General features: G+C 33.0%; 49 protein-coding genes and 1 tRNA gene (1 of these 50 running past the window's edge). 19 read left to right on the forward strand and 31 right to left on the reverse strand.

The window, feature by feature from the left end; translation table 11 throughout:
• The 6 genes from ACKI44_RS06490 to ACKI44_RS06515 all read right to left on the reverse strand — a co-directional run.
• Positions 1-11,851, reverse strand: an 11,851-nt coding sequence (locus tag ACKI44_RS06490; protein ID WP_407422700.1) for a hypothetical protein, incomplete at its 3' end; no start/stop codon positions are given.
• Positions 11,852-12,331: 480 nt separating this feature from the next.
• Entirely contained in the window at positions 12,332-13,519 is a 1,188-nt protein-coding gene (locus ACKI44_RS06495) for an aconitase X (protein ID WP_407422702.1), read from the reverse strand.
• 1 nt (position 13,520) lies between these two features.
• Positions 13,521-14,852 (reverse strand): DHHA1 domain-containing protein, encoded by a 1,332-nt coding sequence (locus ACKI44_RS06500; RefSeq protein WP_407422704.1) that lies wholly within the window; start codon positions 14,850-14,852, stop codon positions 13,521-13,523.
• A complete protein-coding gene (locus ACKI44_RS06505; protein WP_407422706.1) occupies positions 14,842-15,240 on the reverse strand; it encodes a 30S ribosomal protein S15 in 399 nt (132 codons plus the stop codon). The genes ACKI44_RS06500 and ACKI44_RS06505 overlap by 11 nt, the downstream gene beginning before the upstream one ends.
• A gap of 25 nt (positions 15,241-15,265) precedes the next feature.
• Entirely contained in the window at positions 15,266-15,817 is a 552-nt protein-coding gene (locus ACKI44_RS06510) for an XTP/dITP diphosphatase (protein ID WP_407422708.1), read from the reverse strand.
• Between the two features lie 42 nt (positions 15,818-15,859).
• A complete protein-coding gene (locus ACKI44_RS06515; RefSeq protein ID WP_407422710.1) occupies positions 15,860-17,449 on the reverse strand; it encodes a bifunctional N(6)-L-threonylcarbamoyladenine synthase/serine/threonine protein kinase in 1,590 nt (529 codons plus the stop codon).
• Between the two features lie 97 nt (positions 17,450-17,546).
• On the opposite strand from ACKI44_RS06515, the gene ACKI44_RS06520 reads away from it, so the two are divergent.
• Entirely contained in the window at positions 17,547-18,044 is a 498-nt protein-coding gene (locus tag ACKI44_RS06520; protein ID WP_407422712.1) for a hypothetical protein, read from the forward strand.
• Positions 18,041-19,114, forward strand: a complete 1,074-nt coding sequence (gene cobT, locus ACKI44_RS06525) for a nicotinate mononucleotide-dependent phosphoribosyltransferase CobT (RefSeq protein WP_407422714.1) — start codon at positions 18,041-18,043, stop codon at positions 19,112-19,114. The genes ACKI44_RS06520 and cobT overlap by 4 nt, the downstream gene beginning before the upstream one ends.
• Positions 19,115-19,136: 22 nt before the next feature.
• On the opposite strand, the gene uppP is transcribed toward cobT, so the two are convergent.
• Complete coding sequence (gene uppP, locus ACKI44_RS06530; protein WP_407422716.1) at positions 19,137-19,970, reverse strand: undecaprenyl-diphosphatase UppP; 834 nt, start codon at positions 19,968-19,970, stop codon at positions 19,137-19,139.
• Positions 19,971-19,980: 10 nt separating this feature from the next.
• Positions 19,981-20,904 carry a branched-chain-amino-acid transaminase gene (gene ilvE / locus ACKI44_RS06535; protein ID WP_407422718.1) on the reverse strand — a complete coding sequence of 308 codons (924 nt, stop codon included), beginning with the start codon at positions 20,902-20,904 and terminating at the stop codon, positions 19,981-19,983.
• A 103-nt stretch (positions 20,905-21,007) separates the two neighbouring features.
• On the opposite strand from ilvE, the gene ACKI44_RS06540 reads away from it, so the two are divergent.
• Positions 21,008-21,079, forward strand: a tRNA-Val gene (locus tag ACKI44_RS06540).
• Positions 21,080-21,332: 253 nt separating this feature from the next.
• Complete coding sequence (locus ACKI44_RS06545) at positions 21,333-22,163, forward strand: F420-dependent methylenetetrahydromethanopterin dehydrogenase (protein ID WP_407422720.1); 831 nt, start codon at positions 21,333-21,335, stop codon at positions 22,161-22,163.
• A gap of 83 nt (positions 22,164-22,246) precedes the next feature.
• Here the strand turns inward: ACKI44_RS06545 and hisB are convergent, their stop codons facing one another.
• The 5 genes from hisB to ACKI44_RS06570 form a co-directional block, all read right to left on the reverse strand.
• Positions 22,247-22,825: an imidazoleglycerol-phosphate dehydratase HisB gene (gene hisB, locus ACKI44_RS06550; RefSeq protein WP_407422722.1), complete on the reverse strand. Its 579-nt coding sequence runs from the start codon at positions 22,823-22,825 to the stop codon at positions 22,247-22,249.
• 40 nt (positions 22,826-22,865) lie between these two features.
• Entirely contained in the window at positions 22,866-23,066 is a 201-nt protein-coding gene (locus tag ACKI44_RS06555; protein ID WP_303737564.1) for a 4Fe-4S binding protein, read from the reverse strand.
• Between the two features lie 15 nt (positions 23,067-23,081).
• Positions 23,082-23,774 carry a TOBE domain-containing protein gene (locus ACKI44_RS06560; protein ID WP_407422725.1) on the reverse strand — a complete coding sequence of 231 codons (693 nt, stop codon included), beginning with the start codon at positions 23,772-23,774 and terminating at the stop codon, positions 23,082-23,084.
• Between the two features lie 65 nt (positions 23,775-23,839).
• A complete protein-coding gene (locus tag ACKI44_RS06565) occupies positions 23,840-25,402 on the reverse strand; it encodes an oligosaccharide flippase family protein (RefSeq protein ID WP_407422727.1) in 1,563 nt (520 codons plus the stop codon).
• A 70-nt stretch (positions 25,403-25,472) separates the two neighbouring features.
• Entirely contained in the window at positions 25,473-26,057 is a 585-nt protein-coding gene (locus tag ACKI44_RS06570; protein ID WP_407422729.1) for a flavodoxin family protein, read from the reverse strand.
• Positions 26,058-26,192: 135 nt separating this feature from the next.
• Here ACKI44_RS06570 and ACKI44_RS06575 point away from each other — a divergent pair, with 135 nt between their 5' ends.
• On the forward strand, positions 26,193-27,038 hold the full coding sequence (locus ACKI44_RS06575; protein ID WP_407422731.1) for a phosphoserine phosphatase: 846 nt from the start codon (positions 26,193-26,195) through the stop codon (positions 27,036-27,038).
• Here the strand turns inward: ACKI44_RS06575 and ACKI44_RS06580 are convergent.
• The 3 genes from ACKI44_RS06580 to ACKI44_RS06590 all read right to left on the reverse strand — a co-directional run bounded on the left by ACKI44_RS06580 (position 27,035) and on the right by ACKI44_RS06590 (position 30,478).
• Positions 27,035-27,313 carry a zinc ribbon domain-containing protein gene (locus ACKI44_RS06580; RefSeq protein ID WP_303737657.1) on the reverse strand — a complete coding sequence of 93 codons (279 nt, stop codon included), beginning with the start codon at positions 27,311-27,313 and terminating at the stop codon, positions 27,035-27,037. The genes ACKI44_RS06575 and ACKI44_RS06580 overlap by 4 nt on opposite strands.
• 48 nt (positions 27,314-27,361) lie before the next feature.
• Entirely contained in the window at positions 27,362-28,588 is a 1,227-nt protein-coding gene (locus ACKI44_RS06585) for a bifunctional 5,6,7,8-tetrahydromethanopterin hydro-lyase/3-hexulose-6-phosphate synthase (RefSeq protein ID WP_407422785.1), read from the reverse strand.
• Between the two features lie 66 nt (positions 28,589-28,654).
• Complete coding sequence (locus ACKI44_RS06590; protein WP_407422733.1) at positions 28,655-30,478, reverse strand: threonine--tRNA ligase; 1,824 nt, start codon at positions 30,476-30,478, stop codon at positions 28,655-28,657.
• 109 nt (positions 30,479-30,587) lie between these two features.
• Between ACKI44_RS06590 and cfbB the strand changes: the two genes are divergently transcribed.
• Both cfbB and ACKI44_RS06600 read left to right on the forward strand, forming a co-directional pair.
• Positions 30,588-31,931 (forward strand): Ni-sirohydrochlorin a,c-diamide synthase, encoded by a 1,344-nt coding sequence (cfbB, locus tag ACKI44_RS06595; RefSeq protein WP_407422735.1) that lies wholly within the window; start codon positions 30,588-30,590, stop codon positions 31,929-31,931.
• Positions 31,907-32,962, forward strand: coding sequence for an oligosaccharide repeat unit polymerase family protein (locus ACKI44_RS06600; RefSeq protein ID WP_407422737.1), 1,056 nt, complete (start codon positions 31,907-31,909; stop codon positions 32,960-32,962). Before cfbB ends, ACKI44_RS06600 begins: the two co-directional genes overlap by 25 nt.
• 21 nt (positions 32,963-32,983) lie before the next feature.
• Here ACKI44_RS06600 and ACKI44_RS06605 read toward each other — a convergent pair whose 3' ends face one another.
• Positions 32,984-33,892 carry a restriction endonuclease gene (locus ACKI44_RS06605; protein WP_407422739.1) on the reverse strand — a complete coding sequence of 303 codons (909 nt, stop codon included), beginning with the start codon at positions 33,890-33,892 and terminating at the stop codon, positions 32,984-32,986.
• Positions 33,893-33,997: 105 nt separating this feature from the next.
• On the opposite strand from ACKI44_RS06605, the gene surE reads away from it, so the two are divergent.
• Positions 33,998-34,777: a 5'/3'-nucleotidase SurE gene (gene surE, locus ACKI44_RS06610; RefSeq protein WP_407422741.1), complete on the forward strand. Its 780-nt coding sequence runs from the start codon at positions 33,998-34,000 to the stop codon at positions 34,775-34,777.
• On the opposite strand, the gene ACKI44_RS06615 is transcribed toward surE, so the two are convergent.
• On the reverse strand, positions 34,766-34,909 hold the full coding sequence (locus ACKI44_RS06615; RefSeq protein ID WP_407422743.1) for a hypothetical protein: 144 nt from the start codon (positions 34,907-34,909) through the stop codon (positions 34,766-34,768). The two genes, surE and ACKI44_RS06615, sit on opposite strands and share 12 nt — an antisense overlap.
• A 73-nt stretch (positions 34,910-34,982) precedes the next feature.
• Between ACKI44_RS06615 and ACKI44_RS06620 the strand changes: the two genes are divergently transcribed.
• On the forward strand, positions 34,983-35,180 hold the full coding sequence (locus ACKI44_RS06620) for an LSM domain-containing protein (protein ID WP_303737773.1): 198 nt from the start codon (positions 34,983-34,985) through the stop codon (positions 35,178-35,180).
• 41 nt (positions 35,181-35,221) lie between these two features.
• The gene (locus ACKI44_RS06625; RefSeq protein WP_407422745.1) at positions 35,222-36,673 is read left to right on the forward strand and encodes an ATP-binding protein; all 1,452 of its coding nucleotides are present in this window, start codon (positions 35,222-35,224) and stop codon (positions 36,671-36,673) included.
• 227 nt (positions 36,674-36,900) lie between these two features.
• Here the strand turns inward: ACKI44_RS06625 and ACKI44_RS06630 are convergent, their stop codons facing one another.
• Positions 36,901-37,908, reverse strand: a complete 1,008-nt coding sequence (locus tag ACKI44_RS06630; protein WP_407422747.1) for a methanogenesis marker 12 protein — start codon at positions 37,906-37,908, stop codon at positions 36,901-36,903.
• Between the two features lie 67 nt (positions 37,909-37,975).
• Entirely contained in the window at positions 37,976-38,968 is a 993-nt protein-coding gene (gene ilvC, locus ACKI44_RS06635; RefSeq protein WP_407422749.1) for a ketol-acid reductoisomerase, read from the reverse strand.
• A gap of 269 nt (positions 38,969-39,237) precedes the next feature.
• On the opposite strand from ilvC, the gene ACKI44_RS06640 reads away from it, so the two are divergent.
• Positions 39,238-40,806 (forward strand): hypothetical protein, encoded by a 1,569-nt coding sequence (locus ACKI44_RS06640; RefSeq protein ID WP_407422751.1) that lies wholly within the window; start codon positions 39,238-39,240, stop codon positions 40,804-40,806.
• Positions 40,807-40,881: 75 nt separating this feature from the next.
• Entirely contained in the window at positions 40,882-41,304 is a 423-nt protein-coding gene (locus ACKI44_RS06645) for a hypothetical protein (RefSeq protein WP_407422753.1), read from the forward strand.
• Here ACKI44_RS06645 and ACKI44_RS06650 read toward each other — a convergent pair.
• The 5 genes from ACKI44_RS06650 to ACKI44_RS06670 form a co-directional block, all read right to left on the reverse strand.
• A complete protein-coding gene (locus ACKI44_RS06650) occupies positions 41,301-41,795 on the reverse strand; it encodes a methylated-DNA--[protein]-cysteine S-methyltransferase (protein ID WP_407422755.1) in 495 nt (164 codons plus the stop codon). The two genes, ACKI44_RS06645 and ACKI44_RS06650, sit on opposite strands and share 4 nt — an antisense overlap.
• A 27-nt stretch (positions 41,796-41,822) precedes the next feature.
• Complete coding sequence (locus tag ACKI44_RS06655; RefSeq protein ID WP_407422757.1) at positions 41,823-42,350, reverse strand: beta-class carbonic anhydrase; 528 nt, start codon at positions 42,348-42,350, stop codon at positions 41,823-41,825.
• 1 nt (position 42,351) lies between these two features.
• On the reverse strand, positions 42,352-42,837 hold the full coding sequence (gene ilvN, locus ACKI44_RS06660) for an acetolactate synthase small subunit (protein WP_407422759.1): 486 nt from the start codon (positions 42,835-42,837) through the stop codon (positions 42,352-42,354).
• Complete coding sequence (locus tag ACKI44_RS06665) at positions 42,838-44,532, reverse strand: acetolactate synthase large subunit (RefSeq protein WP_407422761.1); 1,695 nt, start codon at positions 44,530-44,532, stop codon at positions 42,838-42,840. It abuts the gene before it with no gap.
• A gap of 155 nt (positions 44,533-44,687) precedes the next feature.
• On the reverse strand, positions 44,688-46,016 hold the full coding sequence (locus ACKI44_RS06670) for an MATE family efflux transporter (protein WP_407422787.1): 1,329 nt from the start codon (positions 46,014-46,016) through the stop codon (positions 44,688-44,690).
• A gap of 187 nt (positions 46,017-46,203) precedes the next feature.
• Here ACKI44_RS06670 and ACKI44_RS06675 point away from each other — a divergent pair, with 187 nt between their 5' ends.
• Positions 46,204-46,518 (forward strand): DUF2085 domain-containing protein, encoded by a 315-nt coding sequence (locus tag ACKI44_RS06675; protein WP_407422789.1) that lies wholly within the window; start codon positions 46,204-46,206, stop codon positions 46,516-46,518.
• Entirely contained in the window at positions 46,515-46,793 is a 279-nt protein-coding gene (locus tag ACKI44_RS06680) for a zinc-ribbon domain-containing protein (RefSeq protein ID WP_407422763.1), read from the forward strand. The genes ACKI44_RS06675 and ACKI44_RS06680 overlap by 4 nt, the downstream gene beginning before the upstream one ends.
• On the opposite strand, the gene argF is transcribed toward ACKI44_RS06680, so the two are convergent.
• The gene (gene argF, locus ACKI44_RS06685; RefSeq protein WP_407422765.1) at positions 46,790-47,698 is read right to left on the reverse strand and encodes an ornithine carbamoyltransferase; all 909 of its coding nucleotides are present in this window, start codon (positions 47,696-47,698) and stop codon (positions 46,790-46,792) included. The two genes, ACKI44_RS06680 and argF, sit on opposite strands and share 4 nt — an antisense overlap.
• 51 nt (positions 47,699-47,749) lie before the next feature.
• Positions 47,750-48,595, reverse strand: coding sequence for a TMEM175 family protein (locus ACKI44_RS06690; protein ID WP_407422767.1), 846 nt, complete (start codon positions 48,593-48,595; stop codon positions 47,750-47,752).
• Between the two features lie 97 nt (positions 48,596-48,692).
• Here ACKI44_RS06690 and ilvD point away from each other — a divergent pair, with 97 nt between their 5' ends.
• Both ilvD and hisD read left to right on the forward strand, forming a co-directional pair.
• The gene (gene ilvD / locus ACKI44_RS06695; protein WP_407422769.1) at positions 48,693-50,342 is read left to right on the forward strand and encodes a dihydroxy-acid dehydratase; all 1,650 of its coding nucleotides are present in this window, start codon (positions 48,693-48,695) and stop codon (positions 50,340-50,342) included.
• 7 nt (positions 50,343-50,349) lie between these two features.
• Positions 50,350-51,624 carry a histidinol dehydrogenase gene (hisD, locus tag ACKI44_RS06700; protein ID WP_407422791.1) on the forward strand — a complete coding sequence of 425 codons (1,275 nt, stop codon included), beginning with the start codon at positions 50,350-50,352 and terminating at the stop codon, positions 51,622-51,624.
• 17 nt (positions 51,625-51,641) lie between these two features.
• Here the strand turns inward: hisD and ACKI44_RS06705 are convergent, their stop codons facing one another.
• The 4 genes from ACKI44_RS06705 to ACKI44_RS06720 form a co-directional block, all read right to left on the reverse strand.
• Entirely contained in the window at positions 51,642-52,025 is a 384-nt protein-coding gene (locus tag ACKI44_RS06705; RefSeq protein ID WP_407422771.1) for a type II toxin-antitoxin system VapC family toxin, read from the reverse strand.
• Positions 52,025-52,279 carry a hypothetical protein gene (locus tag ACKI44_RS06710; protein ID WP_407422773.1) on the reverse strand — a complete coding sequence of 85 codons (255 nt, stop codon included), beginning with the start codon at positions 52,277-52,279 and terminating at the stop codon, positions 52,025-52,027. Before ACKI44_RS06710 ends, ACKI44_RS06705 begins: the two co-directional genes overlap by 1 nt.
• Before the next feature lie 153 nt (positions 52,280-52,432).
• Complete coding sequence (locus ACKI44_RS06715; RefSeq protein ID WP_407422775.1) at positions 52,433-53,161, reverse strand: zinc-ribbon domain-containing protein; 729 nt, start codon at positions 53,159-53,161, stop codon at positions 52,433-52,435.
• 8 nt (positions 53,162-53,169) lie between these two features.
• A complete protein-coding gene (locus ACKI44_RS06720) occupies positions 53,170-54,285 on the reverse strand; it encodes a hypothetical protein (RefSeq protein ID WP_407422777.1) in 1,116 nt (371 codons plus the stop codon).
• A 164-nt stretch (positions 54,286-54,449) separates the two neighbouring features.
• On the opposite strand from ACKI44_RS06720, the gene ACKI44_RS06725 reads away from it, so the two are divergent.
• The 3 genes from ACKI44_RS06725 to ACKI44_RS06735 all read left to right on the forward strand — a co-directional run.
• A complete protein-coding gene (locus tag ACKI44_RS06725; protein ID WP_407422779.1) occupies positions 54,450-55,241 on the forward strand; it encodes a zinc ribbon domain-containing protein in 792 nt (263 codons plus the stop codon).
• Between the two features lie 129 nt (positions 55,242-55,370).
• Positions 55,371-56,690 (forward strand): aspartate--tRNA(Asn) ligase, encoded by a 1,320-nt coding sequence (gene aspS, locus ACKI44_RS06730; protein ID WP_407422781.1) that lies wholly within the window; start codon positions 55,371-55,373, stop codon positions 56,688-56,690.
• 6 nt (positions 56,691-56,696) lie between these two features.
• On the forward strand, positions 56,697-57,671 hold the 5' portion of the coding sequence (locus ACKI44_RS06735; RefSeq protein WP_407422783.1) for an NAD(P)/FAD-dependent oxidoreductase. Its footprint extends 249 nt past the window's final position; the window shows 975 of its 1,224 coding nt (coding positions 1-975); its start codon is at positions 56,697-56,699; its stop codon lies beyond the right edge, outside the window.

The raw sequence follows: 57,671 nt of genomic DNA on the forward strand, positions 1-57,671 counted from the left end.
TGACATTGGATTTTTTGGTAATTTCTAAATCAGCATGTGCGGTCGCATTAATAGGAGGAATATCATCCTTATTATTAGATTCATTAGTATCAGTTTCAAAGCTATTCACAACAACCACATTTTCAATCAAACCTGAATAAAAGACCTGGGCAACAATAACTAATTTAGCAGATGAACCGTTAGCCAAATCATCAATCTTCCAAGTAAATCCATCATAACTACCAACAGTAGCATTATACGAAATAAGAGTAAGATAAGGACTTAAAATCTCACTTACATATACACCAGTCGCATTAGACGGACCAGCATTATGAACCACAACCGTAAACTCAACCTTATCAGTAATATTAATTTCACCAGTGACATTTGATGATTTATTGATACTTAAATCAACAATAGGTTTCGCTTCAATAAGAGATTCTGCCCAATTGTTATACGGATTAGTATCATTTTCAAATGAACTTACAACAACAACATTATCAATAGTACCGTTAACAGTAGTCTGAACTTTAATAGTCAAAACAGCAGTTGAATTAACAGTCAAGTTTCCAATATACCAATAACCACCAGTATAATTGAAATAACCTACATTTAAATCATATTTAATTAATTTAAGACTGGAACTCAAAACTTCAGTTACATTAACATTAGTAGCATTAGATGGACCATGATTAACAACAGTAATTGTGTACTCAACGAAATCAGTTACATTAACAACACCTTTCGTGATATTAGATACCTTCGTAATTTCCAAATCAACAACAGGTAAAGCTGTAATATTATCAATAGAAGCATTATTATTTGATTTATTGGTATCATTCTCATTACTAGTTACAACAACAACGTTTGAAATGGTACCATTTGAAATAACCTGTGCCTGAATAATTAACTGAGCAGAAGACTGATTAGCCAAATTACCTATGTAACAAACTCCACTAGTCACATTATAATTACCGCCATAAATAAGATAATCAGTCATATTAAGATAAGGACTTAAAACCTCAGACACAGTCACATTTGTAGCATCACTAGGACCATTGTTTCTAACAGTAATAGTGAATTGAATTATATCAGAAACGTTTACAAATTTGCTTTCCACATCAACATATTTAGTAATTTCCAAATCAACAATCGGCAAAGCAGTAATATTATCTATAGAATCATTATTATTAGATTTATTAGTATCATTATCAAAACTGTTTACGGTAACTACATTAGCAATAGTACCGTTTGAAATAACTTGAGCAACAATAGTCAATGTGACAGTTTCATTGCAGTTTAAATAGCCAATAATCCAAGTATAATTATCATACGTGCCTCTAGTTAGATTATAAGAGATCATAGCCAAGTGAGAATCCAAACTTTCTAAAACATATACTCCACTAGCATTAGACGGACCATTGTTCGTGACGTTTATAGTAAATTCAACATAATCCGTTACATTAACTGCACCTGAAACATTAGATTCTTTGGTAATAACTAAATCCACAATTGCATATGAAACTATTTCAGAAATACTCGCCTTATTGTTTGATAAATCTGTATCATTTTCAAAACTTGTTACAACAACTTCATTTTTAATAATACCAGAGTAGTCAACTATAGCAGTGATATTTAATGTTTTTGTATCTCCAACAGATAAATTACCAATTGTCCAAATATTTCCATCATAAGTAGTACCTTTGCTAGCATTAAATGAAATCAATTTCAAAGCAGGATCTAAAGTTTCATTAACTATGACCTGAGTAGCGTTAGAAGGACCCTTGTTCGTGACAGTGATTGTGAATTCAATTAAATCAGTCACGTTAACAGGACCTGTAGTATTAGATACTTTAGTAATAGCTAAATCAACAATAGGTAAAGCTGTAATGTTATCAATTGTATCATTATTGTTTGATTTATCCGTATCATTTTCATTTGATGTTACATTGACTGTGTTAGTAATTGTACCATTTGAAATAACTTGAGCTTTAATAACTAAAAATACTGTATATTGGCTAGGTAAATAACCTATATACCAAACCCCAGTAGTTACATTATAGTCACCTATCCAAGTGGAATATGAAGTCATGTTAAGAAGAGGACTTAACACCTCATTAACAGTGACGTTTGTTGCATCACAAGGACCATTGTTCTTAACAGCAATGGTAAATTGAATTTCATCAGATACATTTACATATTTGCCCTCAACATCCACATCTTTAGTGATTTGTAAATCAACGATTGGAAGAGCAGTAATATTTTTTATGGAATCGTTATTGTTGGACATGTCAGTATCGTTATCGTATCCATATACAACAACAACGTTTGAAATAGTGCCGTTTGAAATAACCTGGGCGACAATAGTCAATGTAGCAGATTCACCGCCATTCAAATAACCAATATTCCATGTAGTGGATCCGTCATAACTACCTTTCGTAGCATTAGCAGAAATCAATTTGAGATGAGGGCTTAAAACCTCGGAAACATACACTCCACTTGCATTGTTTGTATGTTTATTGTGAACAGTAATATTGAACTCTATTTTATCAGTGACATTAACAAATCCGGATACATTGACAGATTTAGAAATCTCCAAATCAACATCAGTAGATACATAAATGTATGAAATGTTATCATGATTATTTGTTAAATTAGTGTCGGTTTCAGCACTGTATACAATAACCTCATTTGAAATTGGTGTTGAATAGACTGCTCTAGCAAGAATAGTTAAAGTTGCGGATTCGCCAACGTTTAAAATATCAATACCATACCAAGTTGAAGAATTATCATACACCCCTTTAGTAGCTTTGGCAGAACCCAATCTAAGAGAAGGATGTAAAATTTCACTCACATATACGCCAGTAGCATTACAAGGACCGGCATTATAAATAGTGACTGTAAATTCAATTAAATCAGAAATGTTAACTTCACCATGAGTAACATTACTAGATTTATTAATACTTAAATCAACAATCGGCAAAGCAGTGATTGTTTTTTCATCCCAATTATTATAAATATTAGTATCGTTTTCATAGCTGTTTACTTCCACGTAATTTGAAATTGTACCTTGTAAAGTAACATTACAAACAAGAGTTAAAACAGCAGTAGAATTATTTTTCAAATTACCAATATACCAAATGCCTTCAGTGACATTATAATATCCGTCATTAGTAATATTATTAATTAATTTGAAAGATTTATTTAAAATTTCACTTACATTAACGCCTGTAGCATTGCATGGACCATTATTTTTAACTGTGATTGTAAATTCAATTCTATCAGTGACATTGACTGTACTTGCACTGACTGTTTTACTAATTTCTAAATCAACAATAGGTAAAGCAGTGATATTGGCAATACTATCTTTATTATTTGATTTGTTGGTGTCATTCTCATTACTAGTTACAACAACAACATTTGAAATAGTACCATTTGAAATAACTTGAGCTTGAATAATTAACTGTGCAGATGACTGGTTAACCAAATTACCAATATACCAAACACCACTAGTTACATTATAATATCCTGTAGAGTTTAAAACTTTCAATACTTTAAGATGAGGGCTTATAACTTCACTAACAGTGACATTGGTAGCATCACTAGGTCCATTATTGAAAACATCAACAGTAAACTGGATAATATCAGAAACATTTACAAATTTGCTTTCGGTATCAACCTTTTTGGTGATTTGTAAATCAACGATTGGAAGAGCAGTAATATTTTCAATGGAATCGTTATTGTTGGACATGTCAGTATCGTTATCGTATCCATATACAACAACAACATTTGAAATTGTGCCGTTTGAAATAACCTGGGCGACAATAGTCAATGTAGCAGATTCACCGCCATTCAAATAACCAACGTTCCATGTAGTGGATCCGTCATAATCACCTTTAGTGGCATTAGCGGAAATCAATTTGAGATGAGGGCTTAAAACCTCGGAAACATACACTCCACTGGCAGGGCTTCTGAGCTTTTCATGAACGGTGATATTGAATTCGATTATATCACTAACATTGACAAATCCTGAAACATTGGAAGTTTTGAAAATCTCCAAATCAACATTTGTTGTTACATTAATTCTTGAAATATTATCCTTATTATTAGAAAGGTTAGTGTCCTTTTCATAACTATATACAGTTACTTCATTGGTAATGAGACCTGAATACATCACTTGAGCAACAATAGTCAATGTAGCAGATTCTCCAACGTTTAACTTACCAATGCCACTCCAAGTTGAAGAATTGTCATAAACACCTTTAGTAGCATGAGCGGAAAGCACTTTAAGGGAAGGATGTAAAATTTCACTCACATATACACCAGTAGCATTACATGGCCCAGCATTATATATAGTAATATTGAATTCCAGATAATCATAAAGATTTAAAGTTCCAGAAGTTATATTTACAGTTTTATTAATCATTACATCGACAATAGGCAATGCAGTAATATTATCTATAGTATCGTTATTGTTTAATTTGTTAGTATCGTTTTCATAAGAAGTTACACTGACCACGTTGGCAATGGTGCCGTTAGAAATAACTTCACAAACAAGAGTTAAAACAACAGAGGAATAACTGGCCAAATCACCAATATGCCAAATCTTACCATCATAATAACCTACATCAGTAGTATTTGAAGTTAATTTAAGATGTGGGCTTAAAACCTCAGTTACATTAACACCACTAGCATCACAAGGACCATTGTTTTTAACAGTAATAGTAAATTTGATTTTATCCGTGACATTGACATAACCGGATACATTGACATCTTTTGAAATTTCCAAATCAACTATAGGCAATACAGTAACGCTAACATTATCTTTGTTGTTAGTTAGGTCTGTATCAATATCTGCCCCGGTAATATTAACAACATTTAAAATATCTCCTTCAGAGGTGACTTGAGCAACAATCGTTAAGTTATGAACTTCACCCTTGTTTAAAGTGCCAATAACCCAAGTAGCACCATCAAATCGTCCAATGGTTACATTACTTGATATAAGTTTAAGATTTGAGCCTAAAATTTCACTTGCATATACACCACTAGCATTAGCAGGACCATCATTGTAAACAGATATTGTAAACTCAATCATATCAGTAACGTTGACAACGGATTGATTCACCTTTTTAGTGATTTGTAAATCCACATAAGCTTTTGCAAGAGTAGTGATATTATAATAATTATTGGAAAGATTTGTATCGTTTTCATAGCTTGTTACATTAACCGCATTAGTAATATTACCTGAGTATATTACTTCAGCAATGATTGTTAATGTTGCATTAGCACCTTTATCCAATCTACCCACATTCCAGGTTCCATTACTATAACTGCCTACACTAGGATTATTAGAAATCATTTTAAGACGATAGTCTAAAACTTCACCAACAACAACACCAGTAGCATCTGATGGACCATCATTGAATATTGTAATGGTATATTCAATAGTGTCTGTTACATTTACCGTATCTGTAATATTAATCTTTTTAACAATGCTCAAATCAACAATAGGTATAGCTGTGAAGCTGTGTGCGGAAGCGATATTATTTGACATGTTTGTATCGAATCCGTCACCAATTACCCAAACAGTATTAGTTATAGGTCCCCCATGAATTATTTGAGCAGTAATCGTTAATGTTACGGTTTCATTAACATCCAAATCTCCAATATGCCAAGTAGTACCATCATAATCTCCTTTAGATGTTTTATTATCCAGCAATAAAAGATATGGACTTAAAATTTCAGTTACATTTACACCAGTATCCCTAGTAGGGCCGTGATTCGTTACATTTATTACATATTCTATTATTTCAGAAACATTGAGAGTATCTGCAGTAGTATTAACGGATTTTGAAATTTCTAAATCATCTACTGACATTACTCTAAACAAGTTAGAGTCAGTATCGCCCAGCGTGGTTATATTACCTTCATATTTAGCGGTTGCATTATAAAGACCAACAGGCAAATCGAATGTGTGATTTCCCACATAAGTACCGTTGATAACTTCAACTGTGAAATTTGTATGGCCCGTATCATTAAATGTTACTGTAACATTACCGGACAAACTTCCCCATGCACCGTCAGTTAAGGAAATAGAAACGGTTGTACTGTTTCCATAATAAAAGTCATTCACATAAATTTTAACAATAGTAATGTTTGACAAGGTATCTCTTAAATAAGTGTAATATCTATCAGATTCATGTATATATGCAAAATAGTAAACTTCATCATTTTTGGCATTAAATACATATTTTACTGCACCGGAACTGTCAGTTACTAAACGTGAGCTGTTTATAAATTCCCCATTATGGTCATACATCTCTACAGTGACGTTCTGACCTGCCTCACGATCACTTTTTTTAGGCTTGGAATTACACACATCAATACCGTTTTCACTCCAATAAATTACATTGGTGCATGCAATAGCAATCGAATCGCTTTCACACCATATTCCATTTAATAAGTTATCAAATCCAACAAATACTGCACTAGTATAGTTATTTCCTTCTTCATCTACACCAACAATCTTATTTATAAATTTGTTAGAATTTGCCTGATTATCAAGAAGGATAACATCTTTTAAAGTGAAGAATGAAAGAGTGAAAATTGCAGAACCCTGAAATGCAGTATTGTTAACCAAGTCAGTGTTTATGATTTCACTTGATCCACTTTTAGTATTACGATAAATGGCTCCTCCCTGATTTTCAGCAGTATTGTCTCTAAATGAGGAATCATAAATTTTAATCTGAACATTCTGTGCAAATATGGCACCACCACGTTTAGCGCTGTTACGTTCAAATGTAGCATTGTACAATAAAGCATCTCCGCCGACATTGTACATGGCACCACCATCAAAATTAGCAACATTGCCTATAAATGAAGTATTATATACACGAGCCGTTATACCATTAAAGTAATTTGAACCGCCCAAATCAGCATTATTTTCATTAAATGAAGAATTGTAAATATAAGCATTAGAAGTAGAGCCTTTTTTCCAATAAACAGCTCCACCATAAGAAGTTCCACTATCTGTTGTAGCACGAGATCCTATAACAGTGACGTTGTTCATAGTGTTACCATTAAAGTAAATAGCACCACCATAAATATTTCCATTAGTAGTTGAAGCCAATGAATCCACGATATATACATTAGTCAACTCAGATATGGATGTTGAGTAAATTGCTCCACCGCTAGCATCATTTGTTGAATTTTCGACTTTAGTTTGAGAATATTTAATGGATATGTTTTCAACTTTAGGGGAACTTCCAGACCAATAAATAGCACCGCCTTCACCATTGGAAAGGGTATTTGAAATAGTTGCATTAATTAAAGTACCGGCTTTTCCACCCCAATAAATAGCACCGCCTTTGGAATTAAAGTTATCTGATGTGGATTTTGAATCATCAATGATGACATTAGTTAAAATATTGTTGTTAACATTGTTAGTATTTAATATATAAATGGCACCACCATTTGCAGATTTCAAGCTATTTCCAGCATTTGAAGATGATGTAGTTATACTTATATTATTTAAATTACAATATGTACCGGATAAATAAATAGCACCACCATTAGCATCAGTATTATAATTGGCATTGGATGATGAATTGAATATCGTGACGTTGTTTAGATATCCATTGTTTCCTTCCCAGTATATAGCACCACCATTTCCACTTATGGTTTCAACATTTTGAATTGTGACATTAATCAGTGAACAATCTGCACCCTGGGATAAAATAGCTCCACCTCGAGTTATGTTTACAGTTGAGTTTATTATAGCACAATTTGAAATAGTAATGTTTTTATCTGCAATATGAATTGCACCTCCACCATTACCATATTTATCACCGGTTTGGTTACAAAATGAATTATATATGTAACAGTGGTCGATTACAGAGTTTACTGCAGGACCTTCTTTCATCAAAATTGATCCACCACTAAAACCAGCAGTATTTCCGTCAAATGTATTGTTATAAACCCATGAATCACTCATTTGATTTGCAATTGCGCCACCATGTTTTACAGCGGAGTTGTTGTAGAATTGGCAGTTGGATATGGTTAAATTATGGCTGTTACCTCCTTGGTCACCAGTATATAGAGCACCTCCATCACTTGAAGCATGATTATTAATGAATAAACAGTTATTAATTACACTATCTAATGCACGGAACCAGTCAATAGCTCCCCCATGTCTTGCAGATGCAGTATTGTTGATAAATATACAATCTTCAATCAAACCTCCTGAAGATATAACATCACCTACGGACCAAAAAATAGCCCCACCACCTTTCATAGATCCATTACAGTTATTTTTAGTGAATGTACATCCTATAATAGAATCATTACCATGACCACCAACCCAATTAATAGCTCCACCATTAGCTTTTGCATCATTATTGTCAAACCAGGAATAATATACTCCCGCATTATCACCCTCAATATCTAATGCACCACCATCAGTTGAAGTTGCAATATTATTTGTTAAATTACAGTTAGAAATAATTGTATCGTCACCATTAACCTTAATTGCACCTGCGGAACCTGCAGTATTATTTTCTAAATTACAGTAAGAAATAGTTGTGTTCTCACCCTTAATATAAATTGCACCAGCAACAGAAGCTTTTGAATTAGTGAAATTAGAATAAGCTACAGTGGTTTCAATATCATCAATATAAATTGCACCACCAACCAGATTTCCGCTTACAGTACAATTATCAAATCTGGAGTATAAGATATCCGTACTTTCACCATCCACAAATATGGCTCCACCATGATTTTTAGAATAAATATTTTCAAAAACAGACCATTCAATTGTAGCATTATGCCCATTAACGTATATGGCCCCACCATGATTTAATGATGAACTGTTAGCAAATGTGGATGAATTAATAATAGTCTCTTCACCTTCAATATAGATTATTCCTCCCTGACCTGAAAAACTGTTATTGAAATTTGACTCTTCAATGAATGTCCTTGCACCTTTAATGTAAATTGTTCCACCGCGAAGATTATTATTAGTAACCTTATTGTTATTGAAGTTAGATGTGGCTATATGGGTATCCGGACCTTCCACATAAATTGCGCCCCCACCATTGCTTGAATCACTGCCTTTAGCCAAACAATCTTCAATATTGCTTTCTAAAATGTGGGTACCTCCACCTGCAACATAAATAGCACCACCGCTACGTGAGGCATTACAGTCTGTGATATTGGCCTTATCTATTACAGCACCCCAACCATAAAGGTAAATTGCACCACCGCTACGGGCAGTATTCAAATCAAATGCAGAATTCTCAATTCTTACATAATTACCAAATACATAAATGTCTCCACCATCTATAGCACTGCACTGGTTGAAATTAGAATCTTTAATGACTGTATAATGTCCTTCAACATCAATAGCTCCACCACGTGCAACATTGCTTTGACCGGTACATAAAGTGAAGTTTGATTTTTCAACATTTGTATGTTCACCGGCAATATAAATAGCTCCGCCATGGTAGGTCTTTACACTACACTCTTCAAATGTGTTTTCTGAAATATTGGCATAATCTCCTTCAACGTAAATAGCTCCACCATACATTTCAGAAATTATACTTGAGAAATCAGATCCTGAAATACTTGCATTAACACCAGATACATAAATTGAACCACCATTAACTGCTGTACCTTCTTTAAAAGAAGAAGCGTCAATGATACAATTTGAACCACTTAAATATATAAAACCGCCAACATAAGCTTCACTTTTTTCAAAGTTACAGTTCAAAACCTTTGAGTCGCTACCTTCAATATCGATAGCACCACCATGGGCAAAGTTTTTAGTATTTACCTTGTTGTTAGTGAAGTTTGAAAGAGATATGGTGGCATTAATACCTTCCACATAAATTGCACCACCATTCAGTGATGTGGCAGAACAATTTTCAAAAGTGTTTGATGTAATATTAGCATTTTTACCCCATACGGATATAGCACCACCATAATTTACAGCAATTCCATATGCAAAGTCAGAGTTTATAATGGTTGCAGAATCACCATCGACATATATCGCTCCACCGGAACCTCCGGTACCTGCATCATCAGAACCTGTATTTTGATTAAATGAACAGCCGTCTACAAAAGTACTGTTTCCTGAGATATATATGGCACCACCAATAATGGCTCGAGTGTTGTCAATAGTTGAATTGATAATTGATGCTCCATTACCTTCCACGAAAATTGATCCGCCGCTTTGAGAAGCTTTGTTTGTTTTAAATTTAGAAGCATTAATATTTGCATTTGAACCTGCAACATAAATTGCAGCACCATTTAAAGCAGTGGAATTATCAAAAATACAGTTTAAAATATTTACATCATTACCAATAATATATATTGAACCACCATTGTTAATAGCAGTACACCTGTCAAATTCACAGTCTATTACTCTTACATCATCACCTGTAATGAATAAGGCTCCACCATCAACTTTAGAAGAGTCTTTTCCATCATCCATATAAGCTTGACCTAATGAGAAGGTTGATTCGGAAATTGTTACATTTGAACCTGTAAGACAGATTGTCCCACCACGAGTACTTGAAGTATCGTTATCAGACTTATTTGCACTTATTCCCTTATTGTTTATACATGTAATGTTATTGATTATACCATTACTACCCTGCCAGTAAATTGCTCCACCATCATCACCGGCAATATTGTTTTCAAAAGAAGTATTATATAATTTACACCCTATTCCCTCAACATATAATGCAGAACCATCAGAAGCATTACAATTATCAAAGGCACAGTTATTAATTTGTGTATCATTACCAATTATGTATAATGCACCACCACCATTTATAGCAGTACAGTAATTAAACTTAGTATTAGTTATAGTTACATCATTACCAGTAACAAATAGTGCACCACCATCTACCTTTGATGAATCTTTACCTTCATCCATATAAGCAGATGAGTAGGTAAATGAAGAATTAGATAGAATTACATTAGAACTTGTAAGACATAAAGTTCCACCACGAGTACTTGAAGTATCATTAGCAGACTTATCAGCACTTATACCTTTATTGTTTATACATGTTATATTATCAATAATACCATTATTACCTTTCCAATTTAAAGCACCACCATCATCACCAGCAGTGTTATTGGTAAAAGTAGAATCTATTAGATTAACAAAGTCACCATCGACATAAACCGCACCACCATCAAGTGAAGCATTGTTGAAATTAAAAGTAGATGATGAAATGTTAATTAAATTAGCATTTATATAAATAGCTCCCCCATCTATAGCACTGTTATTAATAAAGGTTGAACCACTAATACTTGAAGTTGAGGTTATAGCTGAAGTATCAGCAGCAGCAATATATATTGCACCACCATTCAAAGAAGCGGAATTGTTAATAAATGTTGATCCAATAATTTCAACACTTTCACTGGAGGTTAAAGTAATAGCCGAACCATTAATACCACGAGCATTCTTAAATACAATATTTTTCAAAATCACATGAGCATTATTTGTAATATTGAATATTGATGCGATATTCGCACCATCAATAGCATATCCATTTCCATCAATGATAATACTCTTATTAATATTAATACCATTCTTAAATGCAACATCACTATCAGAGTACGTATAATTCTTATCCAATTTGACAGAATCATTGCTCTGGACTAAAGAATTCAATTGCGTAAATGAATCTGAACTTTCTGTCAAAATCTCATTTTGCGTATCCGATGCTTGCAAACTTGGTGAATCATCCACAACAGATGTTGAAATCGGTGGACTTTCAACATCATCGACTGCACATGCAAATGATATTGTAGACATGAACACCAGGAACAAGCAAATGATAATGATTACTCTATTTTTATTCATATGCTAATACCTTTTAGTTCTATTGTATAATATGCCCATTAAATAAAAAACAATTATACTGTTGTTAATTTATGTTAAATAAATATAAATGTTTTTCTTTTTAAAAAATAAGGTCAATTAAAATCATTTCAGAAAATATTGTGATAAGCTAAACAAAACATTGGAAAATATTTATTGACTAAACAACATTAATGAAATAATATATAAAAAATAAAAAATGATTAAAAAAATGATAATGCGCATAAATAAAACATAAATTATACAATATACTTGTAAACAAAATCAAACTGTTAAAATTTAAAATTAAAAATAAAAGGTTAAATAAGAAAAATAACAATAAAAGTAATACTTTTTCACTAAAAAAAATATTAAATAATAAATATAAAAAAATAAGAAAAAAATATCAAAAAAAATAAAAATTTATGCGATTAAAATTTTCTTAATAGAATAAGAAAAAATCTATTGTAGAAAATATAATTATCATTCAAAATTGATAAGATTTTCCACATCATCATAAACTACATCAAGTCCGCACATTGAAGGAACATAATTTGCAGCTTTAGCTGAGTTGACACCGATTACTTCAAAGCCCATATCTTCTATAGGAGCAACAACCATACAGGTGTCACAAACAACATTTCCACCTGCAGATTCAATGATTTGAGTATAACCCATTCTATCGGCAGTTGCCTTAACAGAAACGGATGTACAAATCCATAATTTGTTTTTAATTGTTTTACCTTCTACAATCATGGCAACATTCTTGATTTCTTCAAGTGAAGCATGAGGACAACCCAAACAGATTAAATCCGGAACACGATCGGTTGTAGTTAGTTTCTGACGGGTTTCTAATATATCCTTATCAGATACAAACATGTAATCTTCGACTTCATCCTTATCTGTTGTGCTCCATTCAGGAGTAACATTTTCCATATGATATAATGCTACAGAACCGGATGATGCAAGAGCTGCACCTAAAGTCTTTAAGTCATTATTGGTAGGAGTGTTTTTAACATTGAAGTAAGGTACTCCACCACCAACGGTTTTTCCAACTATATAACCTAATGCTCCCCAATCCGCACCGGATAATTCAGTATTGACATTGACTATTAAGTTGGCTTTTCTGTTTTCATCCAAGTGGAATCCATAAAGAGGAGTTTTTCCAACAATAGCTGCTGCAAGAGCTGCAGGACCACCTTCACGATTAGTTCTGGCTCCAATTACCGAATTAACATAAGCTACTGCAGATGATTCAGACCATGATACATGATCTCTGAATCTAGGAACATTACCTACAAGATATGGTGTACAGGTACATGTTTTGGAAATTCCAAGTTTTCCATAAGCGTCTACAATCTGATTCTGCTTAATTGAGAATTCCTTTGGAAATCCTAGAGCTTCCCAGTTATCCAAATCAGTTCCCGGAGGATTGAGTGAAGCGTTAATGCCTGAATATTCAAATTCTTCACTGGCCAAATCTTCAAGATACTCCAAACCTGCCTGACCAATAGTTTTGTATGAAACTCCAGATACCTGAGCAGAAGTAATATCAACGAGTTTAGAAGCACCGTAGATATCTCCTAAAGCAACTAAAATATCCATACTTTTACGGATGGTTTCACCAAATTCACCATCACACATCTGTTCTTCTTTTTTTGTTAAAAACATATTAATCATTTTTTAATTGATATTCAATCATTTCATCAAATATATGAAGGAAATTATCCTTACTTTCATAAGGTATCATAGCTCCGGCCGCAATATCGTGACCTCCACCAGTACCGCCGAAATTATTTGAACTGTCGCGCAAAGCTTTTCCGAGGTCAACACCACGTTCAACCATATCCCTAGTAGTTCTACCGGATATTTTAATGTCATTGTGAAGTCTTGACAGTCCTAGCACAGGTTTTGATGAGTCAATTAATTCAACTGAAAGTCCGATACTTGCAATAGTACCCATTACAGACTTTAAAACCTTATCTTCACTATATAAATATTGTGATGAGTTTAATTGAACAGCGCCTTCTCTTTTAACCCATTCTAGACCTTTTACAATTTGATCACGGTATTTACGCTGCAATTCAGTTGCAGTTGACAATGCCTTTTCCCTTTCACCTAAAGAGATGCTTAAACCTAAACCAAATTTCTTGTTCTTACCGCATGCATCTAAGATATATGCATATTCCTCCAAATCCCGAAGCATTGGAATTTCTTTTGGAATCAAATAACAGTCCCCATAAATATCAGGATTTATTTTTATTAATTCTGCTGTTAAAACGTCTTTTTCCTCATCAGCCAAATCAGTGAATTTAATACCATAGGATAAACCAATCTTTTCTAAAAATGCGGTAGCGCCTTCCGGGTCTCCACTAATTCCAGGCAATGGTGGTGTGAATGTATAAGCAAGAGATTTGAACAATGGTTCTGATGCTTTTGAAACTATTTTTAAATCTTCATTAATTTCAAGGTTAGTCTCTTTTGCATCTTCCAAAATTAATTTGTTAACACCATTGAATCCATCTTGGCCTTGCATGTCACCAAAAGCACCTACAAGTGCAAAATAAGCCAAATGCTTTTTATCCAAATCACGAACACATAAATATGCAGAACCTGCTCCAGATAAATCTTTACTACCATCAATTCCAAATAAATGTGGATTTACATGAACCAAATTACTGTCTGCTTCAGTTCCATCCACTTGATGGTGGTCAGCTATAATAACATCACTTTTAAAAGTATTCAATTCGCTTACAAAGGAACTTCCCATATCTGAAAAAATGAATAAATCATGTTGCTCATGTCTGAGCTGATTTATTACATCTTCCTTTAATCTAGGCACTATAGTAGTGTGAAATTGAGCGTTCTCTTCTTTTAAAGCATTCGCTACTACAGCTGCTGCTGATATTCCATCAGCATCATTATGTGAAATTATACGAATAATTTCATCATTTTCAATATGCTCTTTGAGCATGTTACTAGCTTCACTAGCCCTATTTAACAAGGAGTGCTGCTGTTTGTGGATTATATCTCCAACCTTCTGGTAATTGTCCTTCACTTACGTAGTAGGAAGCTAATTTTCTGATTCTTGATTCAATGATAGTTAATCCTCTTTTAGAGTGTAAATCTTTAGGATTTTCTTCTAAGTGATCTCTGATGTTAACTGCTCTTCTGATTAAGTTCATTAAATCTTCTGGGTATTCACCAGCCTGATCATTTCTTTTTAAGATTTCAGTGATTCTTTCACCGGTTACATCTTTAACTTTAGGAATTCCGTATTGGTCTCTTAAGATAATACCGATTTCGGAAGTACTTTTACCTTCTCTGTTAAATTTTAAAATCATTTCTTCAATTTCTTCGTTACTATAAGTTACCCATTCTGGTCTTGCCATAAATAACACCTAATTATATTATAAATTAATCTTGAGTAGTATACCACTCTATAAATTTTTTTAATGAATTTTTTCTATGTGAAAATTGGTTCTTTTCTTCAGTTGTCAATTCACCAAAGGTCTTATGCTCACTAGGCACATAAAATATAGGATCAAAAGCAAACCCTAAATCTCCTTTTTCTTCAACTGATATCTCTCCTTCGACCTTGCCTAAAAAAGTCTTGGGCTCAGAATTGGGGGCGCAGTACCCAATAACTGACCTGAATTCGGCATAACGGTCAGGAACATTATTTAATAACTTTAAAATTCCCTGATTACCTAACGTATCTTGAACATAATGTGAATATGTTCCTGGAAAATCATTTAAAGCTCTAATGAATAAACCAGCATCTTCAACAATCACAGGTCTATTTAGCTCACGGCTAGCATATTTTGCACCAAACATAGCCACTTCCTCAAGAGTTCCCTGAGGTTCCATGTAGCCTAAGTCAATATGCTCAAGTTCAATACCATGAACTTTGAAAATATTCTCTGCTTCTATAACTTTATGTTCGTTACCAGTTATAAATGTTATCATAAAAATAGATTTGAATTAAATTTTTTATATAATTATCTATGATTAATGAGTATACCTTCCGCGATGTTGTATCTCATTAATTTTATCCAATATTTTAGGATTGTCATATCCTTTTAAAACACTGTCAAAATAAGCAATTGCCTTTTCATAATCAATGCTTTGAAGAGATTTCTTTAAAACAAGCAAATCAACTGCCTTGTCCTCATCCAAGTCAGAATATCTTCCCAAACCAAAGTCTAAAAATACCAAATCATCATCTTGAAGCATTATATTTGATGACGTTATATCGCCGTGAATGATGTCGGCTGAATGGAGTTTGGCAATTTTCTGGCCAACTTCAAATGATAACTCCTCATTAATGACCTCTTTAAGCATTACCCCATCAATTTCTTCCATCAATATTGATTTTTCATTTAAATCAACATCATAAAGAATAGGAGTTCTAACACCTGCCCTTTTAGCGTCACTGAGCAATTTTGCCTCAAGCTTGCATCTGGATTTTCTGATTTTTGAATCGATTTCTGGAATTCTATAGTTTTTAGGAATTCTTGCCTTTATGACTGCATTTTCGCCCATGTATGAACTTTTTATAATATTGGACTCGGCACCTTTTGCTATCAAATCATCCGGTAATTTCAAATAGCTTTTGGAATTGTCAATCCATGGAATATCAACTTCATCAGTTCTAAAGCGCTGAATAATACCCGTGTCTGATAAATCCATCGGTCCGAATTCCTTGCACATGAGTAACCCTAACCAGGCAATCATGACCCCATTATCACCGCACAGCTTCATTTCAGGCATGTAGAACTTTGCACCATGCTCTTCAGACATCGTCTTAAGCATTTCTCTTAATCTTGAATTGGCAGACACTCCGCCGCAGAGCATTACCTCATCCTTTTGGGTATGTGATAATGCACGCTCAGTTACCTCAACAAGCATTGCAAAAGCGGTTTCCTGAAGTGAAAAACAGACATCTTCAATATCAACACCTTTTTGGTGCGCCCTTAGTGCTGCAGAGAGCAATCCTGAAAATGAAAAGTCCATTCCCTTTACGACATAAGGAAGATCAATGTAATTTCCTTTTTTGGCCAGCTTTTCAATAACAGGACCTCCAGGATGACCCAAACCGGTTTCACGACCGAACTGATCAAGACAGTTTCCAATAGCAATGTCTAAAGTTTCACCAAAAATCCTATAACGGCCGCTTTCATATGCAATAACCTGACTGTTACCTCCACTTACATATAATGACACGGGATTTAAAGCACCAGTATCCAGTTTGCCTACCTCAACGTGTCCAATACAATGATTTACACCAATAATAGGTTTTTTAAGTGATAATGCAAGTGAACGTGCAGACGTTGCAACAATTCTTAATGCGGGACCCAGTCCAGGACCCTGTGAAAATGAGATTAAATCTAAATCAGAGTAGTTTATTCCCGCATTTTCAATAGCTTGAGGAATAAGTTTAGGAATCCATTCTGCATGGTGTTCAGCAGCAATTCTTGGATGAATTCCGCCTTTTTCAGGATATAACTGGCAGCCTTCCATAGCCAAAATATTTCCATCACCGTCAACAATACCCACACCTGTTTTTTCTGCAGTTCCTTCAATTCCCAAACATATCAATTAAATCAACTCATAATAATTTAAGGTTTAATAGATATTTAAAGATATCAAATTTTGATGTAAAAATTATTTAATTAATGAAAACATAATTCAATACATGGGATTTTATAACACTAATACTGTAGAGGAAAAAAGAGTAAATAAGTTAACTGGAGATATTCACATTAATGATGCCTTTAAGGAAGAAACTCAAAAAAGAGGCATTCCCATTTATGATGCATACAACATTCAAAAGAGATTGTATCATGAAGTTGAACAGGAGATGCTTGTTGGCGAAGAGGCTGTTGATAATCGTTTAATGGAGCTTTTAGAAGAGAAAGGTAAAAAAGAAGTATCACATAATTACATCACCGAGATGTCATTTGAAGACGGGAAAAGCAAAGGAATGATTCCGGCTAGGCCGAAAGAAGCTCCTACCAGAAATGAACTGCTTGACAGTATCCCTCCAAGAGCAAGGGACGGCAAAACATTCAACAGAAAACCTGATAAAACAACATCCGATTATCTGAACAGAATATTTTTACAGAATCAAAAAATTATCAATCAAAACAAAAGAGTTATAGAATTATTAGAAAAAATTGAGGAAAAATTATGATAGAAGGAATTACAACTTACGGATCTACAGAATTGATGGAGTATTTGGCTGAAGTAATTGATCCGGTATTTATTTGTACAATAGGAACAACAGAAACCTCATTAATACCTGGTTTATCAGGTGCAGGCGCATCAGCAGAACTGACTGAATACACCCCTGCAGCAGATTCCGAATTAATGGTTTTAGGTCATGTTGAGTGTATGGAAGAAATTCCACAGACTGTTGTCGGAAAGGCAGCGGCCCCGACACCGGCAATGCTTACAAAAGCATCCCTTGAAATAGCTGATATCCCATTTATTATTGCAGATGCAGGTTGTAAAATCAAACCTCACATTGAATGTATGCACCTCGGAAAAGATTATGGAAGAGACATAAGAACCGGAAAAGGTGTTTTAAACCCATTGGAAATTTATGAAAATGCTCGTGAATTAGGTGCTGAACTTGCAAGACGCCACCCGATGCTGATTATTGGGGAAAGTATTGCTGCAGGTACAACCACCGCATTAGGAGTTTTAAGAGCATTGGGCTATGATGCAAATGAAAAAGTCAGCGGAAGCATGCCTCACAATCCTCATGACATGAAAACTAAAATAGTCGATGAAGGACTTGAAAATGCAGGTTTAAACCCTGAAACAGACAATATCGATGGCTTACAGGCTATCGGTGCTGTTGGAGACCCTACATTAGCAGCCATAACAGGATTTGTTTTAGGCGTTGACGGCCAAATTCCTCTCATATTGGCCGGAGGAACACAGATGGCTGCAGCATGCGCTGTTATAAAATCAATTAAACCAAATTTTGACTTTTCAACAATAAATCTTGCAACGACCGTCTATGTTGTAGGCGATGAAACTGCTGATTTGATAGGTCTTTTAAAGCAGATTGACGATGACATAACACTTCACTCCGTTGACCCTAAATTTGAAGATTCAGACCATGACGGATTGAAAAATTATCTTGACGGTTTTGTAAAAGAAGGAGCAGGTGCCGGAGGAGCAATGTTTACTGCATTGGCCCGTGGCATTCCTTTAGAAAAGTTAAGAAAAAAAATAGAAAGAACATGTAGTTAATAATAACTACATTTTATTATTTTTAAAATATATGGGCAATTGAACCCATAAATACTACTATACCAACTATCCAACAGTAGTAAGAGAATATATCCAAACTTTTATTTTGGATTAAATCAAGCAGCCATTTAATAGCCATATAACCTGAAACGAATGCTGCAATAAATCCTAGAATAATGGCAGCACCATCTCCACTCATTGATAATCCGATGTCTTTTAGCTGCAGTACAAATGCACCGAAAATAGCCGGTATTGATAATATGAAACTGAATTTTGCTGCAAATTCCTTGTCAAGACCCATTACTAAACCTGCTGCAATGGTTGTTCCTGAACGGGATAACCCAGGCATGATTGCGCAGGCCTGACCTAATCCCATGAATAATGACTGGAACCATCCCATATGGGACATGTCAATTTGTCCTGAAGCCATTCTTTGTGAGAGGTATAATATTGTACCAGTTACAAATAAAAAGAATCCCGGAACATACAATGCGCCTGCAAATAATGCGTCCACCTGACTTTCAAAGAATACTCCGGCAAGACCTACCGGAATTGTAGCTAAAATTACATACCATGCAAGTCTTTTATATGGATCTGCATAAAATCCTTCCTTGAATCTATGTTGCAATAAGTCTCCAACACTTAACAGCCATGCACGTATCATTTTATAAATATCTGCACGGAAAAAGATTAAGACTGCAAGCAGAGATCCCAAATGAAGAAAAGTATCGAAAGCAAGAGAACTTTCAACACCCAAAATATTCTGGATAAATATTAAGTGTGCAGAACTACTGACCGGTAAAAATTCAGTTAATCCCTGAACAATACCGATGATAATTCCCTGAAGAATATCCATTTTCTACACCTTAGATATAATCTAACCAACCGTATTTGTCTTCGATTTTACCTTCAACAATGTCAAAGAATGTGGATTGTATTTTCTCAGCAACCGGACCTCTTTTTCCAATTCCTATGGTTTTACCATCAATTGATCTGATTGGAGTTACTTCAGCAGCAGTTCCGGTGAAAAATACTTCATCAGCTAAATATAATCTTTCACGAGTAATTGTTTCTTCAATAACTTCAAATCCTAAATCTCCAGCTACTTTAATAATTGAATCACGAGTAATTCCTTTTAAGTTTGAAGATCCAAGTGATGGAGTGTGTAAAACACCATCTTCTACTAAAAATATGTTTTCTCCACTACCTTCAGAAACATAACCTGTATAATCAAGCATGATAGCTTCATCATAACCATGTTCAATAGCTTCGAGTTTAGCCAATTGGGAGTTCATATAGTTAGCTCCACATTTTGCCATAGCAGGAAAAGTGTCCGGAGCAGGTTTTCTCCAGGATGAAACACCTATATTAACACCGTTTTCCATTCCTTCTTCTCCAAGGTATGATCCCCATTCCCATGCAGCTATAACTACATTAACAGGACAGTTTAAAGGATTTACACCTAATTCACCATAGCCTCTAAATACAATAGGGCGTATGTAACAGGAAGTCAAACCGTTTTCCCTTACAGTTTCTTTTATCGCTTCTGCAATTTCTTCTTCAGTATATGGAATTGGTATTTTGTATATTTTCGCAGAATCAAATAATCTTCTTACATGTTCTTTTAAACGAAATACTGCAACACCATTTTCATTGCTATATGCACGTATACCTTCAAAAACACTTGTTCCATAGTGGACTACGTGAGAAAGTGAGTGAATTTTTGCATCTTTCCAATCAACTAATTCTCCGTCCATCCATACTTTACTTGCTGTATCATCCCAAGCCATATTTATCACATCTTTTTTTCTAAATAATTATATTAGATTTATTTTTATTTATAATTTTTCAACGAAACACTTATATATTATCAAAACCATAATATAATTTGTTGGTTCCGTGGTCTAGTGGTATGATACCTCCCTTACAAGGAGGGGATCACGAGTTCGAGTCTCGTCGGAACCACTACTTTTTTTATTATTTTACTTATAATTTTTAACAAAATTTTTTAAATTTGTATGAAATTTAGTTTAATCAAAAGTAAATAAATTATAAATTTTTTCTAGATTAATATTGATTAATATAAAATTAATAAATATTTTTAAACAATGTTTAATATATTGTAAAAATACTTTTATATCATATAGCATGATTAAATAATAAGATTTAAATAATTTTCTAACCATATTTATTATTACAAATATAGGAGATATTTAATATGGTAGTTAAAATTGCTATTATAAAAAGTGGTAACATTGGTACTTCACCAGTTATCGATTTGTTGTTAGACGAAAGAGCAGACAGACCAAATATTGATGTTAGAGTATTTGGATCTGGAGCAAAAATGAACCCAGAACAAGTAGAAGACGTTGTTCCTAAAATAGACCAATTTGAACCTGATTTCGCAATCTTCATTTCACCAAACCCAGGTGCACCAGGTCCTGCAAAAGCAAGAGAACTCTTATCTGAAAAAGATCTCCCTGCTATTATCATTGGTGACGCACCAGGTAAAGGTAAGAAAGACGAAATGGACGAACAAGGTCTCGGTTACATTATCGTAATGTCTGACCCAATGATTGGTGCAAAAAGAGAATGGTTAGACCCAACTGAAATGGCTATTTTCAACGCAGATATCTTAAAAGTATTAGCAGAAACCGGAGCATTAAGATTAGTACAAAAAACTATCGACGGTGTAATCGCTGCTGCTGATGCTGGAGAAGCTATCGAATTACCAAAACTCATTATTACTGCTGAAAAAGCTGTTGAAGCAGCTGAATTCGCTAACCCATACGCAAAAGCTAAAGCTATTGCAGCATACGAAATGGCTGGATCTGTCGCAAACTTAGACATGAAAGGTTGTTTCATGACCAAAGGATTCGAAAACTTCATTCCTTTAGTTGCTGCTGCTCACGAAATCGCTGCAGCTGCTGCTAAATTAGCACAAGAAGCAAGAGAATTAGAAAAATCAAACGACACTGTTTTAAGAACTCCTCACATGAAAGAAGGAAACCCAGGTCGTAAAACTGATTTAATCTCAAAACCAGAATAAGTAGATTCATTTCTACTTATTTTTTAACTTTTTTTTAAAAACTTACTAAAAATAAGAATAAATAATGGAAAATTTCCATTGATTTATAAAACTCCTTTTGTTGATGGTATTTGGTCATGTTCTATTTTTACAGCATCTTTTAGAGCTTTTGCAAATGCCTTAAAAATAGCTTCACATTTATGGTGGTCATTTACACCCTGAACTTCACCGTAAATGTTCAATTTGGCTGAGGATGCAAATGATTCAAAGAAATGAACTACAATATCTGCAGTCATGTCTCCGATTTTTTCATTTTTGAAGTTTAAGTTCATGTTACAATAGCTTCGTCCACTTATATCTATTGCAACGGTAGCAACAGATTCGTCCATAGGCACGATTGCATGAGCCATTCTTTTAATACCTACTTTTTCACCGATAGCTTCACTGAAAGCTTCGCCAAGTAAAATTCCAACATCTTCAATTGTATGATGATCATCGATGTCAATATCCCCTATAGCTACCACATCTAAATCAACCATACTGTGTTTTGAAAATGATTCCAACATATGATTAAAGAAATTTATTCCGGTTGAAATATTATATTTTCCAACCCCGTCAAGATTCATTTTAATTTTTATATCTGTCTCGGATGTTTTCCTTTCAACATTAGCCATTCGACTCATGACAATAACCTTCCAAATAATTAATTTTTCCTTAAAGCATTCAGTCCTTTGGACCGTCCCTTATGATTTTAATGCAATCTGTAGGGCATTCCATTGCACATAGTGTACAAACATGACAATATCTTAAATCCAATATACGTGCAACGTTAGTAATTTTCCAAATTTTAGCTGCTTTGGGGCAAATCTCATAACATTTACCGCAGCCGATACACTTAGACTCATCAACATCAATTTGTAACATGAACTCACCGACAAATTATAACTTCAAAGTAGCCACAGACATCGCTTTAAATCCAATATATATCTCTTTACCAATAGTGAGATTCAATTCTTTTTCAGCAGACACAGTAATATCGGAATAGATATTTACTCCTTCAACGTCCACATTAACGCGAATAATCTCATTATTGAGTCTCATTTCGACAATAGTACCCTTAATTATATTACGGATACTGGACTTTTGCGGTTCAAGCATCAAAAAGATATTATCATAACTGATTAATGCCAAAACCTTATCTCCAACAACGTAGTTCTTATTTAAAGGAATGTTAACATCGAAACTACTCATTCTAACAGTCATTACCCCTTTTGACTCATCAATGGCTAAAACTTCAGCTTCAATTTCATTAACATCCTTATGAAGTTCCATAATTGCATTAATTTTTTTACATTCTTTTAAAATAGAATATCCTTCTTCGGTTAAAGTAGTGCCCCCACCACCACCTTTACCTCCTTTAGAAGTGCTTACAATTTTAACTTGCAAGTTTGATTCTATTTTGTCGATATAGTTAAGTGCTGTCCTATAAGAAATTTTAACCAATTTAGCAGATTCCGTTAAGGAACCGGTATCTAAAATAGATTCAAGTAGCTGATATTTTTTGCTGTCCAGCAGGAAAGAATTACCATCCACATTAATCTTATATTCAACACCCGCTCTTACATCAGTCATATTATAATCCTCCAAAGATATATAACATGAAATGTTTTGTTTTTTATATAAAATAAGATTTACTATTATTTATTTCTAAATTCCAATCTTTCAACAAAATTAAGAAGTTTATTAGCAATAGTTGAAACGGGACCGAATTTTGAAGATAACTCCCTAAGGGATGCGATATCCTCTTTTGTGAAAAATTTGACTAAAATCAATGCAAAGAAATAGACAATCATACAGGCAATGATACCCGGGAATAACCATAAAGCAGTTTTAGGAATGAAATATGCAACAATACCCATGATTAATGATGCTACTGTAATTTTAATAAGGGGCAATAGCTGGAATTTTGCCTTAGTTAATTTAAATACAAAATAAACTACAGGAATCATCATCAACAGACAACCGATTGTAGTACCAAGAGCACCCCCCGCAATTCCCATGTTAGGAACTAAAAGCCAGCACAAAAGACCTGTTGTAATGGAACCGAAAATTAAAATGTACATTGGAATACGTGGATTACCAATACCCTGAACAATACTGGTTGAAATGGAAAATATTGAATAGAATGTCATACCAATAGCCAAAATAGCTAATGCAGAAGCCCCTGCAACATATTCCGGTTTAGCGAAATACAATACCCTTAATGTAGGAGCTGCAAACAATGCAAGTCCAACACACATCGGTATAACAAAGAGTAATGAATATTTATATGACTCGTTAACATATCTCTGCAATGTAGGAATGTCTTTAACTTTAAAAGCTTCAGAAGAAGCAGGCAAAATCGTTGTTGCAACGGAAATTGAAATCATTAAAGGTAAACGGGCAATAGGATCTGCCGCTGCAAAAAATCCAACAGCATCCAATGTTAAAAATTTACCCATAATAATAGTACAAATATTATAAATAAGCATTTCAGCAATAGCGGTTATAATGACGGGAATAGAAAATTTAACTAATGTTCCGGCAAGTTTTAATTGTTGTTTTGTTGTAAAGACAAAATCTGGACTAGGTTCAGGAATATATTTAGGCATGTAAACTTTAAAAATATAAACCGCAGAAAAAGCAGCCAGTGAATAACCTATAACGGTACCCCATAGCGCACCGACAGTGGACAAACCAATTAAAACAAAGGCGGTTGCAAATAAAATCATGAAAAGCTGTTCAATAGCACGGGTATACAAAATATACTCCATTTTATAAACACCCTGGAATGCTCCCCTAAATGCTCCTAAAACTACACTGAAAGGAGTGATAAGTCCAACAATCTGCAGCGGAACTAAAGCAAGAGGCTTATGTAAATAACTATAAGCCAACCATGGGGCCACGACAAAAATCATTAAAATTCCTAAAAACAAACCTAAAAATACCATTATTTTTAAAGCCGTGTAAATGGTCTGTCGGGCCATATCATACTCATCAACAGCATTGTATTCAGCAACATATTTTGCAATTGCCGGAGGCAAACCTCCTGCTGCAAGAGTTTGAAAAATTCCCTGAAACGGCAAGGTAAGTCCTAAAACACCATACATAGTAGGTCCTAGAAGCATAGCCATTAAAAAACGGTAAACATATCCGCCAATACGGAATATTATATTACCTGCAAAAATTATTAAACTACCCCTAATTAACTTACTTGCCATGATATAACCTAAAAAAATTAGTTATTATTACTTTAAATTTAATATAATATATAAATGTAATGTAAAGTATTTAAATATATTTTCTTAAAAAATTTTCAAATTCCATTAAAGTCCGATCCAATGATTCCATACCATACTCATCTTTTTTAATGTCATCCAAACTGTCTTTTGACCAGAAGGATGCGCCTAAATTAGATCCGAACGGCCCTCCACTAACAGGAATTATTCCATGAATCATAAAGTAAGTAATATTTTTTAAATGGGCAAAATCAGCGCCACCGGTTCTGTCTCCGCCAACAGCAATGCTCATGCCTATTTTTCCCCTTAAAAGATTATAGTCAATTGCCTCCAATGCACGGGTTCTATCCATAATAGCTGCAAGATTGCTTGAAATGCCCCCGCTTTGAACAGGAGTGGCCAAAATTATCCCGTCGGCTTCCTGTAAATTTTCATAAACGTGAGACATGTCATCATCAATAATACATTTTTTATTCACTAAACAGTAATCACAGTGCATACATGCTTTGATTATCTTTCCGGCACATGAAAATAGTTCAGTTTCAAAATCATTATTTTCCAATTTATTCAATGCATTTTTAATAACATATTCTGTTGTACTGGCTCTGGGACTTCCACAAATTCCAAAAACTTTCATTTCAAACCCACCATTATAATTACAGTTTATTTTTTTAATATAAAAAAGTTATTCGGATTGAAAAAAATATACACAATATTTATAATATCAAAACACCATAAATTAATATAATAGTTAATTATTTGAGGAATATTTATGAAAATAGGGCATGGTGTTGTAAAAAAATATTCAAGGGAATATCATAGAACTTTAAAAACTGGAGAAAAAAAGAAATATACAACAGAGCAGATCCAGATTACAGTACCAAAAAATGAAGATATCTATTCTAACAAAGAAAATGTTCTTATTATTCCTCAATCTGAAATAGAAGCCTTTAATAATCTAGAAGAAGAACTACATGCAACTCGAGTGGCTAATTATCTACATATGATGGAAGTGGAAAAATTGGAGCAATTACTTAAAAATCAGGATTCCTCAGAATATGAAAAAACCATTGAAGAACTTAAACATGAACTTCATTTAAAAGAAAATGAAATACATGATTTAGAAGCGATAAACGCTGAAACTAAAGATAATACATTAGCCATTCTAAAAGAAGAGAATGATAAAATAAAAACAAAACATTCTAGATTAATTGAAGAAAATGAAAATCTTAAAAATAAATACGTGAATATGAAAATAGAAAATGAAAATCTTAAAACCAAATATTCAAGTATTAAAGAAGAAAATAAAAACCTAAAAACCAAATGTTCTACCCTTAGAGAAGAACATGCAGATATTAAATCAAGTTACGATAACGTTACTTCAAAATATGATCAGCTTAAACAGGAAAATCTCAATACAAAAACTTCATATGCTGAAATGTTTGAAGTCAATGAAAGTTTAGAAAAAGATTATGACGATTTACGTCTTGATTACAATGATTTAGTTGATAAATACAACGACCTGGAAGAAGAGTTATATAACTTAAAAACCAGCAGAACTCGTGACGAATATATTGCAAGTAAAGTTAAAGAATTTATTTTAAATAAAGAAATTTAGAATTGATAATCATCCTTAAATTCAGGATTCCATCTTTTAAGTCCAGGAATGAATGTTGTAGTGATACCTGTTGCTGTAGTTTCAGGCAATCTTGGATTTTTTTCCATCATCTCTTTTGATTTACGGACAATCATTTCTGTTAAGGTTATATCAGGTTCTGTGTATTTACCATCTTTAAAACAGTCTTTACAGAATTCTGGATTAAGGCTGCCGTCCTCATTTGTTCCGTAATCTTCTTTTACAATAGGTCTGCCACAGGAATTACAAAAACCCATAAAAATACCTCATTTTAAAAAAAAATAGAAAATAAATTAGAAATTAATCTAATTTACTTGTTCGTCTTCATCCATTGCAAGTCTCATATTATCTGGATCAGGTGGGAAGTGTGCTAAGAAGTCTTGAGCAGATCTTCTGACATCTCTTGAACCGATAATATATCTTCCTGCAATAATTACATCTGCACCTTTTTCGATAGCTTCTTCAACATTATCCGGAGTGATTCCTCCAGCTACTGCAATAAGGCCACCGCCAAGGATTTCTTTAATCTTTTTGATGTTACCCCATTCAGTCATTTCACTTACGTCTTCACCTTTTTCAGCTTTGTAAGTTTCAAGGTCGACATTTCTGTGTAACAAGACTATATCCGGTTTTAAATCATCAGGCAATTGTGACAATTTTTCTTCAAAGTCAGCAACATTCATCATATCTAAGATTGCATAGATACCTTGTTTTTGGGTTTCATGAATAGCTTTCTTGATTGATTCAATAGTACCGAGTCCAGAAATAGCTACTGCATCAGCTGTTGCGTCAGCTGCCATTTTAATTTCTACACGTCCAACATCCAAGGTTTTTAAGTCAGCAATAATGAATGCGGATGGACGAAGTGCTCTGATATCTTCAACTACACCGACACCGAATTTTTTGACGAGTGGTGTACCTGCTTCAACGAGTACTCTTTCCTTATCAGGTAAATCCTCTAGGATTTTAGCCATTGCTTCTTTGCTGTCTAAGTCAAGAGCAACTTGTAAGTAAGGTGGAGACCAAAGTTTTTGTACTCTGAATCCCATAATTGGGTGAGTTCCACGGTCTTTTTCTGCGAGAACTTTGTCAATTGAAGGGTATCCTTCCATTGCTCTTCTGATAGCCAATTTGGTAGCTCCATAATTATATTGATAGATTTTTCTGAAATCTTTTGCAGAAGGATCGATGAATACACTGACATTAATTACGATATCTTCAACAATATCTTTTGGAATGTATCCGTCTTCTACTGCATCAGCTACTGCTCTTGCGACTGCAGTTTGTGCAGGTCCAAAAATTTTACTAGCATCTTCTAAGTCACCAACAGTTACTTTAGGAATAATTAAAGTTGCTGGTTTAGTCAATAAGTTTGGTCTGATTACACTGGTTAATGGAGTATGACCGACTGAGAGGTTAGATAATCCATTAGCGAAAGCTTGACCAACAGGACCGAATTTGTCACCAATTAATAAATCAATGTGTGCTAATTCCGGGCCGTCTCCAATAAGAGCTTCTCCTATTTTATACATTGGGTCCATTAAATTTCCTCCGTTATATAATAACATTTTATAATATATTTTTATCCATAAATATAATTATTGGAAGTTAATCCTTTTTGAGATATCTTTTGGTAAAGGTAATCTTCTGAAAGGCATTCCTTTAGTTTTTTCATTAATTTCTGATATTAATTCATCAACATCCATATCGACTTTTTCACCGGTTTCACGTACAGTTACTTGGAATCTGCCGGATTCAGCTTCTTTATCTCCAATGACGAAAATATAAGGTATCCATTCTTTAGAAGCACTTCTGATTTTTTTACCGACACTTTCATCACGGTCATCAATATCTACACGAATGTTTGAAGCATTAATTTTTTCATATATTTCTTCGGCGAATTTTTCATGAGCTTCTCCAACAGTAATGATTCTGGCCTGTATTGGGCTTAACCAGGTTGGTAACATTGGAGATTTTTCATTTAATTCAATAGCTGTTTTTTCAAGCATTGCACATAAAACCCTTTCAATACTGCCTGTTGGAGAACAGTGCAAGATTGTTGGATTGTGTTGCTCGCCGTCTTCACCTAAATATTTGATATCAAATCTTTTACCGCTTTCAACATCGATTTGAACTGTAGGGTTTTCAATCGGACGACCTAAGTAGTCGATATTGGCCAAGTCAATTTTACAAACCCAGTAATGATGTCTTTCAGGTAAAACTTCTAAAAGAATTGGTTTTTGGAATTTGGATGCGATTTCATACATCCATTCTTCATTTTCTTCAAAGAAATCCTGGGTTGCTCTGAAAATTACTTCAAAGTCAAGGTTCAAGTCGCTACCGGTCTGTAAACACATGTCAGTCTGAGCTGAAAACTCAGCTAAAGATGCCGGAACGTCAGCACAGAAAGAGTGGAAATCCGGCATGGTAAATGCCCTTAATCTTTTAAGACCGACAACTTCACCTTTTTTCTCAAATCTGAAACTGTAATGAGTTAACTCGAAAATCTTGGCAGGCAAGTTTCTCCAGGTTAAGAATGAATCGCTCATCAATCTGAATGCACCGAAACATGCTGCAAATCTTAACATCAACTTCTTTTTGGTGTCGGTTCTGTACTGTCTTTCACCGAATTTGTAAGCATGCTCATAAATTGCCTGGTTATCCAAATCATAGAAAATTGGAGTTTCAACAGGCATTGCACCTCTGTCAACGACCAAATTGTAAACATAATCATCCAATAAGTCTCTGATCAGTTTTCCTTTAGGATACCAGCGGAGATTACCAACGTCAGAAGCAGGTTCATAATCACAGATTTCCTTTTCCCTCATCAATTTAACATGAGGAGGTTCTCCTTCATCTGATGCGCCCTGACCTAATTCATAATCAACAAGCTGTTTGAATGCTTTATTATCAAATTTAAAGTCATCAATTTCAGTAATTTTATTTCCTTCAAGGATTTGCCATTTGGAAGGTTTTCTTTCAACTTTTTCTTCATCGCTGTCAGCAGTGATTGTTCTTGAAAGTTCACTTAACGGGTGTCCTTTACAGGATATTTCAAATGCCTTATACCAACCGAAAGGTACTCTTTGGACATTTAAATCTTCAGCTAAAAGAGCCTGTTCCGCATCTTTTAGGATTTCAACAGCTACTTTTGGTGAGCTTAATGAAGAAGATAAATGAGCATAAGGGTATAAAACAATATTTTCCGCATTAACCTGGTCATTAGTTTTTAAAACTTCTTTGACAAGATTTTGAACAATTCCTTGAGGATTTTCTTCATCTTCTTTTTCAACCGCTGTAAATACAACTAAAGAATCATCAAATGAGCCGTCATGTTTGGCTTCTTCAATTTCTTCAGCTACAGGAGTTTTCTTTTTAACATTGTAATTTAAATAATCAGAATGAATCAATAGTATTCTCATTTGACCACCATATATTATGATTTAATTTTTATTTTTAATATTATATAAAATGATTTAAAAAGTCACATTTTACAAAAGAATAATATATTATCAAAATAAATTATTATTCATGAGAGTTATTTTAGCGGGAACTGGTAGTGCAGTTGGAAAAACTACAATTGCAACTGGAATAATGAAAGCCTTATCTGAAAAATATAATGTTCAGCCGTTTAAAGTTGGTCCAGACTATATTGATCCGTCATATCATACTTTGGCGACCGGAAATACTTCCAGAAACCTGGATTCTTTTTTTATGCATGACGGTCAGGTCAGAGATTCCTATAATAAGGCAATGAAAGACAAGGATATTGCTGTTATTGAAGGTGTTAGGGGACTTTATGAAGGAATTGACTCCATTAACGATATTGGAAGTACTGCTTCAATTGCAAAATCCCTAAAAGCTCCTGTTATTTTAATTATTAACTCCAGAAGTTTAGTTAAAAGTGCAGCAGCATTGGTTTTAGGCTTTAAGGCATTGGATCCTGAAATCAACATTGCCGGAGTCATCTTAAACAAGGTTAAAAACAAGGCGCACTATGAAAAAACCAAACGTTCAGTTGAAGAAATCACAAAAACCGAAGTTATCGGCGGTATTATTCGTGATGACAATATTTCAATAGAACAGAGACATTTGGGCCTTGTTCCTGCACGTGAGCGAGAGAACTCTTTGAAATTTATTGATATTTGGTGTGAAACCATTAAAAATTACATTGATTTGGACCGTTTGGTGGAAATTGCCAAAAGCGCTCCCAAAATAAACTCCAATCTAGAGCCAATTTGGAATAAGTTAAATTCTAAAAAATTAAAAATTGGAGTTGCATATGATGAGGTATTTAATTTTTATTATAAGGAAAATATTGAATCACTTGAAGCTAACGGTGCCAAAATTGAATATTTTTCTCCATTAAATGATGAGAACTTACCTGATATGGATGGGCTCTACATTGGCGGAGGTTATCCCGAACTATTTTCAAAAGAGCTATCAGATAATAAAAGTATGCTTAAAGATATCAAGGACTTCCACCTGGACGACCGCCCGATTTTTGCCGAATGCGGCGGTTTAATGTATCTTATGAAATCCATCCATGAAGATGCAGTCGTTAATGTATATCCTTACAAGTCAATTCTGACCGAACGTGTGCAGGCACTGAAGTATACGATTGCAGAAGTCCAAAAGGACAATATCATATCCAAAAAAGGAGAAGTCTTTAACGGACATGAGTTCCACTACTCAAAGGTTATTGTGGACACTCCAAAACATGACTTTGCATTTAAAATAACCCGTGGAAAAGGATCATACAATTTGCAGGATGGATTTATGGAAAGAAATACACTGGCAAGCTATGTACATACCCATGTGGCTGCTATGCCTAACTTTGGAGGAAACTTATGTCTTTCAGCATTAGAAAAATAGATTTCTTTCATCCTTATATCGTGCCCGTTATAATTTTGGCTGTTTTGGTAATGGCCTATATCGGGTCATTTAACTACAGATTTGAAGACCCTCTGAATACACAAACAATACTGACGATTATTTTTGCAGTTATCGTTTTTATAATCGGAGTAGTTATAGCTTCAAAAAAATTTACAATAGAAAAAGAGGTCAGAATAAATTTTCTATCAGAAAAAATATTAGTAATCTTTATCATCATAGCATTAGTTTTACAGAGCTTAAATATGGTGTTGCTTGGTGGAATACCACTATTCAACAGTGTTCTAAAATCAAATGCAACAACAAATCTCTGGAGAATTGCATATCCATTATTTTTAATTTTAATAAATATATTACTGGCCAAATATTATGATAAGAAATATTTGATACTTGTTTTACTTGGAGCATTAGTATTTGGTCTTAACGGATATAGAACTTCAGTGGTCGGAATTCTTGGAAGTGTTTTCATTACAATGTTTTATCTTGGAAAAATTTCCCACAAATTAGGCATTATATTCGTTATAGTTATTGGTGCGGGTGCGCTGGCAATCGGATATATTGCATCCCAGTCCATTGCAACACAACACTGGACACTCAACCCAGTAGAATTGGTGTTTTATAGGCTAGCTTTTACACTGGAAGTATTTGAAAAAATCATTCCATTAGCTGGAACAACCCACGGACACATATTATCCATGATTTTTTCATCAGGAAGTCCCAGATCATTTATTGGAAATTATGTGCTTCACTATGATGTCTGTTTAACTTCAAGTCTTTTCGGTCCGGTGATGCTTGACTTCGGTTATATCGGCCTTACAATTCAAATGCTATTTATGGGAGCGTTTTTAAAAATAATTCATTCTCTAGCTTCAAAAGGTATTGGAATTGGAATTTATTCAATAATATTAACTCATACATTAATATGGATTGAAACAGGTCCTACCGACATAATGATATGGTTCTTATATCTGCTTGGGTTGATTTTAATAATTTTAGCATTGAAAAAAGATTAAAAAAAGTGTTTTTGTAAAATATTATACAAAAATCAAAATAATCAATATTATAAGTGAAATAAAGAATATTACAGTTCCACGAGTAATAAAGAATCTTGATCTATCTACAAACATAAAGGTTAAACCATAAGCCAATAGTAAAGCTACAACCATCTCGATTAAACCTGTAATACCTGGATTAATCTTCAATAAATTACCGAATATAAAAGACAGCAGGTATGAAATAGCTACAACTAAAATAATAGTAACAATAGGATTGCCTAAAATTGGCTGTAACCTGTCAAACCAAGACGGACCACGATAATAATCATAATTATAAAGATTTGCAGGATATAAACCGTTGTTTTGAGATTTTTTCCTTCTATTTAATATAGAAGATAAAAAATTATTGGAAGAACGATTATATTCTTCAACCTGAGGATATAGTGTATTTTTATAAATTACCGGATTCTCATCTCTTCTGCGCATTATATAGTCCATATCAGAAGCATCATAAGTATATTCCGGATATTCTTCCTCAATATATGAAACTTCGCCAGCAGAATAATCACTGTCTAAAGTAGTTTGTTGAGAATTATCCTGATATTTTTTAGCCAGTTCAGTTAAATTGTCTCTGTCGACCAATTTAATGTTTTTTCTTAAAGCATAATTAGTAGCTTGATTATCAAAGTAAGCAGATGTAACAACAGCGACTTTGGAAGCTTTTAGGCTTTCAGCTGCATCCTCCATCTCCCTCAATAAATCAATTCCAACTTCAAACTCCTTATCATAGTTATTACATGCCATAACAACACCAAAATCTCCAATTGTAGTAGGTAATACAGCATATATGTCAATAACTCTTTGTGAAGTTTTAAAGTTCTTATATACTTTAAAACCAGAATCCTCCAATACTTTAGCTATAAAATTAATCAATTGTGGTTTTTCCAAAATTCCACCAACATGTGTTTCAATATTATAATTTATAAATTAAATTATTATTAAAGTTTATTATTATCTAAAAATTTTAATAATCATGAAATAAAATAGTAATACATGAAAGCTTTAATATCTAATGATGATGGAGTAACCGCATCAGGAATATTTGCTGCTAAAAAAGCAGTTGATGATTTATGCGAAACCATCATTGTAGCCCCTGAAACACAGCAAAGTGGAATCGGGCATGCATTAACATTATATGAACCATTAAGAGTAAAAGAAAGAATTTTAAAAGATGGCAGTTTGGCTTATGGAGTTAGCGGAACACCAACTGATGCCGTGACAATAGGATTATTCCAGATACTTGAAGAAAAACCAGATTTAATGATATCCGGAATAAATACAGGTTTTAATTTAGGCCAAGCAGAACTGACAACATCAGGAACAATCGGTGCGGCTATTGAAGCAGCCAGTTTCGGAATTCCTACAATTGCCGTTTCCCAGGAAGTAACAAAAGATGAAATCAAATTTGAAAGCGGAGAAAATGATGTAGATTTCGAATTTGCGCAAAAAATGCTCAACAAACTGGCTAAAATAGTATTGAAAAAAGGATTGCCTGAAGGAATTGACTTATTAAATGTAAATATACCAGAAAATCCGGTTGACGAAGAATTTGAAGTTGTAACATTAGGAAAAAGAATGTATGTTCCAGTAATGGAAAAAAGACTTGATCCAAGAGGCCAGCCTTATTATTGGATTGGTGGTGAACCTTATACTTCAGATAAAAAAGGAACTGATGGTTATGAATTAAAAGTTTCACAAAAAACTACTATAACCCCATTAAAAATCGATTTAACTGGAGATTTAGATGTGTTAAAAGATTATTTAGAGATTTAAATCTTTAAGTATCTTATCACGTTCTTCGTAAAGCTCATTAAAAATCTTTTGGTCTGTGCACCCATCTTTTTTGAGTTGTGCTATTGTTCTGGTAATAGCTTCCAAATTACTTTCTAACTGATTAATTGACATAGTAATATATTAATCATTAAAGTATATAAATTTGAAAGATATATATTAATATACATTAAAAGGATTGAAAAATATGACTGACAAAGACCAAGTAAATAGGTTATTTAACCAATTTAAAAATAAAAATGTGACTGTAGAATTAAGAGACAACAATCAGGCTGAAGGAAAAATAATAGCTATTGATAATTATTTAAATATTGTTTTAGAAAATGAAAATGGTATTGAAACCTTAAAAGGCGGAAATATAGTTTTCGTTAGCTTAAAAGAATAACCCCAACCATCAACCATTTAATACCAAAACCACGTGATAATATGACCATCAAAGTATTTTTAAGTAGTAATCAACGAGAATTTGCTGAAGAAAGAGAATATATTTATGAAAATTTAAAAAATGATTCATTTTTTGGTGAAATAATTGATTTATTTGTTTTTGAGAAGGAAAATGCAAAGACATTGCCTTCCGATGAAGTATTCATTAATGAAGTATTGAACAGTGACATCTATATCGGATTAATAGGTGAAAATTATGGTTCAATATACAAAGAAGGCATTTCAGCAACAGAATATGAATATGACTCTTATATTAGTAAAAAACATGCTGCTTACATCTTTATTAAAGATAATATTAAACCAGACGAAAATTCTGAAAAATTTTTAAATAAAATAAAAAACCAAGTAACGTATAAACGATTTAACAATAAAGAAGACTTATTATCCAAAATTAAAAAATCATTAAAAGAAGAGATAAATAAACGCTTATCTGCAACCCCATTTGATGAAGAGATAATATTAGACTCTTCAGTAGATGATGTTGATATGGATTCTGTAAAACAGTTCAAAAATGTTCTTGAAGATGCAAATATTGAAGAACTGTTTGATAAGCGAGAATTAGAAAAAATATTAGAATACTTGAATGCAGGCATGATTGATTCAAATGGAAATTTTCATTTAACTACAGCAGGAGCATTGTTTTTCGGTCAAAATATCACTAAATTTAATCTTGAACATGAAGTTAAAATGGTCAGATTCAATGGAACAGAAAGAATTGAAATCATTGACAAATATTTTACAAAAACCTCATTTCTATTATTAATTAAAGAATTTGAACAATTTTTTAGGAAAAATACAAAAATTGGTGGAATTGTAGAGGGTTTTAAAAGAGTTAGTATTCCTGAATATCCAATTGAAGCTGTAAGAGAGGCATTCATTAATGCTCTTGCTCACAGAGATTACAGCATCAAAGGAGATTGCATTACATTTTACATTTATGATGATCGCATTGAAATAATAAGTCCGGGGAAACTTCCTTACCCATTAACTGTAGATACTTTAGGAATAGGTAACAATCCAAAACATCGAAATGAAAATATTTGTAATATTTTTGAGAAAACAAAATATATGGAGCATGTTGGAACTGGAATTACACGTATGCGTATGGCCATGGACAAACATAATCTGCCAGAACCTGAATTTTTCGATGATGGATACTTTAGAGTAATTTTAAGAGGACCTGATGGACAACTAATAAAACCTAAAGAAAAAACAGTAGAAAGTCTTAATTTAGTCAAATATGCTTTGAATGAACGTCAAACCGATGCTTTATTAGATATGGTCAATAATAATTCGTCATATACTTATACCACATATATGGAAAAATATGATGTTTCTCATGCAACTAGTAGACGGGATTTAAATGACTTATATGATAAAAAACTTGTAGAAAAATATAAGAAAAAACAAACTAATTACTTTGAAATAATATGACCTCAATGACAACCTTATGACACCCCATAAAATAATAAAAATAACGACAAAATAAACAAAGGAACATGACACTAACCACTAAAATAAACAAAGCAAAAAACAAATAAAATATAAAAAAGAAAAAAATAATAAAAAATGACAACCTAAAAAAGACTTTAAAAAAACTTATTAATCAAATAAAAGAATATAATAAATTTTTTTAAAATAAATGACAACCTTATGACATTCTATAAAATATCAACTTCAATACCTAAGATGTTGTCTTTACCGTTGTAAACATCACGTGCTATTTGAGCTGCACCAATTGCACCGGATTCTTTAGAGATTACTTTCAATTCATATTTTCCCTTGAAATATTTATTTATTTCATCTTCAAAGTTAAAAGGTTCGGTTGCACTGCCAACTGATCCTGTAAGGACAATACCTTCAATTTCGTTTTCACACACCACATCAAGTCCTGCAATTTCCATTGCAACGGTCATTATTAATGTGTCAATAGCCAATTTTGCTTTTTCATCACCATTTCTATAATTTTCCAGCAATTGATCTTTCATATTAGCTACTTTTCCATCTATACCTGCAATTTTAATTGCACCTGCATGTGAAAAACATTCATTTGCAGTTTTTCTGCCTTCATCAATGTCTCTTATCATTTCCAAATCAATTGGTCCATGAACGATTCCCATTGCCCCAAGGCATGCATCAATCGCACCTTTTATTTTAGAATCTTCAATTAATATGTTAACACTATTGGATGATATATCTGCAACAATAAAATTTTCCCAATTTGTTTCGATGATTGCATTATATGAAATACTCACCTTCTCAGGACTGGCTTGATGAGAATATGCTGCATTAAATAAATCGTTCAATGAAGTAGAATGTTTGTGAAGACCAGGTATCATGATACTTGGAATTTTTGAATTTTCAAGTTCGGAAAATACTGAGGTTCCGCCACCGGTAACCTTACCTGCACCCTCAATTGATAAGATTCCCCTGTCTTCAACCTTATCTGTTGGCAAAATTTTGCTGATTCCATCACCCATAGCATAAGTTATTGCCATTAATTTAACTGAATCAAAATCACATCTTTTAGATAACTCTTCAATAGCGGAAACCTTGCCACTTTTGGAATCTTCCCTATCGATTTTAAAAATATCAATTATATCTCCATCATCATCCATTAAACAAAAAGAAATGCCGGTAGTACCGTGGTCCATTCCGATAAAAACCATAAAAAACTCCCCAATTATCCCTAAGAATCAAATATTAAAAAAAAGTAAAAAAAGTTAAAAGATGAATTTAATCATCTTTTTCTAATCCGCAAGCTTTTCTTAATCTGGCACCAACAATTTCAATATCCAATTTCTCTTCAGCTGCTCTCATTTCTTTTAAGTTAGCCCCGTCAGTAGCGTTTTCATCAGCCCATTGTTTTTTAAAGGTACCATCTTGGATTTCAGATAAAACTTGTTTCATACCATCTTTTGCTTCTTGAGTAATAATTCTATTTCCTCTGGTTAAACCACCATACTCAGCAGTGTTACTTACGTCATGCCACATTCCTTTGAAACCTTTTTCATAGATTAAGTCAACGATAAGTTTTACTTCGTGACAAGTTTCAAAGTAAGCGATTTCAGGTTGATAACCTGCTTCAACTAAAGTAGTGAAACCTGCATTAATCAATTCAGTGATTCCTCCACACAACACAGTTTGTTCACCGAATAAATCAGTTTCAGTTTCTTCTTTGAAAGTAGTTTCTAATACACCAGCTTTGGTTAATCCACAAGCTTTTGCCATACCTAATGCTAATTGCATTGCATCGCCGGTTGCATCTCTTTCAACTGCAACTAAACCAGGAATACCGAATCCTTCTTCGTAAGTTCTTCTTACCATGGATCCTGGTCCTTTTGGTGCGAACATTACAATATTAACATCTTCAGCAGGGTCAATTAATCCAAAGTGAATGTTATATCCGTGTGAAAATGAAATGGTATTGCCGCTTTCAACATAAGGTGCAATCTGTTCGTTGTATACTTTTTCCTGGATTTCATCAGGAAGTAAAATGTGAATAATGTCTGCTTCTTTTGCTGCGTCTTCAATAGTTTTAACAGTCATTCCATCTTCTTGTACTAAATTCCAGGAACTACCGTTTTCACGAACACCAACAATAACATCAGCACCGCTGTCAGCCATGTTTCTGGATTGTGCTCTACCTTGTGAACCATAACCGATTACAGCTATGGTTTTTCCTTCAAGTGCGTCTGTATTTACATCTGCATCATAATACATTTTCATTTTTAACGTCTCCTATAAATAATTAGATAAAATTTATCAATTAATAATATTAATTTTGATATTTAAATAACTTTATGATTAATTTCATTGAAACTAATTTAATACATATTATAAATGGAAATTAATTTCAAATTAAAAAATAGTAAATCTTTTTAAAAATGAATTAAATATTATATAATGTAATACATATTCAGTATTACCATATCTATAGTGGGTATAATTAGATTATATATTCCAATTAGGAGAAATTTATGAAACATGGTGTTATCATGGTTTTTCTATTAATTTTAGCACTATGTTCATTAAGTGTTGTCTCCGCTAATGAGGATATGGGTGTTGATATGCAATTGTCAATGCCACAATCAGAAGTTCAGATGGATTCAAATATTGGATTAGAGAATTATTATCCTAGTTCAAGTGAAAATACATTTTCATTTGAAGAAGATTCCAATTTAAATATTGAAACAATGGAAGCAGATAATACTAATATCCTTTCCAATGCAGGTAATGATGAAAAGTTGATTTATGATTTGAATAATCAACCAGATTATTCAGATTTAAAAATTAATAATGTTTGCATCATAAATGAAGAAAATTCCAATATTGTGAATGATGAAATAATTCATGAAGACTATTCCAATTTGAATATAGATAATACTGTAAATAGCGAGGCAAGTTATTCTAACGAATATTATAGTTCAGACATAGTTGAAATTAATGAAAATACCATAGAAAATAGTTTAAATGAAAGATTAAATGCTTCTAATGGATATGTAATGAAAAATAATGGTAATCTTTTAATGTTACCTTTAACTGAAAGAAATTTAAATACTGAAACTAATAGATCTTTAAAAGAAACATTTTATGAAAATAAAATAGAATTATCTGGTAATAATGATCAAATCGTTAATTATTGGAGTGAATCCTTAATTAATGAACTTTCAAGCAATTTTGCTTTAATTAAAGAATCGTATTTATTCGGATTTATAAGTAATCAGAGAAATTATAATAATTATCCACAAATTGGTTTACCTCTTGAATATGCATCAAATATATTTGGTGTTTCAAGAGACATTGATGATAATGCATTCACTTGGAATAAAAATCCAGATGAAAAGGCGTATATCACTGTTGATATGGTAAATAAATCTACGGATGAAATTCTAGATTTAAACCTAAATGAAAAAGAAGATTTAAATAAAATTACACCATTTGAAATTGGTGTTAATGCAAGTTTGAAAGCTTTAGATTATTTCAAATCACAGGGTATAGATATTCCAAAAGATTATCCATATCTATATGTTCTAACCTCCGCCGGACAAGTAAAACTTAATCAAACAGGCACATCAGATGCCATAATGGGTATTTTAAGTGTACTTGGATTAAAATTAAATAAAAACATATATTCAATACATATTCCAAAGTGTGAGGATTTAATATTTTATTATTTATGGGTAAATAGTACAGATAAAAATGACGCATTATCATATGCATTAAAATATGATACTTATAAAGGAGAATTAATTGAATCAGAAGAGATAAAAAAACAGTGCGATTCTATTGTATACAATATAATATACAGAGACGAAAAACATTACCCTAATGAGAGGTATGTTAGTGGAGATTATCTAGTTATTAACAACGAATTTTTAACTGGAAATCTGACTGATGTTAATGAAACATCCAATAGTACTAATTCAAGTGTTATTAGTGATATTGAAGAAGAAATTAAAAATTCAGTATTGTTCAGTGGTAATCCATACAATATATTATTCACAGTAATTGCAATATTTATTGTATCTTCCATTTTCGTATCCAGTTATACAAAACAAGATTAGAAATATTTCACTTTGTGAAATATTTTACATTTTCTTACGATGACTTATATATTTTAAATAACAAAATCTATTGTAATGAATACAAAGTTTCTAAGATTCATAGTTATAATTTTAATAACGGCATTGATTATTTCATATGTTGGATGTTATGTCTTAATTAAGTTAGGTCTTAATGACGTGTTATATATTGCCAATTTATTTGGAATATATTTCTTAATAATTTATGGACTGAATATCCTAGTTGAAGAAAATCATGTTCCGAATAATTTCCGCAGATTTTTCTTTGCAGGAATTTACATTATAATTTTTGATATACTATTCATAATTACAACAATGTTTTTATTCAATTTCAATCCGTTATTGCCGCCGGATTATATAAACTTCGTTATAAATGGATTTGAATTTAATTTAATGATGAATTCCCTGTTCTATATCATAATTTTTGCAATAGTCATATTCATATTCAATTACTTTTTGTATAGATCAGCAAATGATTAATCTTTTTCATGCATTAGAAGAAACTTCTTTTTGTCAATTCCTGCCGCATAGCCCGTTAACTCTCCGTTTGATGCGACAACCCTATGACAGGGAATTATGATTGAAATCGGATTGTGTCCGACAGCTCCCCCAACGGCTTGGGCAGACATTTTTTCAATTCCTCTTTTTTTGGCTATCCTATTCGCAATATCCTTATAAGAAGTTGTTTTTCCATATGGAATCTCACAGAGAATTTCCCAAACTTCTTTTCTAAAGTCGGTGCCTATAGGATCCAAATCCAATTCATTAATTAAGGGTTTTTCACCATTGAAATAGCTGTCCAGCCATTCTTTAGCTTGGATTAACGTTTCGTCATCTTTTTCTATAATCTCCTCTGAAACGTTGGCCAAATAATATTTTTGCCCCTCAAACCAGGACCCAATTAACTTTTCATTTCGAGAAGCAAGTAAAATGTCCCCAATTGGTGATGTGTAGTGTTTTATATTAATCATTTTAAAAAAAATAAGAGAATAGATGATTTAATAACCATCTACTAAAACTTTTAACTCTCCGGTTACAATATCGATTATTAAACCATGTACTGGTACATCTGGAATTAATGGGTGGTTTTTGATTTTTTCTACAACATCTATAACATTTTGTTCTTCAGATTCAAATCCACCAATCCATTGAGCTAAATCATATTTAGCAATGTCTTCTTCTTTAATGCCTCTTTGAAGCATTTTTTCTTTTAAAGCTTCAGCATCAGCACCAGCCATACCACATTCAGTGTGACCAACGACCATTACTTCTTCAGCTCCAAGATTGTATAAAGCTGCACCGATTGATCTGATTGCATCTTCACCGACAATTGAATTACCTGCATTTCTTACGATTTTAGCATCCCCTCTTTTTAAACCTAATGCAGGTTCAAAAAAGTCGATTAATCTGCAGTCCATACAAGTCAAAATAGCTAATTTTTTAGCTGCATGGTGAGACATCTCTTCGCCTTCAAAGTTTTCAACAAATTCCTTATTATCTTTTAATACATTCTCCAAAATTGTCATTTTAAACTCCCCTTGCCATTGCGGTAAGGCCGGTTCTTGAAATCTTTTTGATTCCATAACCTTTTAATAAAGATATAAATGCATTGATTTTTTCCATATCTCCAGTTATTTCAATTATTAATGTCTCTTCAGTTACATCAACAATATTCGCCCTGAAAATATTGACATATTGCATTATTTCGGCTCTAGCCTTTTCATTAGGAATATTGACTTTTACAAGACATAATTCCCTTTTAACTGCATTTTTAGAAATATCTTTAATCTTGATAACATCAACCAATTTATTTAATTGCTTTGTAACCTGTTCCAATATCTTATCGTCAGCTTTTACAGTAATTACCATTCTTGCAAGACCATCGACTTCTGATTCGCCTACTGTAATGCTGTCAATATTGAAATCCCTTCGTGTAAACAGGCCAGCAACTTTTTGTAAAACTCCAGGTTTATTTTCTACAAGCGTACTTATAACATGATATTTTACATCCATTTAAATCACATCTTTTTCGAGTTTATATTCTCCAATCATTTCATTAATGCCTGCTCCTGGAGGCAACATCGGAAGCGTTTCTTCTGAATCTATTATAACATCAATCAATATTGCTTCATTATCTTTAATTGCAGATTTTAATGCCTCTTTGGTTTCACCCGGTTTTTCAACTCTGACTGCATTAACTCCAAAACTTTCTGCTAATTTAACGAAGTCCGGGCTGTCTTTAAATTCAGTTTGTGAGTGTCTTCCATCATATAATAAACTTTGCCATTGATATACCATACCCAAAGTTCTATTTTCAAGTACCATTGCTATGACAGGTATATCATAATCATAAACTGTAGCCAATTCCTGACAAACCATTAAGAATCCGCCGTCACCGTTAATGGAAACAACAGGATCATCCGGACATGCAACCTTTGCACCGATAGCTGACGGGAAACCGAATCCCATAGTTCCAAGTCCTCCGGATGAAATAAATTTACGAGGTTTTTGAGTGTCATAAAAATGAGCTGCCCACATCTGATTTTGACCCACATCAGTCGTTAAAATTGAATCAGCAGTTAAAACTTCACTGATTTCCTTTATTACTGTTTGAGGTTTAAGCGGAACATCATCATAGGTAACTCTTGGTAAAAAATCAATTTTTCTTTGTTTTATTTTATCAGTCCATGAATTAACATCACCGGATACGGAATATCCTTTAAATAAATCATTTAGTGATTTTAAAATATTTTTAGCATCCCCCACAATTGGCAAGTCAACATCTACATTTTTACCGATTTCTGCAGGGTCTATATCAATATGAATAACTTTACTGTCCGGAACAAAACTGTCCAATCTTCCGGTAGTTCTATCTGAAAATCTTATACCGATAGCTATTAACAAATCACATTCATTGATTGAATCATTGGAAACTTTTCTTCCATGCATTCCAAGCATTCCCAATGCCAATTCATCATTTTCATCAATAGCTCCTTTACCTAAAAGTGAAGTCATTACCGGAGCATTGATTAAGTGTGCGAATTCATTTAATTCATCGCACGCATTAGCTAAAATAACACCTGCACCCACAAGTATTAAAGGCCTTTTAGCCTGTTTAATCAATTCACTAGCTTTTTTAATTTGTCTAGGATTGCCTTTCAGGGTTGGATTATATCCCGGTGTTTGAATTAAATTATCATTAAAATCTGTAAGTTCCCCTTCCTGAACTTCTTTTGGAACATCTATTAAAACCGGGCCAGGTCTTCCGCTTGTAGCTATATCGAAACTGGTCTTAATAACGGAAGGTATTAAATTAGGGTCTTTAGGCTGAAAACTATGTTTAACAATAGGCATAGTAATACCAATGATGTCAGCTTCCTGAAAAGCATCATTTCCAATTAAATGAGTTGGAACCTGACCTGTAATAGCTACAATAGGAGAAGAATCCATGAAAGAAGTAGCAATCCCTGTTACCAAATTAGTTGCACCAGGTCCGGAAGTAGCCAAACACACCCCCACTTTACCTGAAGCTCTTGCAAAACCATCGGCTGCATGAGCTGCTGCCTGTTCGTGTCTAACTAAGATATGGTTGATATCTGCATCATATAACATATCATATAAGGGTATGGTTTGTCCTCCAGGATAACCAAATATTGTTTCTACTCCCATTTTTTTAAGGGATTCAATAATCGCTTCTCCGCCTCTCATTTCTAAAACCTTTATAAATCTTTTATTATAATGTAATTTTTGTATTGATAAATATATATAATTATCTTAGTTGAAAATTAAAATTAACATCAACTTATTTTTTAAAAAAAAATGAAATTATAAAATGTAAATCAATATAATATGTTTGAAGCATGTTAACTTTTTATTTTTTTAATTACATTGCCTAAAGTACGTTGAACTAACAAGAACATGATTATTATCTGAGCAATATCGGAAAAAATAACTGCCATGAAAATTCCAAATTCTCCGGATTTGAAAATTAAAGACCCTATTAACATAAAAATTACAAATAAAGAAATATTAAGAATCAAACTTAATAATGAAAAAAGACTTTTTCCCAATCCTATTAATGTATAATTACATATTCTAACAGCAGGCTGCAGGAAGAAACTTAAAATACTGAATACAATTATACAACTAACTCCATTTTTTACATTAAGATCATTGCTGAAAAAAGGTATGATGTGCATATATGAAAAGAAATATATTAATCCAAATATTATAGCAAAAGCACATGTTATAACTAATGATTTTTTCAGTACGGATATTAAACTATTAAACCTTTTAGCACCTGTTAGATGTGCAGTTACAATACAGACTCCTTGAGAAATTCCCTGAACCGGAGTAAACATAAGTGTTTGAATTCTAAGAAGTACCATATATCCAAATGAAATCAGAGGATTTGAAAATACATGAAGGGAATAGTTAATCAGCAATCCCAAAATAGTAAGTATGAAACCATTTAAAATTAAAGGAATTGCAAAATGAACAATTTCTTTAAAAATCATTTTATCATATTTAAAATAAGGCCTACCTATTTTTAAAACCGTATTGCCTCTAATATAGAATAAGTAATAGAATACTAAAAAAGAAGAAATATATCCAATGGTTGTTGCAATCCCTGCACCAAAAATTCCTAAATGGAGCTTATGTATTAATATTGGATCCAATATAATATTCAACATATTTCCAAGTATGATAATGCATGATGCCCTTTTTGTATCTCCTTCACTGCATATTATAGATGAAAAGTAATTAGACATCAAAACAAAAACAATGAAAATTGAAGGTATAATGAAATAATCAAATATTAAATTACTATATTGCTCAAGATGACCCAATACACAAATTGGCTTGATTAATAGAATAGATAACAACGGAATGATTATGGATAATGCCAAAATTATAATTAATCCGTGGCATGCAACATTATTTGCTCTTTGATAGTCCTCAGCACCAAAAGATGTTGAAATGATAACGTTACATGATCTCCCGATACCTTCACCTAATTTCTGAAGAATATACCATAGATTAAGTACATAACCAACAGCAATAATTGCACTTTCACCTAATCCGGCAATCCAAAAAGCATCAACAACACTGTAAATGTTTGTAAAAACAAAAATGCAATTATAGGTATGCTTAATACAAAAACTGATTTTAAAGGATATTCTTGAATATATTTAATTTTTTCCATAAACAGTTTTAATTATAATGATAATAATATTAATTTATTTTGTTTGGGTGAAAGACTGTCAACTTAAAAGGAAAAAAATATTAAAAAACTTAATATACTTTGAAACTAAATAATTTAAACACAATTAATTAACTGGAATTATTATGAAATATTCAAAATTATTATGCCATAGAATGCCTGAAAGGAGTTTTCATTACAAAAATCACCAGTTTCCAGTCTGTGCTAGGTGTACTGGATTTTATACTGGATTAATAGTATTTTTAATCTACAGTTTCTTCTTTCCCATCAATTATTCCCTAAACCTATTAATAATATCAATAATCCTGATGGTACCGACAGCAATTGACGGATTTACACAATTTTTAGGTTTAAGAGAAAGCAATAATAATCTGAGATTTGTTAGCGGAGTTATTGGCGGTGTAGGCCTAATAATTTTTATGAAAATAGCTATTAGAATTTTTTATAATATTGTAGGTGCGTATTTATGATAATTTGTCCGGAATGTGGTGAAGAAAACCCTCAAGGAAGTAAATTCTGTAGAAAATGCGGTATTAATTTAGTGTATGAAGAACCTGAACCTGAAAAAACACAAACAAGAGCTAAAAAGGTTACAGTTGAAGATAATACTGGCCCTATTAGAAAAACTACTGTCAATACAAATTCATCCACTACAAATACAAAAAAAGATGACGGCAGCAAATGGTGGGCCTGCTGTATCTGTTTAGTATTTTTATTTATAATATTCGCAATTGTAGGACATTAATCCTTTAAATAATAATATAAAACAGCTTTTTGTGCATGAAGCCTGTTTTCCGCTTCATCATAAATTACAGATTGCGGTCCGTCAATTACCTCAGCTGAAACTTCCTGACCTCTAACTGCAGGTAAACAGTGCATGAAAATAGCTCCGTCATTAGCAAGATTCATCAATTCCTGATTAACCTGGAAAGGTGCCAAATCAATTTCTCTTTGTGCTTTTTCAGCTTCATCACCCATACTTACCCAAACATCTGTATAGACAACATCAACATTATCTAAGGCAACATTAAGATTATCCGAAATAACAATTTCTGTATTGTTTTCCTTTGCATATTCCTGAGCGATTTTTAGGATGTTTTCATTAGGTTCATAACCTTTAGGACATGCTACAGACATATCCATGCCTAAAAGAGGAGCAATTAATAAAAGGGAATTACATACATTGTTTCCGTCACCGACGAAACATATTTTTTTATTTTCAAAGGAACCAAAATGTTCTTTAATAGTTAATACGTCAGCCAAGACTTGACAAGGATGCTCAAGATTGGTTAATCCGCTTATAACAGGCACGTCAGAATATTTTGCTAATTCTATAACATCATCATGTTCTATGGCCCTAATCATTATTCCATCAACGAAACGGCTTAAAACACGGGCAGTATCTGAAATAGGCTCTCCTCGTCCCATCTGTAAATCGTTGGATGATAAAAATATAGCTCTTCCACCTAACTGATACATTCCAACGTCAAATGATACTCTGGTTCTGGTTGATGACTTTTGAAAAATCATCGCTAAGGTTTTACCTTCAAGCGGTTTTTCTTCCTTTTTACCTGCTTTTATATCACAAGCCAAATCGATAATATTTGATACATCCTCTTTAATATCACAAATAGATAATAGACTATCCATTAAAATCCCCTCTAATAAAATAAAATATTTATTATTTATATATATTAAATGTTATGTTTTCATTTTATATCTTATATCACGTATTGTAGAAATTATAGGAACTAAAAAGAACAAATAAATGAATTTACCTGAAACATGGAAATCCAAGAGATTAACAACAACAGTCAAGCCCATTATCAGGAAAAATGTATGGTAAGTATATTTTTTCTCAACATCTGAAAGCTCCTTTTCAAGAAATCCACTGCGGTCTGCATACCAAAACATCACTATGAAAAATAGCAACGTCAAGAATATATTTAAACCGAATATTACTTCTGCAAGGAAGAAATGTGAATATGAACCAATCATTGATGTTGAAAATGGAACAAATGAAATTGCTGCTAAGAAAAAAATGTTTATCCACAGATAAGGAAAATTAAACATTTTAACTTTAATGAATTCATGGTGATAAATCCAAAAGGAAGCAAGCAGTATAAAACTGACTAAAGTGACACCAAATGTTGGAATCATAGATTGAAGAAAAGCCGTGAAATCTCCTGCGGTTAATAATTGCATTTCAGGAAGAGCCATCCCAAAAATAAGCAGTGTCATGACCATCCCAAAAATACCGTCAGTAAGCCCCATCAATCTACCGGGATCTATGTTGATATCCTGGGATAAAGCTTTTTTAAAACGCTGGTAATAGCTTAATCCTTCATTGATTCGGTGAAAACTCTTTAAAGTCTCATCAATATCTTCATGATGCAATTTACCCTTTTTTTCTAAACGGTCATGTATTTTATTTATTTTTTCAAGGGTATGCTCGTCACCTTTATTTTTAATATCTTCAATTTGAGACTCTATCTGAATTTTTAAATCCATTAATTCCTCATATTTTTCAATGCCACTCTTGGTCATTTAAACACCAAAAATTCTTATTTAATATTCTATATTAACTTTTCAACTTAAATATATTAACATTGAAAAACATAATTATAACCTAGTAGGCGATTAAATGATAAGTGATAATATTAAAAAAGGAATTCAAAGAGCACCTCACAGGTCTTTATTAAGGGCTTGTGGTCTTGAGGACGATGATTTTAAAAAACCGTTCATTGGAATTGCAAACAGTTTTACAGACATCGTTCCAGGACACATCCACCTTAAAGACCTTGTTGAATTTGTAAAAGAAGGTATTATAGCTGCAGGAGGTATTCCATTCGAATTTGATACAATGGCAATATGTGATGGAATCAGTATGAATCACGAAGGAATGAAATATTCCCTTCCTTCAAGAGAAATAATAGCTGCTACAGTCGAAAGCATGACAAAAGGACATGCATTTGACGGATTGGTATTGATTCCAAGCTGTGATAAAGTTGTTCCTGGAATGATTATGGGTGCCTGCCGTGTAGATATTCCAAGTATTGTTGTTACAGGAGGCCCTATGGCCGCAGGTAATTATAAAGGCAAAAATGCTGATTTAATTACTGTTTTTGAAGCTGTAGGTGAACATTCAGCAGGTAAAATCTCAGAAGAGGAAGTTTATGAAATGGAAAAATGTGCCTGTCCCGGTCCTGGAAGCTGTTCCGGACTGTTTACAGCAAATACAATGGCATGTATTACAGAAACATTTGGTTTATCCCTTCCTTTATGTGCAACAACACACGCAGATACTGAAGAAAATAACCAAATTGCATTTGAAAGCGGAAAACAAATCATCGAACTGATTAAAAACGATATTAAACCATCCGATATTTTAACACAAGAAGCGTTTAATAATGCAATTGCAATTGATATGGCTTTAGGCGGTTCTTCAAACACTGCACTCCACATTCCGGCCATTGCCAGTGAAGTTGATGGCATTGACGTGGACTTGGAATTATTTGATAAAATCAGCCGTGAAGTTCCACACATCACATTAATTTCACCTGCCGGTGAAGACACAATGATGGATTTACATTTAGCCGGAGGAATTCCTGCCGTTTTAAAAACCTTGGGAGATAAAATTAACACGACTCCGTTAACTGTAACCGGAAAAACAGTGAAAGAAAATCTTGAAAATGTGGAAAATAAAAATACTGAAGTTATTCACACATTGGATAATCCTTACCATGAAGATGGCGGAATAGCTATTTTAAAAGGTAATATTGCTCCAAACGGCAGTGTTGTCAAAAAAGGAGCTGTTGCAGAAGATTTAATGCATCTTAAAGGACCAGCAAAAGTATTCCACTCAGAAGAAGAAGTGACCGAAGCAATATTTAACCATGAAATCGAAGAAAGAGATATTGTTGTTATTATCTATGAAGGTCCGAAAGGCGGTCCTGGAATGAGAGAAATGTTAAACGCAACATCAGCCCTTGCAGGAATGGGCATTAAAGATGTTGGTCTTATTACCGACGGAAGATTTTCAGGAGGAACACGTGGACCATGCATAGGACATGTTTCACCTGAAGCAATGTCATCAGGACCTATCGCTGCAGTTCAAAACGGAGACATAATTGAAATTGATATTAAAAACAGATCCATTAATGTAGAACTAACAGATGAAGAAATAGCCAGCAGATTAGAAAATGTAAAACATCCTGAAAGTGATGTTGATGGATGGTTAAGCATTTACCAAAAATTAGTACAGTCTGCAGACAGCGGTGCTATTTTAAGGTAGTGTTATGATGGAAATATTAAAATACTCAGAAATTGACCTGGCAGAAACGATTAAAAGATCAGAACAGGATGTAAACAATGTTTTAGATACCGTGTCTGAAATCTTGAATAATGTAAAGGACAATGGAGATAATGCTGTAAAATCCTATACTGAAAAATTTGACGGTGTTTTAGTTGATAACTTAAAAGTTACAGAAGATGAGATTAAAGAAGCCTACAATACATTAGATGACTCATTATTAACCGCTTTAAAACAAGCCGCATCTAATATCGAAAAATTTCACAAAAAACAAATCCCACAAGAATGGGAAATGGAAGTTAACCCTGGAATTACTGCCGGTCAAATCGTGAGGGCAATTAACTCAGCAGGCTGTTATATCCCCGGCGGAAGAGCAGCTTATCCATCTTCAATATTAATGACAGTTATTCCTGCCAAAATTGCAGGAGTTGAAAAGGTAGTATGCGTTACTCCACCACAAAAAGATGGAAAGATTTTAGATGCAATATTGGTAGCAGCAGATATTGCAGGTGCTGATGAAATCTACAAAGTTGGTGGAGCACAGGCAATCGGAGCTTTAGCCTATGGAACCGAATCAATTCCTAAAGTTGAAAAAATAGTCGGTCCCGGCAACATATTCGTGACTGCAGCTAAAAAACTAGTTTACGGACAAGTTGACATTGAGTTTCCGGCTGGACCTTCAGAAGTATTGATACTGGCTGATGAAAGTGCAAACCCTGAATTTTTAGCAACCGACATTTTAGCTCAAGCGGAACATGACCCTAATGCATCATGTTTTTTAGTAACTGATGATGAAAATTTAGCTGAAAAGACTGATGAGTTTGTAAAACAGTTGACAGAAATCGCCCCTAGACGTGAAATTATTGAAGAATCATTATCAAAAAGCGGAAAAATTATTATCACTGACACATTTGAAGAAGCAATTTACGTTACAAATGAATATGCACCAGAACATTTAATCATATCCACAAAAGACGATGATGAAACACTCTCTCACGTGAAAAATGCAGGTTCAATATTTTTAGGACCTTACTCTCCGGTAGCAGCAGGAGATTACGGATCCGGAACAAACCATGTATTGCCAACCGGCGGTGGGGCTAAAATGTATTCAGGCCTTTCAACTGAAGCGTTTATTAAAAAGCCTACTGTTCAAAGGATTACAAAAGAAGGATTATCTGAACTTTCAAAGACCTCAGTTCCAATAGCTGAATATGAAGGATTCTTTGCTCATTCAGATTCATTTAAAAGAAGATTAGATAGATAATATCTATCTTCTATTTATTATGAAATTATATCTAAACCTTTAATTTTATTAAAATTTGAATCAAATGTCGCAATTTTATTAATATTATACTTTTGCATTGATTTTAGAATTGTACAATCAGAATAATTAATTGATGAATTATAAGACAAATATATTTCAATTGCATCATCATAATCATTTTTAGTTAAATAATCAATGTCAAACATATTGTTTAGATTATTGTATAATGAAATACCAATCTTTCCACCAATACCTGTAAACGAATTTAATGTTTCTGTTAGAACAGTAGAATTAATCATTTTATTTTCATAGAATGTATCCGATAATTCTAAGGCTTTATTATGATTGATATCTGATTTTATTAAAATTGCTAATAAAAAGCTAGTATCAATGAATATCATTAGAATTCACCACACCCAGATTTCTTTTTTAATTCAACAGAATCCACTTCTTCATCGACATAAATAGCAAATTTTTCTAAATCTCTTAATGGTTTTTGTTTCACAACTTCAATAATCATCAAATCACCATTAATTTTCCAATTTAATGTATCTTCAACATTTATATCCAATTCTTTACGAATTTTACTAGGAATTACTGTTTGAAATCCTTTATATATCTTTGAAGTAATGATTTCTTGAGAAAAATTATTCATCAGGATTACCTCCATATCTAATTTATAATATATCTAATGTATAAAAAACCTAATATATAAATTTTTAGGTAAAAAATTCTAAAATAAATACTAAAAATATTAATAAAAAATTAACAATAACAAAAAAAAGAAAAAGAAGTGATATTGAATCACTTAAACTTTTACAGATGCAGGCAGATTGTGGCTGTTTCCATAATCTATTAAGATACTTACACAAATATCCAACATTCTTGATGGAGAAATATCAGGCACACCGCCCGTATAAATTCCAACGTAATTTGGAACAAAACCATTACTTTCTATCCATGATGAGAATCTGTTTGACATATCTACATAATTTTGACGTGCAATAGTTTGAGAACTGTCACTTCCACTAGGATGAGAAGCATATGAAGGATCTCCTACAGATATTGTCGCATCAGGATGACCACTGCCAATCTGACTAATAGATTTACTTAAAATATACAAACATTGGGCTTTTGATAATGAAAGGGACTGGAATTGAACAGGGAAGTTTCCTCCAGAACTTTTAACAGCCTGAGCTAATGCAGGAGCTTCACTAACAGGGAAACTATTTAGTGAAACGGCCTTTGAACTTGAACTCGAACTTGATTGTTGAACCTGATTACCTGCATTAGCCGGCTGTGAATGATTATCGAATAAACCTGTTCCAAAAGCAACAAATACAATAGCTAAAATTACAATTGCCGCAACTAAAACTCCAATGATAATCTTTTTATTTCTATCATCATTACTTGATGTTTGAGTAGGAGCATTAGCCTGAGCAGCTTGTTCAGGAGCTTTTGGCTTTATTTTATTTCCGCAATGTTTACAGAATTTTGAGCCGTCTTTTATTTCTTTTCCACACTTAGGACAAAACATGAAATCCCTCAGTTAGTAATTTTTTCAATTTTTTGGCCATCATAAGCATCATATTTATATTTCTCGATTTTACCATGTGAATCTTTAATTAAAACTAAGAAATAATCGCCTTTATCTGTGATATCCTTTAAATCAATAGTTTTTCCAGGAAAATCATTCATTGCAAACCTTTGAATTTCTTCTTTAGTTAATTTTTGATATTGAGAATTACCATCTGATGAAGGACTGTCTCCGGAAGATGAATCAGAACTAATACTTGGAGCAGAACCTGAACTTGCAGGGGCTGAACCTGAACTAGCTGGAGCAGAACCGTCACTAGAAATAACAGGAGCACTGTCTGATGAAGCAGAATCTCCACCAGCAGCATTATTAGAAGAATCAGAACTTAATGAACTTACAACATCACTTGCTTGAGGATTATCTAAAAGTGAAGTATTTTGTTGCTGATTATCACTTATCGCTCCATCAGTGGATGTAGCCGGCATGAATTCATTAGCAGTGTATGAATCTAAATCACCATTATCTGCCGCATTATTAAATCCATTAACAGTAATATTATTAACATTATCCACAAATACTGCCACATTAAGCTCCGGATTATTAACAACGAGCAACATATTCTTAATAAAGAAGAAGTCCACATCTACATCCATATGAGGATGCGGAGCAATACCTGGTACAGCAACTTTAGGTTTTACACTTTTTTGGTGATTTGAGAAAACAACACTATTAGACATGTCAGTGACTAAACCTTGATCTTTTGCCCCGATAGAAATACCCTGACCGCCATTTGTAACTAAAATGTTCGTATTATCCCCCTGTACATAAGCCAAAGATTGAGGCGGTTGATTTTTAAGGGCAACAACCGTGACTCCATTAATGCCTTTTAAATAATTGACCATAGACTGATTATTTTGGAATGTTTTGATAGTAATACCATATTTAGCGTCAGCATAACCATCCTGTGTTTTTATAAAATCCGCATCGGCTGGTACATTAACTTTAATACCATCGAAGTCTACCTGTTTCATAGAACCATTGTTTAAAATTGTAGCGCCTACAACACCCGCAGTGATTATTCCAACGATTGCTATGAGAAATATAACATGAGAATTAAACTTCATAAGAAAAATCACCTAAATTATATATAATTTACACACATAGATATTTATTCTTAATATTATATAAAATTTTTTTAATGGCTTAAATAACATTTAAATCAAATAAAAAATATAAATAATTTCATAAAAATGTTAGTAAATTGATAATAAATAGGAGTTTATGTAAAATGGTAAAATGTCCGAATTGTGGAGAGGAATCAACAGCCAATTTTTGTCCAAACTGTGGAGAAAAATTAGTAAAAGAGATTACTTGTCCAAGTTGTAATGCTAAAGTTGATGCAGGTTCTCTTTTTTGTTCTGAATGCGGTGAAAAAATAGAAGTAGAAGATAAAAAAGAAGAAAAAACAACTGAAAAAACAGAAGATAAAAAAGAAGAAAAATCTGCTAAAAAAACAGAAGATAAAACCACTAAAAAAGAAACAACCAAAAAGGCTAAAGACAATACCCAATATTGTCCTCACTGTAATGATCCTTTAGATGATGACGAAGTCATATTCTGTTCCAATTGTGGAAAAATGATTAAAGTTGACGAATATTCATTTAACGGAATTATCAATAGTATCAACTTCAAAAAACTGATAATTGTTTCAATTTTAGGATTTGCCATTACATTTGTACTTGGAATAATACTTTCATTTATTATCGGATTGACGGGACAAGGGTCATTAGGTTACCCTATTGCCTTAATAATAGCCATATTTTTAGGTGTCGGATTTTTCGCATCATTTTTCAAAGACATTCTCAATTCAGGCCTATGCGGAATCATAATCGGTTTGTTATTTGGACTGGTTGCAAATATGACAGTGGAAATATCTGCAGGATTTAAATACACATTCGAAATATTTTCCGGATACGAAATTGTTATATTTACTATTTTAGGCTTAATATTTGCATTTTTGGCAAACAAGTTTTTAAGAAATATTGTTTTGAATTATATCAATGTAGATAAGTATTTTTAAATAATATTTCCTTTTTTTACCTTTTTAGAATGATTTTTTTAAAATAATATTAACATTAGTTTTATTAAAGATTAATTATAAAATTAAATGCATAATGAAAATTTATTTTTATAACCTGAGGTGAATTAATTGCAAGGTTTATTAAATGATTGGAGAAGAACTAATTACGCTAAAGATACAACTCCAGAAATCGCTGGAGAAGATGTTACAATCATGGGATGGGTTCATGAAATCCGTGATTTAGGCGGAATCATTTTCGTAATCATCCGTGATGTGACTGGTAGAGTACAAATTACAGCACCTTCCAAAAAAGTAGATGCTGAAATATTAGAAGAATTAAGAGCTTTCAGAAAAGAATCAGTTGTAGCAGTTAAAGGTACTGTTCAGGAAGCTGGAAAAGCACCAAACGGTGTTGAAATCATTCCTAAAGAAACTAGAATCTTAAGCTTATCCAACCAGCCTTTACCAATGGATCCAACTGAAAAGGTAAAAGCTGAAATTGATACAAGACTCGATTCAAGATTTTTAGATTTAAGAAAAGAAAACGTATCTGCAATCTTTAAAATTAAAGGTCAGATGTTCCACACAATAAGAGATTTCTTTTATGAAAATGGATTTTATGAAATTAACACACCAAAACTCGTAGCATCAGCTACCGAAGGTGGAACAGAATTATTCCCTATTACATACTTTGAAAAAGAAGCATTCCTCGGTCAATCCCCTCAATTATACAAACAAATGATGATGGGTAGTGGAATGGATAAAGTATTCGAAATCGGCCAGATTTTCAGAGCAGAAGAGCACGATACCTTAAGACATTTAAACGAAGCAGTTTCAATAGATGCAGAAGCTTCATTCATGGACGATGAAGACATGATGAAAGTCTTAAATGACATGCTTGTTAACGTAATCAACGACGTGAACGAAAACTGTGCTCACGAATTGGAAATTCTAGACCACACATTACCTGAAGTTGACGGTGATTTCCCTCACGTAACTTACGATGAGGCAGTTGACATCATTAATTCAAAAGGCGTTGAAATGGACTGGGGAGAAGACTTGTCCCGTGCAGCTGAAAAAGCTTTAGGCGACACCATGGGCGATTTCTACTTCTTAACCAAATGGCCTTCAGCAATCAAACCGTTCTATGTAATGCCATTTGAAGATGACGAAAAATATGCTCACGCATTTGACTTAATGTACAATAACTTAGAATTGTCTTCCGGAGCTACTCGTGTACACCAATACGATTTACTCGTAAAACAAATCGAAGAAAGAGATTTAAACCCAGACGGATTTGGAAGCTACTTAAAAGCATTCGAATACGGTATGCCTCCACATGCAGGATGGGGTGTAGGTGCTGACAGATTAACTATGGTACTTACAGGATCTGAAAACATTCGTGAATGTGTACTCTTCCCAAGAGACAGACACAGATTAACTCCATAAGATAAAATGGATTATGATATAGCTATTATTGGTGGTGGTCCTGCCGGAATTATGGCAGCAATTGCATCCGGCAAGACTTCAAATGTAATATTGATCGAAAAGAATTCCACACTTGGCAAGAAGCTTCTTTTGACCGGTGGCGGAAGATGCAATATTACAAACAACAAACCACCCAAAAAGCTATTAACTTTTTTTGACAGGAAAAATTTCCTAAAAACCTCTTTTTATACTTTTACAAACGAAGATTTGTTTGATTTATTTGATTTTGACTTTATAGAAGAAGACAACAATCGTGTCTTTCCGGAAAGTGAAAAGTCTATTGATGTTTTAAAAGGCTTGGAAAAGCATTTGGATAATGTCGAAGTTCGTTTGAATTATGAAGTGACTAAAATTACCGATAACTTTATTATAAACGATGAAATCAAAGCCAAAAAAGTGATAATTGCTACAGGAGGGATTACCTATCCCCAAACTGGCTGCAGCATTGACAATTTTTCATTAATTGATGAACCATTGACCAAAATTAAATATGGGCTTTCACCATTAATAACAAAAGAAGATTTAAGTGATATTGCAGGAATTACATTAAATGATGTTGAATGTAGCTATAAAAAGTCAAAAGTTAAAGGTAATGTGTTAATCAGCCATGTTGGACTGACTGGTCCCGGAATAATTGACTTAAGCTCAAAAATTTCTAAAGAAATTGATTATGATATTTTAGACAATGACTATAATTTAGCTTGTGAAATAAACATTGATTTAACACCCAATTTCTCACGTGAAGAGTTAAAAAATAAATTTGATAAAGATTTTCAAATAAAAGGTAAAACTCAAATAAAAAACTACTTAAAACAACTTTTAACAAATAATTTCATTGAATATTTCTTAAATAGAATCAATATTGCGTCAGATACACAATTAAGCAGAATAAATAAAAAAAGTAAAAATCGTTTAGTTGAAAATCTCAAAAGATTTACACTT

Source organism: Methanobrevibacter sp., from assembly GCF_045646205.1.
GTDB lineage: Archaea > Methanobacteriota > Methanobacteria > Methanobacteriales > Methanobacteriaceae > Methanocatella.

Bases quoted from the DNA above. Each gene is read 5' to 3' on its own strand.
- uppP (WP_407422716.1), bottom strand. From the start codon at position 19,970: ATGGATATTCTTCAGGGAATTATCATCGGTATTGTTCAGGGATTAACT.
- ilvE (WP_407422718.1), bottom strand. From the start codon at position 20,904: ATGGCTTGGGATGATACAGCAAGTAAAGTATGGATGGACGGAGAATTA.
- ACKI44_RS06560 (WP_407422725.1), bottom strand. From the start codon at position 23,774: ATGACTGATGTAAGAGCGGGTGTTGAATATAAGATTAATGTGGATGGT.
- ACKI44_RS06720 (WP_407422777.1), bottom strand. From the start codon at position 54,285: ATGAAGTTTAATTCTCATGTTATATTTCTCATAGCAATCGTTGGAATA.
- ilvN (WP_407422759.1), bottom strand. From the start codon at position 42,837: ATGGATGTAAAATATCATGTTATAAGTACGCTTGTAGAAAATAAACCT.
- ACKI44_RS06705 (WP_407422771.1), bottom strand. From the start codon at position 52,025: ATGATATTCATTGATACTAGCTTTTTATTAGCAATTTTAATAAAATCA.
- hisD (WP_407422791.1), top strand. From the start codon at position 50,350: ATGGAAATATTAAAATACTCAGAAATTGACCTGGCAGAAACGATTAAA.
- ACKI44_RS06510 (WP_407422708.1), bottom strand. From the start codon at position 15,817: ATGATAACATTTATAACTGGTAACGAACATAAAGTTATAGAAGCAGAG.
- ACKI44_RS06630 (WP_407422747.1), bottom strand. From the start codon at position 37,908: ATGGTTTTTATCGGAATGGACCACGGTACTACCGGCATTTCTTTTTGT.
- ACKI44_RS06600 (WP_407422737.1), top strand. From the start codon at position 31,907: ATGTCTTTCAGCATTAGAAAAATAGATTTCTTTCATCCTTATATCGTG.
- ACKI44_RS06615 (WP_407422743.1), bottom strand. From the start codon at position 34,909: ATGTCAATTAATCAGTTAGAAAGTAATTTGGAAGCTATTACCAGAACA.
- ACKI44_RS06570 (WP_407422729.1), bottom strand. From the start codon at position 26,057: ATGAAAGTTTTTGGAATTTGTGGAAGTCCCAGAGCCAGTACAACAGAA.
- ACKI44_RS06575 (WP_407422731.1), top strand. From the start codon at position 26,193: ATGAAAATAGGGCATGGTGTTGTAAAAAAATATTCAAGGGAATATCAT.
- ACKI44_RS06650 (WP_407422755.1), bottom strand. From the start codon at position 41,795: ATGATTAATATAAAACACTACACATCACCAATTGGGGACATTTTACTT.
- cfbB (WP_407422735.1), top strand. From the start codon at position 30,588: ATGAGAGTTATTTTAGCGGGAACTGGTAGTGCAGTTGGAAAAACTACA.
- ACKI44_RS06520 (WP_407422712.1), top strand. From the start codon at position 17,547: ATGGGATTTTATAACACTAATACTGTAGAGGAAAAAAGAGTAAATAAG.
- ACKI44_RS06565 (WP_407422727.1), bottom strand. From the start codon at position 25,402: ATGGCAAGTAAGTTAATTAGGGGTAGTTTAATAATTTTTGCAGGTAAT.
- ACKI44_RS06545 (WP_407422720.1), top strand. From the start codon at position 21,333: ATGGTAGTTAAAATTGCTATTATAAAAAGTGGTAACATTGGTACTTCA.
- ACKI44_RS06645 (WP_407422753.1), top strand. From the start codon at position 40,882: ATGAATACAAAGTTTCTAAGATTCATAGTTATAATTTTAATAACGGCA.
- ACKI44_RS06590 (WP_407422733.1), bottom strand. From the start codon at position 30,478: ATGAGAATACTATTGATTCATTCTGATTATTTAAATTACAATGTTAAA.
- ACKI44_RS06715 (WP_407422775.1), bottom strand. From the start codon at position 53,161: ATGTTTTGTCCTAAGTGTGGAAAAGAAATAAAAGACGGCTCAAAATTC.
- ACKI44_RS06675 (WP_407422789.1), top strand. From the start codon at position 46,204: ATGCCTGAAAGGAGTTTTCATTACAAAAATCACCAGTTTCCAGTCTGT.
- ACKI44_RS06585 (WP_407422785.1), bottom strand. From the start codon at position 28,588: ATGTATAAAATAGGAGAAGCTCTTATTGGAGACGGCCCGGAATTAGCA.
- ACKI44_RS06725 (WP_407422779.1), top strand. From the start codon at position 54,450: ATGGTAAAATGTCCGAATTGTGGAGAGGAATCAACAGCCAATTTTTGT.
- ACKI44_RS06640 (WP_407422751.1), top strand. From the start codon at position 39,238: ATGGTTTTTCTATTAATTTTAGCACTATGTTCATTAAGTGTTGTCTCC.
- ACKI44_RS06625 (WP_407422745.1), top strand. From the start codon at position 35,222: ATGACCATCAAAGTATTTTTAAGTAGTAATCAACGAGAATTTGCTGAA.
- argF (WP_407422765.1), bottom strand. From the start codon at position 47,698: ATGGATAGTCTATTATCTATTTGTGATATTAAAGAGGATGTATCAAAT.
- ACKI44_RS06710 (WP_407422773.1), bottom strand. From the start codon at position 52,279: ATGAATAATTTTTCTCAAGAAATCATTACTTCAAAGATATATAAAGGA.
- ACKI44_RS06680 (WP_407422763.1), top strand. From the start codon at position 46,515: ATGATAATTTGTCCGGAATGTGGTGAAGAAAACCCTCAAGGAAGTAAA.
- ACKI44_RS06580 (WP_303737657.1), bottom strand. From the start codon at position 27,313: ATGGGTTTTTGTAATTCCTGTGGCAGACCTATTGTAAAAGAAGATTAC.
- ACKI44_RS06495 (WP_407422702.1), bottom strand. From the start codon at position 13,519: ATGTTTTTAACAAAAAAAGAAGAACAGATGTGTGATGGTGAATTTGGT.
- ACKI44_RS06620 (WP_303737773.1), top strand. From the start codon at position 34,983: ATGACTGACAAAGACCAAGTAAATAGGTTATTTAACCAATTTAAAAAT.
- hisB (WP_407422722.1), bottom strand. From the start codon at position 22,825: ATGAGTCGAATGGCTAATGTTGAAAGGAAAACATCCGAGACAGATATA.
- ilvD (WP_407422769.1), top strand. From the start codon at position 48,693: ATGATAAGTGATAATATTAAAAAAGGAATTCAAAGAGCACCTCACAGG.
- surE (WP_407422741.1), top strand. From the start codon at position 33,998: ATGAAAGCTTTAATATCTAATGATGATGGAGTAACCGCATCAGGAATA.
- ilvC (WP_407422749.1), bottom strand. From the start codon at position 38,968: ATGAAAATGTATTATGATGCAGATGTAAATACAGACGCACTTGAAGGA.
- cobT (WP_407422714.1), top strand. From the start codon at position 18,041: ATGATAGAAGGAATTACAACTTACGGATCTACAGAATTGATGGAGTAT.
- ACKI44_RS06655 (WP_407422757.1), bottom strand. From the start codon at position 42,350: ATGACAATTTTGGAGAATGTATTAAAAGATAATAAGGAATTTGTTGAA.
- ACKI44_RS06690 (WP_407422767.1), bottom strand. From the start codon at position 48,595: ATGACCAAGAGTGGCATTGAAAAATATGAGGAATTAATGGATTTAAAA.
- ACKI44_RS06665 (WP_407422761.1), bottom strand. From the start codon at position 44,532: ATGAGAGGCGGAGAAGCGATTATTGAATCCCTTAAAAAAATGGGAGTA.
- ACKI44_RS06555 (WP_303737564.1), bottom strand. From the start codon at position 23,066: ATGTTACAAATTGATGTTGATGAGTCTAAGTGTATCGGCTGCGGTAAA.
- ACKI44_RS06505 (WP_407422706.1), bottom strand. From the start codon at position 15,240: ATGGCAAGACCAGAATGGGTAACTTATAGTAACGAAGAAATTGAAGAA.